This is a genomic window from Comamonas halotolerans, from assembly GCF_030162935.1.
Classification (GTDB): domain Bacteria; phylum Pseudomonadota; class Gammaproteobacteria; order Burkholderiales; family Burkholderiaceae_C; genus Comamonas; species Comamonas halotolerans.
In genome coordinates this window covers 1-57,671 of record NZ_JASAUZ010000007.1, presented here as the reverse complement: position 1 = coordinate 57,671, position 57,671 = coordinate 1, and the positions used below count along the sequence as shown (strand labels likewise).

Sequence of the window (57,671 nt, the reverse complement as noted above, 5' to 3'; positions counted from 1 at the left end):
GAAGCACTGGAACTGAAACTAGGCCGCAGCGGCGAGCTGGAAGCCGTCAACCCCAAGCAGCTGCAGCTCCTGCGCACCAAGCTCGCCATGGTGTTTCAGCATTTCAACCTGTGGGCACACAAAACCGTGCTGCAAAACATCATTGAAGCACCGGTTCACGTGCTGGGCATCCCCAAAGATGAAGCCGTTGAACGTGCCCGTAAATACTTGCACCTGGTTGGCCTTGAAAACCGTGAAGACACATGGCCCAACCACATGAGTGGCGGCCAACAGCAGCGTGTGGCGATTGCACGCGCTCTGGCGGTCGAACCTGAGGTCATGCTGTTTGACGAGCCCACCAGCGCACTGGACCCCGAGCTGGTTGGTGAAGTGCTTCGCGTGATGCAGGTGCTGGCGCAGGAAGGCCGCACCATGGTGGTCGTGACCCACGAAATCGGCTTTGCGCGCGAAGTTTCCAACCATGTCGTCTTCTTGCATCAGGGTTTGATCGAAGAGCAAGGCAATCCTCGCCAAGTTCTGGTTAACCCGCAAAGTGAACGCTTGGCCAAGTTCCTCTCAGGCAGCCTGAAATAAGGTTTTCTAGGGAATTCCTTGATGAAAAACAAGCCCTCGAGGAACTTTGAAGGCACGTAAGGCTCTATCCTTGGTGCACACCGTGTTTTGCACGTGTGTAAGCGACATCAAGAAGGGAGAGACAAATGTCCGAATTTCAACAACAGCCCTCGCGCACCATTACCATCGACCGCTTCACATTTGAGCCCAAAGCTCTGGCCGAAGCCGATGGTCGCTTTCAAGCCCACCTCACTGTGGACAGCGGTAACGGAACCGAACGCACTCAGCGTTTTTTCACTTTCACGCCACTGTTCCAATCTGCTGACCGTGCCATCGCTTATGCGGTACAACAAGCTAGTGAGTGGATGAAGCAAAAATCCCTGGCCTGATGACTTCAGGCATTTTCGGCAGCAGGTGTGGCTGCCATTCAACAATGAAAAGCGCTATGCATTGCACAGCGCTTTTTTATTGCCCGGGCCGAATCAGACAACCACAGGCTCCGGCTCCAGGCGAATGCCAAAACGCTCATAGACACTGGTCTGGATCGCTCCTGCCAATGTCATGACCTCTCCCCCCGTCACGCTGTCCCCGCCTGTGCCACAGTTGACCAAAACCAGCGCTTGCTTGTCGTAGACCCCGGCATTGCCCACTGTCTTGCCCTTCCAGCCGCAAGCATCAATCATCCAGCCCGCAGCCAGTTTGACCGACCCATCTGGCATGGGGTAGTGCACAATTTTGGGCTCACGCGCAATGATGTCTCGGCACTGGTCTTCAGTCACCGTCGGGTTCTTGAAGAAGCTCCCGGCATTGCCTACAACCGCAGGGTCTGGCAGTTTGGCCCGGCGAATAGCCACGACCCAATCAAAAATCTGCTTGGATGTGGGTTGCTCCACGCCTTCCTCGGCTTGCTTGCGCTGCAAATCCAGATAGTCCATCTCGGGCTTCCAGTGTTTGGACAAGGCAAAGCGTACTGTTGTGATGACTGCACGCCCTGCAAGCCCCATGCCCTGCGCCTTGGCAACTGGTGTGCCTTGCGGTGCAGCGGGTGCATGTTTGAATACCGAATCCCGATAGCCAAAGGCGCATTGAGCCGCATTCAAAGTGAATGCCTCACCGGTCACCAGATCTACCGCATCCAGCTCATGAAAACGATCTTGCAACTCCACACCGTAAGCACCGATGTTCTGTACCGGCGCAGCCCCCACAGTTCCGGGCACCAGCGCCAGATTCTCCAGACCTGGATAGCCATGCTCTACCGTCCAGGCCACCAGATCATGCCAACGAACACCGGCACCAGACTCAATGATCCAGTGGCTATCGGTCTCGGACACGACTGCAATGCCTGGAATTTCCATCTTCAGTACCACAGCGTCCACCACATCGCCCGTCAGGACAATATTGCTGCCTCCACCCAGGACAAACACTTTACGTCCCTGGTAATGCGGGCTGGCAGCAAACGCCTTCACATCGGCAGCACTGCGAATGCGCACCAGGGTGTCAGCGCTGGCAACAATGCCGAAGGTGTTGCAGTCCTGCAGGGGGGTATTTTTCTCGACTAACATCCCTGAGATTGTCGCACTGTGCTGTGGCCTGTGCCTATCAGGCTCACCAAGTGCCCTGCCCACCACCCTATTAAAGAAAGAAAAGCCATGCCATCTTTTGACACTGTGCTCGAAGCCGATTTCGTTGAGGTCAAGAACGCCGTTGAAAATACCGCCAAAGAAATTGGCACCCGCTTTGACTTCAAAGGCACCTCTGCGGGCATTGAACTCAAGGACAAGGAAATCACCTTGTACGGAGATGCCGATTTTCAATTGCAGCAAGTCGAAGATATCTTGCGCAACAAGTTGACCAAACGCAACGTAGACGTACGTTTCATGGACGTGCAAGCCAGCCAGAAGATGGGTGGCGACAAGGTCAAGCAAACCGTGAAGATCAAAAACGGCATCGAGTCCGATCTGGCCAAGAAGCTGCAAAAAATGATCAAAGACAGCAAGCTCAAGGTGCAAGCCGCCATTCAAGGTGACGCCGTGCGCATCACCGGCGCCAAGCGCGATGATTTGCAAGCAGCTATGGCGCTGATTCGCAAGGATCTGGCCGACCATCCGCTGTCTTTTAACAACTTCCGCGACTAAAGCGGCTTCGGTAGACTGTGGCACACCCACTGTCTACCGGAACACCATGTCTCACCCTGTACTGCGCATCGTGCTGGCGCTGCTTGCAAGCAGCGCACTGGCGAACACTACCAGCTACGCACAATCGGTTGCGATGACTGGCGTGATGGGCAGCAAAGCACTGCTGGTCATCAATGGAGGGGCGCCCAAGGCCCTCAGCGCCAATGAAAGCCACCAGGGTGTACGTGTCATCCAGGTTCAGGGAAACAGCGCCACCATTGAGTGGCAGGGCCAGCACCAGACTCTGCGCGTTGGCGGCTCTCCGGTCAGCGTTGGCCAGGGCCTGGGCGGCGGTCGCAAAGTGGTGCTCCGTGCAGACAGCCGGGGACACTTTCGCGAGTCCGGATATATCAACAACAAACCCATGGAATACATGGTGGACACCGGTGCCAGCATTATCGGTATCGGACTGACTGATGCGCAGCGCATGGGACTGGACTACGAAAAAGGCGCACGCGTGAACTTCCGCACAGCCAATGGCAACGCTTTAGGCTGGCATGTCAGACTGGACACTGTGCGTGTGGGCGATCTTACGGTTTATGGCGTAGATGCCATCGTCGGCCCGCAACCCATGCCCTATGTGCTGCTAGGCAACAGTTTTTTGTCCCAGGTACACATGACACGCCGCGGCAATGAGATGGTGCTGGAGATGCGTTAGACATACCATCCGCACTCTTGGTTGAGTTAGCGCTTTGTACTGTCGGCACTCACATATGGCGTACAGCTTTTGGCATGTGTGCACCCGAGGTGCCCACTATGTGCCATGTGTGGTCGATGACTGCTCCGCTTCAGTGCTGCGCTCCCCCATATAACGCGCTTTCTTGTGGGGCTTGAGTTTCTCCACATCCACCAGCACCAGACCATCAACACAGTGGGAAAAATCGGGGTCCACACCAAAATCCAGAAAACGCACCCCGCCTGGTTCAGCCACCTCGGCGTATTGCTTGTACAGCGTCGGCACCGCGGAGCCCATGTGAGCCAGCAGATGCTTGAGGCGCACAAAGTCTGCTGCGGCATCCTCACCCGAAAACTGCGCACGCAAGTCCCGTCCCTCTCCAGGCACATAAGGGCGTCGGGCATGTGCCAGGCAGGCTGCGCCAAAGTGGTTGCGATAATGGTAAATCAACAGGTCACGCGCTGCTGGCGGCATATCGCGACTGATGGAGACAGGGCCAAACAGGTAACGGCACTCGGGATTGCGGCGCATATATGCACCGATACCAAACCACAGATAGTCCAAAGACCTTTTGCCCCAATAACGTGGCTGCACAAACGAGCGGCCCAGTTCCAGCCCCTGCTGCAAAAATGGCTCCATACCGGGAGTGAACTCGAACAGGCTGTGCGTATACAGCCCTTGCACGCCCTGCTGCGCCAGCACCTTTGCCGTACGCGCCATGCGATAGGCACCGGCAATCTCCAGATCTTGGGGATCCCACAAGATCAGGTGGTCATAGTGCGCATCAAAGCGATCCAGATCACGCCGGGTGCCGCTGCCCTCGCCCACGGCACGGAACGACAGCTCCCGCAGCCGCCCTACCTCACGCAGGATGGGAGAGTCCAGCCCACCGCTGAAGCAATGGATGCGTTTGCCATCGGGCGTCTCTCCCAGCAACTCGCAAGCTGACACAGCCTGTGCCAACGCACTGCGATCCACCGGGTGAGCAATGGCCGTTTCAACGCGCAGCAAATTGGCTTTGTCCTGCGCCACGCGGTAGAGATGCTTGCGCAACATCTTGGCCACCGCGCCCAGCTCCAGAGGCAAGGCACCGTAACTGCTGTGTGGAATCGGATGACCAATGCGCAAGTCAATACTTTTCTGATGCTGCCCGAACATCTCCTTGACCAGCAACAGCGTTGCCAGCGGCTTGTAGAGCATGGACGCGCCGTAAAACAGCGCAGAATTTCGGCCATCAATATGGATGGGCACGATGGGTGACTGCGTCTGGCCTGCCAGCCGCAAGAAGCCCGTGTTCCAGCGCCCATCACGCACACCTTCGGGATGCAGACGCGAAACTTCGCCTGCCGGAAAGATGATCACCGCGCCTTCTCCTTGCAGGTGCTCCAAAATGGCTTTGAGTTGACGCGCTCCGCTGCGCCCACCCAGCACGGTCACCGGCAACAGCAAACGCTTGAGAGGCTCCAGTTCAGCCAGCAGTCCGTTAGCCACGATCTTGACATCACGCCGAATACCGCCCACCAGATTCAGCAGGGCCAGCCCATCCAGCGACCCGATAGGATGGTTGGCAATAATCACCACACGTCCCTGCGTAGGAATGCGCTCACGTTCGTTATCACGCACGGCATAGCTGAAGGCAAAGTGCTCCAGCACCTGCTCGATAAATTGAAAGCCTTCAAGGTGGGGGTACTGCTGCGCAAAATGACGAAAACTTTGCTCACGCAGCAAACGCCGCAGCACACCACGCACCCCCACACTCAGCCGGGGATGGCGCTGCAATTGCGGCAAATGCATGTCAACGATGTGATCGACTGAAATCATGGCGCTTGGTGCTAGAGCTAAACACCCTGCCATCGTCACGGTGCGATGTGACAGTCTTGGGTCATATCTATGACAAATTGGTGATGTGGCGCCCATGCACCAGCAGCTTGCAGTCCTACGCCTTTTCCTGACACCCATGGTGGCAACGCGTGTGTACCACCACGAGATTTGAGTGCATAGCAGCATCTGCACGAGAAATGGGTGCTGGCTTGCATGCCTTTCATGGCCTAAGACGCAGTCCAAGTCATTCCTTGCCTCCATGGCTATTGATGCTCGCGTCCATGGAACGCAGGCCAGTCACACATGCAAGGTATCGAGACCAGGTTTCCCGACCCATCCTTAATTACTGCAGCTTTAACAGTAGGAAATTAATCATCATCAATCAGCAAAAATTGGCATGACCATAGACTTTCACAATGCAAACACGGCCCTCCCTCTCCACCAAACTGCAGGCCTTGGGCATCATCTTCCTGCTGGTTGCCTTGGCGTCCATCGGTTTCACACTGTGGATCACCTGGCGACTGGAGGGTGGCGCTGCAGCCGTAAACGAGGCGGGTCGCCTGCGCATGAACATGATGCGCATGGTGCTGGCGCAGCAGCAGGAACCGGCTACCGAGTTGCAGGGGCGCATGCAACGCTTCAATGAATCGCTGGAGCTGCTACGTTCAGGTGATCCTTCCCGTCCGTTGTTTGTCCCTTGGAATGACGAGGCACGCTCGCAATATGCAGCCGTACAAGCCGCATGGACCACCCTGTCTCAGGGATGGCAGAAACAACCGCAACTCGATGCAGCACAATCATTGGCACATGCGGACGCCTTCGTGCATCTCGTCGATGAATTTGTGGAGACTATCGAGCACCAGATTGCACGGCTGACAGCAGCGCTGCATCTTTTCCAGCTCTTTATGGTGGCGCTGGCCATCGGCTCAGCGGTGGCTTTCATTGCGCTGAGCTACCTGCTAGTGCTCAACCCGGTCTCGCGCTTGCAGGCGGCGCTGACGCGCATGCGCCAGGGAGACCTGAGCACGCGTGTGGAAGTGGACCGCACCGATGAATTCGGCCAGCTCCACGCGGGCTTCAACCTCATGGCCCATGCGCTTCAGTCCTCGCATGAGGACCTTGAACAGAAGGTGCGCGAGAAGACTGCCAGCATAGAAATTCAGAATCAGCGCCTGGCTGCACTGTACGCAGTGAGTGCGCTGGCTGCCGAAGCATCGGATCTGCCAACGCTCACACGAGGTTTTATTGAGCAGATCAAGAACATCGCCCAATGCGATGCTGCAGTGGTGCGCTGGTCGGATGAAGGCAATAAGCGTTACGTGATGCTGGCCTCGGAAGGCATGCCCGATGCAGTGCGCGACGAGGAACAATGCCTGCTCGCCGGCGTATGTGAATGCGGCCAAACGCAAAACGATCCCACCATGCGGGTCATCAAGCTGGTGCCCAAGGCTGAGCTCGAGACAGAGCTCTCGCACTGCCTGCAGGCGGGATTCAGAACCGTAGTGAGCATTCCCGTGCAGCTTCAGCACCGCGTGCTGGGCGAGGTGGATCTTTTCTACCGCACGCAGGAGGAGCTCAGCCCAGGCATGCGCGATCTGCTCACCACGATGGCGCACCATTTGGCCAGTTCGATGGAGGGCATGCGTGCGACGGCGCTAGAAATGGAGTCTGCCGTGGCTCAGGAGCGCAGCTTCATCGCCCGCGAGCTGCATGACTCGATTGCACAATCGCTCGCCTTCCTCAAGATCCAGACACAGCTGCTGCGTGATGCTGCTGCCCGCAACGACAATGACGCACGCAATCGCACACTGGGTGAACTGGAAATCGGCGTCCAGGAATGCTATGACGACGTGCGCGAATTGCTGGTGCACTTTCGCACACGCACGCAGGATGAGGACATCGAGGATGCACTGCGTTCTACGCTTTCCAAATTCGAGCACCAGACGGGCATTGCGACCTCGTTGTCGATGTCCGGCCACGGCTATCCACTGGCTTCGGATGTGCAGATCCAGATACTCCACATCCTGCAGGAAGCACTCTCCAATGTGCGCAAGCACGCGGGTGCATCGAGCGTGGATGTGCTGGTACAACGGCATCCGTTCTGGCACTTTGAGGTGCTCGACGATGGCTGCGGCTTCAATGTCGAGGACGTTCCACCCGATTCGCTGCACGTGGGACTGGGAATCATGCATGAACGCGCACAGCGCATCGGTGCTACGCTTGAAGTTGGCCCGCGCAGTCAAGGTGTCGGCACGCGTGTGGCCGTCTACCTGCCTCCCACAGTAATACCATCACCTACGCTGCAGCCGGCCAAGGACCACGCCTCAGCAACATCGACAAGCTCCAGCACACCAACAACGCAGACGCCTGCCCTTCCTTCCTCATCTTCACTTTCTGCGCCATGAAATCCCCGGTTTCCGTTTTCCTCATTGATGACCACACCCTGCTGCGCAGGGGGCTGGTGGCGCTGCTTGCGCAGCAGCCAGAACTCAAGGTGGTGGGCGAAGCCGCCGATGCCAGCCAGGCTCTGCGCCAGGTGCCCGAACTGCAACCCGATGTGATCCTGCTGGACAACCATCTGCCTGGCGTCACCGGCATTGACGCAATTGCGGGGCTTCGTGAAGCATCACCGGACAGCCGCATTCTCATGCTCACTGTCAGTGAAGACGGCGAAGACCTGTCGGCTGCGTTGCGCCAGGGCGCGCAGGGGTATCTGCTCAAGACCATCGAAGGCCACATGCTGGCCGATGCCATCCACAGGGCCATGCGTGGTGAGTCTGTGGTCAGCCCTGAGATGATGGGCAAGCTTGTGGCTGCGCTGCGCTCACAGGAAGCCGCAGAGCCCGCACCTGATACGGATCTGTCGCATACCGAGACCACATCGCCACTGTCGCCACGCGAGGAAGAAGTGCTCAGGGAAATCGCTCGCGGGGCCAGCAACAAGGAGATCGCTCGCACGCTGGATATCGCGGAGACCACGGTCAAAATCCACGTTCAACACATCCTGCGCAAGCTTGGCCTGACATCACGCGTGCAGGCTGCGGTCTATGCATCCGACCGTCAGCGCCCCTCCGAACACCAGGCCTGACGCCGCTGTGCGTCTTTCCCTTCCTGCCACGTCTTATGCCCTCCTTTGTGATGAGGGACATAGTTCTTAGGGAGTAGTCCTCACCTCGGCACCATCGTTCTTCTGCAGTGCAGCAAACCTACTGCAGAAGGATATTCAGCGCGCGTCCATTTGCAGATCATGGGGTCACATTCGAGGAGAGGACTTCCCCATGGTCAAAGCTTCAATCCCTGCCACCTCCAGCGGCAATAACACCACGGTTGACGAACAACAACTCCACAGCCGTCGCGCGTGGTCCGTGCTCATCGCCAGCACTTTCGCATTCACCGTCTGTTTCATGGTCTGGATGATGTTCGGCGTCATCGGCATCCCGATCAAGAAGATGCTGAACCTGAACGCCACACAGTTCGGCCTACTCACTGCCATGCCCGTACTCACCGGCTCGCTGGTGCGCGTGCCACTCGGTATCTGGACCGACAAGTACGGAGGTCGCATTGTGATGACCGTACTCATGGCGGTCACTGTACCCGCCATATGGATGATGGGCTACGCCACCGAATACTGGCACTTCCTTGTGGCAGGCCTGTTCGTAGGTCTGGCAGGAGGTTCGTTCTCGGTAGGTACACCTTATGTAGCCCGCTGGTTTCCCAAGAGTCGCCAGGGCATGGCAATGGGTGTCTACGGTGCTGGCAACTCGGGCGCTGCGGTCAACAAATTCGTCGCGCCGGTGATCCTGGTTGCATTCGGCTGGGCTGCAGTGCCGCATGTGTATGCCGCCATCATGCTGGGCGCGGTCATCCTGTTCTGGTTTTTCAGCTATAGCGATCCCTCTCACCTTGTTCCCAGCAGCGTCACTTTTGGTGACCAGGTCAAGGCTCTCAAAGATCCCAAGGTGCTCAAGTACTGCCAGTACTACAGCATCGTGTTCGGCGGCTACGTCGCATTGTCTCTGTGGATGGTGCAGTACTACGTGGGTGAGTATGGCCTGGACATCCGTGTGGCCGCGCTTCTTGCCGCCTGCTTCTCGCTGCCCGGTGGCGTGCTGCGCGCCATCGGAGGTGTGCTCAGCGACAAATACGGCGCACATACCGTCACCTGGTGGGTGATGTGGGTGAGCTGGATCTGCCTGTTCCTGCTGTCATACCCACAGACCGATTTCACCGTGATGACCGTGGATGGCCCCAGCACCTTCCACATTGGTCTGAACGTATATGTGTTCACCGCACTGATGTTCATCCTGGGCATTGCCTGGGCCTTCGGCAAGGCCAGCGTCTTCAAGTACATCAGCGACGACTACGCCGGAAACATCGGCGCCATCAGCGGCATCGTGGGCCTGGCCGGCGGTATGGGCGGCTTCATTCTGCCGATTCTTTTCGGCATGCTCATGGACTGGACCGGCATTCGCTCCAGCGCCTTCATGCTCATGTATGGCGTGGTCTGGGTATCGCTGATCTGGATGTATTTCACCGAAGTGCGCCGCACCGATGTTGTCGGCGGCAAGCACCCCACGGATGCCGTGGCGACATCTCGCTAACCCAAGCAACGGAGCGTTATCCATGTCCAACTCATCAACCCACATGGCAGCGAACCGCAAGGGCCGCCTGCTGACCCTCTGGACCCCGGAGGACAAGGCCTTCTGGGAACGCGAAGGCGAGGCCATCGCCAAGCGCAATCTCTGGATCTCGGTGCCTGCGCTATTTTTGGCATTCTGCATCTGGCAGGTCTGGAGTGTGGTGGCGGTCAATCTGCCATCCATGGGCTTCAAGTATTCAACCAACCAGCTTTTCTGGCTGGCTGCGGCGCCCGCGCTATCTGGCGCCACGCTGCGCATTTTTTACTCCTTCATGGTCCCCGTGTTCGGTGGACGTCGCTGGACGGCAATCTCCACCGCATCACTGCTGATCCCGGCCATCGGCATCGGCTATGCAGTGCAGGACAACACCACCAGCTACCCCACAATGCTGATCCTGGCGTTGCTGTGCGGACTGGGCGGCGGCAACTTCAGCTCCAGCATGTCCAACATCAGTTTCTTTTTCCCCAAGGAGCGCAAGGGATCGGCGCTGGGCGTGAATGCAGGCCTTGGCAATCTGGGCGTCTCGGCGGTGCAGTTCCTGAGCCCGCTGGTAATCACTGCAGGCATCTTCGGCATCTTCGGCGGTGAACCGCAGACCATCGTGAAAGCTGGTGAAACGCAGACCCTGTGGGCACAAAACGCGGCCTTCATCTGGGTGCCATGGATTGCACTGGTGTCAGTGTTTGCCTGGTTCGGCATGAATGATCTGGCCGACGCCAAAGCCAGCTTTGCCGATCAGGCCACCATTTTCAAGAACAAGCACAACTGGATCATGTGCGTGTTGTACCTGGGCACATTCGGCTCGTTCATTGGCTTCGCTGCAGGCTTTCCGCTGCTTATCAAAGCGCTGTTCCCCGCAGTCAATCCACTGGCGTATGCCTGGCTTGGCCCATTGGTAGGAGCTGCTGTGCGGCCCTTCGGTGGCTGGCTTTCCGACAAGATCGGAGGCGGCGTGGTCACCTTCTGGAACTTCATCGTCATGACCTTGGCTGTAATGGGCGTGCTGTTCTTCCTGCCCAAAGGCACGGGCGGGTTCGCCTTCCCATTCGGTCCTGCCGAAGGCAGCTTCACAGGCTTCTTTCTGATGTTCCTGGTGCTGTTCTTCACCACCGGCATCGGCAACGGCTCGACCTTTCGGATGATCCCGGTGATCTTTCTCATACAGAAGATGCGTGGCGTGCGGGCGGGCGACAAGACCGCCGAGGCCCACGCCATCAAGGAAGGCAACACCGAAGGAGCGGCTGCTGTGGGCTTTGCCGGTGCGCTGGGCGCCTATGGCGGCTTCTTCATTCCCAAAAGCTATGGCAGCTCGATTGCCGCTACCGGCGGGCCAGAGCTGGCGCTGTGGTGCTTTGCCGTCTTCTACGCAATCTGCGTGGTGATCACCTGGTGGTACTACTCGCGAAAGGACGCCGAAATGCCGTGCTGACCGGTTTGATTGCTTCTCCTTGGAGCAAGGAGAAGGACGGAGCGAGAAGGCCCAAGCACCTTCTTGCCCCAGCTTTCTTCACCAAGCTCGGTGAAGAAAACAAGAAACAGAAGATTGATTGAAAAAGAGTTAGGAGTTCCACGATGAGCCATTTCCTCGACCGACTCACGTATTTCTCACAGCCCACCGAGAGTTTCTCCGGCGGTCACGGCCAGACCAATGGCGAGGACCGAACCTGGGAAGATGCCTACCGTGATCGTTGGGCACACGACAAGATCGTTCGCTCCACGCACGGTGTGAACTGCACGGGCTCGTGCTCGTGGAAGATTTATGTCAAGGGTGGCATTGTTACCTGGGAAACCCAGCAGACCGATTACCCCCGCACCCGTCCCGACCTGCCCAACCATGAGCCGCGTGGCTGCGCGCGCGGAGCCAGCTACAGCTGGTATCTGTACAGTGCCAACCGCGTGAAGTACCCGATGGTTCGTGCGCGCCTGCTCAAGCATTGGCGCGCTGCGCTGGCCGTGGCCAACAGCCCGGTGGACGCCTGGGCCAACATTGTCGAGAACCAGAGCGCACGCACCGAGTGGCAAAAACAACGGGGCCTGGGCGGTTTTGTGCGCAGCACCTGGGACGAGGTCAACCAGATCATTGCTGCGGCCAACATCTACACCATCAAGAAGCACGGCCCGGATCGCGTCATTGGTTTTTCCCCAATTCCTGCCATGTCGATGATCTCGTATGCCGCAGGCAGCCGCTATCTCAGCCTGATCGGCGGCGTGTGCATGAGCTTTTACGACTGGTACTGCGACTTGCCTCCCGCCAGCCCCCAGACCTGGGGCGAGCAGACCGATGTGCCCGAAAGCGCCGACTGGTACAACTCCAATTACATCATCGCCTGGGGCTCCAATGTGCCGCAGACGCGCACGCCCGATGCCCACTTCTTCACCGAAGTGCGCTACAAGGGCGCAAAGGTTGTGGCAGTCACACCCGATTACTCCGAAGTTGCCAAGCTGGCAGACCTGTGGATGCACCCTCAGCAGGGCACGGACGCCGCAGTCGCAATGGCCATGGGGCACGTGATCCTCAAGGAGTTCTACTTCGATAAAAAGAGCGCTTACTTCGACGAGTACGCACGCCGGTATACCGACCTGCCGCTGCTGGTTGCACTCAAGGAGCAAAAGCTTTCCGACGGTCGCACGGCACTGGTGCCCGATCGCTACGTGCGCGCCAGTGACTTTGCGGCCAGTCTCGGCCAGGAAAACCATCCGGACTGGAAGACCGTGGCCTTCGAGGAAGATGGCCGCGTTGTGGTACCCAACGGCTCCATCGGATTTCGCTGGGGCACAGATGGCCGCACCGATCAAGGTCTGTGGAACCTGGAAGCCAAGGAAGCAGGCGAAGGCAAGGACGTGCGCCTGAAGCTCTCGGTGATGGAAGACGGTGCACAGCCCGCTGCTGTGGCCGATGTGGCGTTCCCCTATTTCGGCGGTGTGGAGTCACCCAACTTCAAGGCCAACGATCAGAACAGCGACGTGCTGGTGCGCCGTGTCCCCATCTCGCACATGCAACTTTCGGGCGACGGTCTTGAAGGCACCGTGGCGGTGGCCACCGTGTTCGATCTGCTGGCCGCCAACTACGGCATCCATCGCGGGCTCGAAGGAGAAGGTGCCGCCATCGGCTATGACGACAACGTGCCATATACACCAGCCTGGCAAGAGCAGATCACTGGTGTGCCACGCGACCAGGTCATTCGCACCGCACGCGAGTTCGCCGACAACGCGGACAAGACGCAGGGCAAATCCATGGTCATCATCGGCGCGGCAATGAACCACTGGTACCACTGCGATATGAACTATCGCGGCATCATCAACATGTTGATGCTGTGTGGCTGCATCGGCCAAAGCGGCGGTGGCTGGGCCCACTACGTGGGCCAGGAAAAACTGCGCCCGCAAACCGGCTGGACAGCGCTGGCCTTTGCCCTGGACTGGATGCGCCCTCCGCGCCAGCAGAACTCCACCAGCTTCTTTTACGCGCACACTGACCAGTGGCGTTATGAAAAACTGGGTGTGGAGGAAGTGCTATCGCCGCTGGCCGATCAAAGCAACTACAGCGGCTCGATGATCGACTACAACGTGCGTGCCGAGCGCATGGGGTGGCTGCCAAGCGCCCCTCAGCTCAAAACCAACCCGCTGCAGGTCGTGCGCGATGCGCAGTCCGCCAATATCGACCCCAAAGCCTATGTCGTCGAGGGACTGACATCCGGCTCGCTGGAGATGAGCTGCGAAGACCCCGACCACCCAGCCAACTGGCCGCGCAACATGTTTGTGTGGCGTTCCAACATCCTTGGCTCATCGGGCAAGGGGCATGAGTACTTTCTCAAGCACCTGCTGGGCACCACCCACGGCGTTCAAGGCAGGGATCTGGGACCGCAGGAAGCCAAACCCGAAGAGGTGCAATGGCATGCGAATGCACCCGAGGGCAAGCTGGACCTGCTGGTCACGCTTGACTTCCGCATGAGCACCACCTGTCTGTACTCCGACATCGTGCTGCCCACGGCCACCTGGTACGAGAAGAACGATCTCAACACCAGCGACATGCACCCATTCATCCACCCACTGTCTGCAGCGGTGGATCCGGCATGGCAGGCACGCAGTGACTGGGAGATCTACAAGGGCTTCGCCAAAGCCTTCAGCGAACTGTGCGTAGGCCACCTTGGCGTAGAAAAGGAGGTAGTGCTCACCCCCATCATGCACGACACCGCTGCCGAGCTGGCTCAGCCCTACGGCGTCAAAGACTGGAAGCGCGGCGAATGCGCACTCATTCCTGGCAAAACTGCGCCACAAATTGCCGTGGTCGAGCGTGACTACCCGAACGTGTACAAACGCTTCACGGCGCTTGGCCCACTGATGGAGAAGGTGGGCAACGGCGGCAAGGGCATTGCATGGAATACCGAGACCGAAGTGGGTCAGCTTGGTGACCTCAATGGCCGCGTCCGCGAAGAAGGCGTCACCAAGGGCATGCCCCGCATTGTTAGCGATATCGATGCCACCGAAGTGGTGATGATGCTTGCGCCCGAAACCAACGGCCACGTGGCCTGCAAGGCGTGGGATGCGCTGTCCAGACAGACCGGCCGCGACCATGTGCATCTGGCACTGCATCGCGAGGACGAGAAGATTCGCTTCCGTGACATCCAGGCGCAACCGCGCAAGATCATCAGCTCGCCCACATGGTCCGGGCTGGAGAGCGAGAAGGTCAGCTACAACGCAGGCTACACCAATGTGCACGAGCTGATCCCATGGCGCACGCTCACCGGTCGCCAGCAGTTCTATCAGGACCACCCGTGGATGCGTGACTTCGGCGAGGGCTTTGTCAGCTACCGCCCACCAGTGCACCTGAAAACGCTGCACGAAGTCGAAGGCAGGAAGCCCAACGGTAACCCCGAGATTGCGCTGAACTTCATCACGCCGCACCAGAAATGGGGCATCCACAGCACGTACAGCGACAACCTGCACATGCTCACGCTCAACCGTGGTGGTCCAGTCGTATGGCTCAGCGAGGATGACGCCAAGCGGGCAGGTATTGAGGACAACGACTGGGTCGAGCTCTTCAACACCAACGGTGCGATTGCGGCACGTGCGGTGGTGAGCCAGCGCGTGAACCAGGGCATGGTGATGATGTACCACGCACAGGAAAAGATCATCAACACGCCCGGCTCCGAGATCACGGGCACGCGCGGCGGCATCCACAACTCGGTTACACGCATCGTGCTCAAGCCCACGCACATGATCGGCGGCTACGCGCAGTACAGCTACGGTTTCAACTACTACGGAACCATCGGCACCAACCGCGACGAGTTCGTGCTGGTGCGCAAGATGCGCCGCGTCGACTGGCTCGACGAAGAACAGCGCAACCACACAACCCACGCCTGAGCGACAGCACAAGGAGAAATACGATGAAAGTACGCGCGCAAATCGGCATGGTGCTCAATCTCGACAAATGCATCGGTTGCCATACTTGCTCGGTCACCTGCAAGAACGTTTGGACCAGCCGCCCTGGCATGGAATACGCATGGTTCAACAACGTCGAGACCAAGCCAGGCATCGGCTATCCCAAGGAGTGGGAGAACCAGGCGAAGTGGAATGGTGGCTGGACGCGCCATGCCGACGGCTCCATCACACCCAGACAGGGTGGCAAGTGGAAGCTGCTGATGCGCATCTTCGCCAACCCCAACCTGCCACAGATTGACGACTACTACGAGCCCTTCACCTACGACTACGATCACCTGCAATCTGCCAAGGAAAGCAAGGCGGCTCCCACGGCACGCCCGCGCAGCCTGATCACCGGGCAGCGCATGCAGAAAATCGAATGGGGTCCGAACTGGGAGGAAATTCTCGGCGGCGAGTTCTCCAAGCGCAGTGCCGATGTGAATTTCGAAGATGTGCAAAAGGACATCTACGGCCAGTTTGAGAACACCTTCATGATGTACCTGCCGCGCTTGTGCGAGCACTGTCTGAATCCGGCATGCGTGGCATCGTGCCCTTCCGGCTCGATCTACAAGCGCGAGGAAGACGGCATTGTGCTGATTGACCAGGACAAGTGCCGCGGCTGGCGCATGTGCATCTCGGGCTGCCCCTACAAGAAAATTTACTACAACTGGCAAAGCGGCAAGGCCGAGAAGTGCATCTTCTGCTATCCCCGCATCGAGGCAGGCCAGCCGACCGTGTGCTCGGAAACCTGTGTGGGCCGCATCCGCTATCTGGGCGTGATGCTCTATGACGCCGACCGTATTGCGGAGGCGGCAAGTGTCGAGAAGGATCGCGATCTGTACGAAGCGCAGATGAGCATCTTCCTTGACCCCAACGACCCGGAAGTCATCAAGCAAGCACGCATTGACGGCATTCCCGACGACTGGATGGAAGCCGCACGCAAAAGCCCGGTCTACCAAATGGCCGTGGACTGGAAGGTGGCACTGCCGCTGCACCCCGAGTACCGTACGCTGCCCATGGTCTGGTATGTGCCACCGCTCTCGCCCATCACCTCGGCGGCCAACGCGGGTCACATCAGCACCAATGGCGAGATTCCCGACGTCTCGCAACTGCGCATTCCTGTGCAGTACCTCGCCAATCTGCTGACGGCAGGCGACCGCAAGCCGGTCGTGCGGGCCCTGGAGCGCATGTTGGCAATGCGCACGTATCAGCGCAGCAAGCACGTCGACCAGATCGAAAACATCAATGTGCTCAAGCAGGTGGGCCTCACTGCAGACGAAGTGCAGGACATGTACCACGTGATGGCAATCGCCAACTACGAAGACCGTTTCGTGATTCCTTCAGCGCACCGCGAGTATGCGGAAAACGCCTTCGATCTGCGTGGTGGCTGCGGATTCTCGTTCGGTAACGGCTGCTCGGACGGAACGTCTGAAGTCAGCATGTTCGGAGGCAAGAAGCAGCGCACCATTCCCATCAGGGCCAATGTCTGAAGCGACAGCATCACAACGAAAAGGAAGTAAAGAACATGTTCCAGACAACACCTCAGACCATGCGCTATACGCTGCGGGTGCTCTCGCGACTGCTGGGCTACCCTGATGCGCTGATGCTGGCCGACCTGCCCGCAATGGTTGACGCACTGCGCATGGAGCAGGCATTGCCCCGTGAGCGCATCGATGAAATAGCGCAACTGAGCGCACACTTGACAACGCTTGGCGAATGGGAGGCACAGGCGCGTTTCGTGGATCTTTTCGATCGCGGACACAAGACCTCGCTGCACCTGTTCGAACATATCCACGGTGATTCCCGCGAACGTGGTCCCGCGCTTGTCGATCTGCAGCAAACCTATGAGAAAGCAGGCCTACAGTTCAACGCCGGCGAACTACCCGATCACCTGCCGGTGGTGCTCGAATTTGCATCCACGCAACCACCAGAGATTGCACGGGAATTTCTCGGCGAGATGGTCCAGATCCTCAACGCCATCTTTTCCGCACTGGTGCAGCGCGAAAGCCCGTACGCCAGCGTCATCGCGGCCGTACTGGAGCTTGCGGGCACCAAGGCGCACGCCGTCGCCATCGATCCTGAGCCCGACCTGGACGATACCTGGAGCGAACCCGAAGCCTTTATTGGCTGCAGCTCGCACGGCCAGTCCAAGCCGGGAACACCGCAGCCTGTGCACTTCGTACGCAAGACCGATCTTTCGAAACAAACCTCAGGAGAAGCAGCATGACCGACTGGCTCAACACTCTTGTGTTCGGCATCTACCCCTATGTGTGTCTGGCCGTTTTTTTCATCGGCAGCTGGATGCGCTTTGACCGTGACCAGTACACCTGGAAGACCGATTCATCCCAGCTTCTGCGCAAGGGCAGCCTGCGCTGGGGCAGCAATCTGTTCCATATCGGCGTGCTGTTCCTTTTCTTCGGCCACTCGGTCGGCATGCTCACGCCACACTTCATGTATGAGGGTTTCATCAGCGCAGGCCAGAAGCAGATGATGGCGATGGTGACGGGCGGCATCGCCGGTGTGCTGGCATTCATCGGAGTGACGCTGCTGCTGGTGCGCCGCCTGGGCGATACGCGTATCCGGGTCACGTCCAAGACCAGCGACATCATGCTGCTGTGGCTGCTGTGGATTCAACTAGTGCTTGGTCTGGCGACCATTCCGCTTTCAGCGCAGCATCTGGACGGCGGCATGATGATGAATCTGGCTGAATGGGCGCAGCGCCTGATCACCTTCCGTTCTGGTGGCGTGGCGTTGCTGGCCGATGCCAGCTGGGTGTTCAAGGCGCATATGTTCCTGGGCATGAGCCTGTTCCTGATCTTCCCGTTCACCCGCCTGGTGCACGTGTGGAGCGGGTTCGCCACGCTGGCTTATCTGCGCCGCCCCTATCAGGTAGTGCGCGCGCGCCGCATGAACGTGCCAGCCGATCACAACACTCCGCCACGCCACAACAATGCGGCTTGAGCAGATGGAGGTCATCATGTCTCTTGAAAATCATGCATGTGATTGTGGCTCCCACAGCGCAGGTGGCTGTGGCTCCGAGCATGTTTCTGCGCCGCATAACGTTGTGCCGATAGCGCGCATCAACGAAGTGGCGCTGCACGCAGCAGATACTTTGCCGCATCCAGATGAGTTGCGCCAACGCGCCTGCACGGAGCTGTTGCGACAGCATGCCCAACGCACCGGATTGCTCGATGCTGCGGACCATCCGCATGTGCAGGGTGCCATCAGCGAGGCAGCAGCCGAAGCGATAGAGCAGATGCTGGAGCGCGACCTGGCTTTGCCCGAGCCCACGGAAGCGGATTGCCAGCGTTACTATGCCGCGCATCCTTTGTATCGCGACGAACAGGTCAGGCTGCGGCATGTGCTGTTCGCTGTGACACCGGGGGTGAACGTCGGTGCGCTGCGCCAGCGTGCCGAAGCAGCGCTACTGGAGCTGCGCACAGCAGACGCGAACGAGCCAACGCGCTTTGCCGATGTGGCACGCGAGCTGTCCAACTGCCCCAGCGGTGCCCAAGGTGGCGAGCTGGGCTGGCTTTCCCGCACAGATTGCGCACCGGAATTTGCAGCAGAAATCTTCGCATCGAACGAGGTGGGCGTGCTGGCGCGGCTGGTACACAGCCGGTTTGGTTTGCATGTCGTCGAAGTTCAGGAGCGCAAAACCGGCCAGCCGGTTGGATACGAGGATGCACGTGCCAGTGTGCTGCGCACCTTGCAGCAACAGGCCTGGACCAACGCCGTGCGCCAATATCTGCAGATGCTTGCGGGTGATGCGCACATGGAAGGCGTGGATATCGACGCGGTGAATTCGCCGCTTGTGCAGTGATGCCCTTTTGAGTTTCAGGGAGAGTGCATGCCCGACGATGATCTGCTGCAACGCCTGCGCTGCTTTCACCATGACGCGTTTCCTCGTTACCGCGAGCAGTTTCAATCTCTGGTTGATGAGGGCCAGCATCCGAATATCTTGTTCATTGGCTGCTCCGACTCGCGCCTGGTTCCATACCTGCTTACGGGAACCGGGCCGGGCGAGCTGTTCCTGGTGCGCAACGTGGGGGCCTTTGTTCCTCCTTACGACGGCTCGCAGGGTCACCATGGCACTGCCGCTGCGATCGAGTTTGCAGTGCTCAACCTGAATGTGAGCCACATCGTGGTATGTGGGCACAGTCACTGTGGGGGCATCAAGGCGATGTATGAAGAGGTGCCTGAAGAAGCACGACATCTTGATCGCTGGCTCGATCTGGGACGTGACGCTGTACTGCCGGTGCAGCCCACGCCTGAAGCGCTGCGCCGCACCGAGCAACGCGCAGTGGTGTTGCAGCTTGAACGCCTCATGGGCTATCCCATGGTGAGACAGCGCGTCGAGGAAGAACGGATCTCATTGCACGGATGGCACTACGTGATAGAGGAAGGGCAGGTGTATGTGTTCAACGTGAGCGACGGCAGCTTTACGCCCGCCTCTGTCGCCGCCTGCAGCAGTACGGGACCTGATACCAGGCAACTTGCACACGAGGACATAGCAAGTCAAGCCTGCGCCAAGTGAATCGAATCGCGCATACTCTCGGCCTTTGACGTTTTCCGTGAATTCCATGCAAGCCCTGCTCGACGCCATTGCCCAGTTTGAAATGCCGACCGATGCCACGCGCATTTTCCATGGCCGGGGCGGGCGTTATCCGGGTTGTGAACATCTGCTGCTGGATGCGTTTCCGCCCGTGTTGGTGCTTACCAGTTTTCAGCCTCTGGAAGAAGACGCTTTGGCGCAGCTGGGCCAAGCCCTGCAGACGCGCTGGGCGCAGTTGGGCCAAGACCAGCCGCTCAATTGGGTCTACCAGATGCGCCAGCCCGGCGCCAAGGCCGAAACGCGGTTGATGTCGGGCAGCGTGCCAGAGCCTCACATCGTGAGCGAGGCAGGTTTGAAATATCGTGTTCATGTGCTGCGCGGACAAAACCACGGCCTGTTTCTGGATATGGCCGAGGGACGTCGCTGGGTCTATGACCATGTGGCCAACCACCCAGAACACCGCCATGGCATCAAGGTACTGAACCTGTTCGCCTACACCTGCGCATTTTCTGTCTCAGCCCTGCAGGCTGGTGCACGGCAGGTTCTGAATATGGACATGGCCCAGGGCGCCTTGGCTGTCGGGCAGCAAAACCACCAGCTCAACCATTTGAGCGGCGCCAGCTTTTTGGCGCACGATATTTTCAGCAGCTGGGGCAAGATCAACCGTGGTGGCCCCTACCATCTGATCATCATTGACCCGCCCAGCTACCAAAAGGGCAGCTTTGTGGCGACCAAAGACTACGCCAAACTCATGCGCCGCCTGCCAGACTTGCTGCGCCCTGGCGGTCATGTTTTGCTCTGTCTAAACGCCCCGGAACTGGGCACCGACTTTCTGCGCAATCAGATGGCTGAAATCGCCCCGGACCTGCAGTTTGTGGAGCGCGTGAGCAACCCTGAGGTGTTTGCCGATGTGGACGAAGAACGCAGCCTGAAAGTACTGGTGTACCGCGCGCCTGAAACCACGGACGCAGCAACGCAAAACTAAGCATTCGATAACCATCTGCTGGTGCTGATACTCGCAGCGCTAGAAAGTCTCGCCTTCCATGAGCAACGCAACCATAGACCCCGCCTTGGCCATCTGCCTGCAACGCTTTGCACGATTGGATGCAGAAACTGCCACACCGCAGCTGAACTACATTCAGCGCCGCCGACTCCTCAGTGAGTTGCAGGCGCGCTTGCTGCGCACACAAGCACTGCCAGACATTGCCGTGCACAACCACTATGTCGCAGCGCAAGGCCGCGAGATTGCCGTGCGCAGCTATATGCCTAGCCACAGGGCGGCGGGCCAGACCCTGGTCTGGCTGCATGGCGGAGGCTGGATGGTGGGTAGCCTTGATACACACGACGACTTGTGTGAGCACTTGACACATTACACCGGCCACACCGTTGTGAGCGTGCATTACCGCCGCACCCCTGAGAACCCCTTCCCGGCTGCTGTTGAGGATGTGCAAGCCGTGTTGCAGTGGCTGCACCAGATGAGTGGGGTCTTGCCGTTTGCACATTCCCAGATACTGCTGGGCGGTGACAGCGCAGGCGGCCATCTCGCTTTGGCCACCGCCACACAGGCTGTGCTACAGCCTCAAAACCCTAGCGCACACATTCGTGCCCTGCTGCTGTTCTACCCTTGCCTGCTTCCTCGCCAGAACACCCCAAGCATGCGCAGCTTTGCCCAAGGTTTTGGGCTGACCGATCACGCCATGTCGCAGTATTGGGATGCCTTGGGCAGTGATGACAACCCTTTGCGCACGCCCAGCTTGTGCGGATCTGCGCTGCCACTGCTGCCTCCCATCGCACTGGTAACTGCCAGCCACGACATCTTGCGTGACGAGGCTGAAGACTTTGCCCGCCAGCTCCAAGGCCTGTCCTCTGGGCCACGCGTACTATGGCAGCGTGCCAATGGCATGGTGCATGGCTTTGCGCGCATGCTGGTCGCAAGTCCTGCTGCACGCCAATATGTGGAAGCGGGCTGCGCCATGTTGCAGCAACTCACAGCATCTGCGCGTCAGCTCTCCTGAGTTTTAGCGATTTTTAGAAGTTTTTTGCGACACGTTACGAGCATCACTTTTTCAACATGGCGAATTGGCAGTGATCCGCTGCCAACTGACATCAAAACAGCGGCATTCCGGCAGACATTTAAGCGCAGATAGAGGCAGTAAAGTTCGCGCATTTAAATGCAAATGAATTCAAGTTAGAGCTTGTTTCACTGCAATTTGCGTGTCTAGAATGATTGAGGCGGGCCTCACCTAGGGGTTTTCGCTTCATTTTTTTGTTTGCTGAAAGTGCACTATGACGAATGCTTTAACCCGCCGTCACTCCGAATCCATTGCCTTGGTGGCCTTGTTTGCCGCCCTGTTGGGCGTGATGGGTCTGATCCCCAAGATTGATCTCCCACTGGGCGTGCACATCTCCATTCAGACTCTTGGAGTGATGTTGGCTGGTTGCCTGCTGGGACCTTGGCGCGGCCTGCAAGCGATGCTGGTGTTCCTGGTCGCCGTGGCCGTTGGGCTGCCTTTGCTGTCTGGCGGGCGTGGAGGCCTTGGCGTATTCATGTCCCCCACTGCCGGCTACCTCGTAGGCTGGACTGCAGCCGCCTTTGTCACAGGCTGGTTGATGGCACTGCTGCCCAAATCCACACCATTGCGTGCAGCATGCAGCGCTTTTTTGGCATCAGCGATCGGCTGCATTGCCGTGCTCTATGTCTGCGGTATTGCAGGCTTGGTATGGCTGGCCAAAGTGCCTCTCACCCAAGCCATATGGGCCAACGCGGCTTTTGTTCCTGGTGATCTGATCAAGTGCACCCTCACTGCCTTGGTGGTGCACAGCATTGCACGCGCCATGCCGGACTGGCGGCTGGGTGGCGTGGCCTCCCGCTAGTGCCTCAATCAGAAAATAGCGATACAGCCCTCGCAGTGCAATTACTTGTAACAAGCATTGTGACAGCCACATCCCAAGCGTAAGCTTGGCGAAAGCATATGTCTTCGCTCTGGGGCAACTCATCGGCACAACATTTGACTGGATATGCGACACACACTATCCGTTCTGAGCGCCGCTTGCCTTTTGGCACTCGGCCAGCCAGTATGGTCTGAGACCACTTCCGACCGTGAATTGGCACTGCGAGCACGCACTGCGGCCTTGGCCCTGCCAGCCTCCGACCGTGCTTGTGCAAGCTTGCTCCTGCAGCAGTGGCAGGGAGAGGCGGTAGAGGCCATGCCTTCTCCCACCCATCAACGCAGTCTGCCTTTTCACACGCTATTCCAGGCGGTAAGCCAAGTGCTAGAACATCATTACCGCACTTCAGCGATTGCACACTGCTGCCCGCACCCTCTGCTGCCGAGCCGCCAGGAAATGTTGATCGTGTCGGAATCCACCTTGTCTCTGGACAGTGCCATGATTCAGCGCTGGCTGACGCCCTGGCTCCATATTGAAGCCTGATATTTTTCACCTACAGCCCAATCAGCCGTCAGCGTAGAGATTTCAAGCATCTCTCGCTATCAAATTTTATTAATCCTAATAGCTTGCGTGACAACAATCGCAGGCAAGCGCCTTTAGGATGCGCTCCAGGCCTGGGCAGGCATGGAGACAAGCTGCCCTACTCTCAGTGGAAGCTTGATAACAATGACACGCACAACATCGTCCAGCTGGTACTTTGGCTGGAACATCGTGGCTGCCGCCACCATCCTGACACTTTTGACCGTTGGTCTGCGCTTGGGCATTGGCCCACTGTTTCTGCCCATGGCGCAGGACCTGGGATTCAGCCGCAGCCTGTTGGCCAGCATTGTGGCCATTGGCATGCTGTGCTATGGCCTTGGCATGCCGCTGGCGGGGTGGCTAGTGGCGCGCACCAGTACCCGCAAAGTGCTGCTGCTAGGCACTGCTATCCTGGTGCTGTCCACCCTGTGGGCCGTTAACACGCGCACGGCATCGGGCATCTTCTGGAGCTTTGGTGTATGGATGTCGGTGGGCGCTGCGCTGACCAGCCCCGTCGCCCTCACCCCCGTCATCAGCCGCTGGTTCAATCGTCGCCGCGGTATGGCATTGTTCTTCCTGTCCACCGGCTCCATGGCGGGCATTGCGGTGATGACGCCTGCGCTGGGCTGGGCCTTGCAATTCTTTAGCTGGCAGCACACGCTGCTGGGCTTTGCCGCCATCTTTGCACTCATCACGGTGCCCACTGCACTGCTGGTGGTCCGTGATAACGCACCCGAGAATGCAGATGCGCCACTGCCCTCAGCCCATGGTGCACCTGCAGCAGCTCGCACAGCACCGCTGGCCGCGCTAAGCGTCTGGGAGTCCATGCGCAGCCGCACTTTCTGGAAGGTGACTTTTGGCCTTTTTGCCTGCGGCTTCAGCATGAATCTGATGGGCACCCACTGCATGCCCATGCTTCAAGACCATGGTTTCGATGCCTCAACCAGCGCCTTGGGCATCGGGCTGATTGGGCTGGTCGCCATTCCTAGCACCATGGTGTTGGGGCGCATTGCCGACAAGGTGGAGCGGCGCAAGCTGTTGAGCGTGATTTACGGTGTCCGGGGCCTTGGGTTTATCGGTTTGCTGCTGGTTGGCAGTGCCTGGCAACTTTATGGTGTGGCCGCTGTGGGCGGCGTGGTATGGGCTGGAAGCATTGCGCTGTCTTCCGCCATACTGGCTGACGTTTATGGCGTGAAAAAAGTAGGCGTTCTTTATGGCTGGGCTTACCTGGGCCACCAGGTGGGGGCCATGATCAGTGCCTGGCTTGGTGGTTGGGGCTATGAGACCCACCACACGCACTGGGTGGCTTTTGGCGCAGCCGCAGCGCTGCTCTTGCTGGCCAGTGCGGTAGCGTGGACATTGCGGCGAGAACCACAAGCTACCGCAGCTTAAGCGTTTCCGGGCGTGGGCCGCGAAGCAGCAAAGCGGTAACTGAGCAGTGCCAACCCCGTTATTGCAATCTGGCTCAGCGCACATGCAACTGCAGGCACCTCGCCCAGGCCCACTATTTTGGTGCCAATGGCACCCATTGCCATTTGGCCAAAGCCATAGAAACCTGCTGCCGCCCCAGCCAGTGCAGGCGCTGCAGACAACGCGCGGGACAGTGCAGCTGGGCTGGCCAAGCCAGCACCAAACGTCATTGCAATCGTCAGCCCCAAAAGCAGCGGCGCAGTCATCCATCCCAACAACTGCACCAGCAGGAACAAGATGGCAAAGCACAGGCCAATGCTGGCGCCCACATACAAAAAACGCTCGGTAGCCACTTTGCCCGCCAAACGACGGGTGGTCATGGTGCCCAAGCTGGCTCCAACAATGGTGCTGGCGGCAAACCAGCCTACGCTGCTGATAGGCAAGCCCAGTTGCTCATGCACTATATATGGCGCCGTGGCCAGATACGGATACAAAGCCGTGGTGGAGCAAGCGCCGCCAACCATAAACGCTACATAGCGCGGATTGGTCAGCAAGCTACGGTAATCGGCTGCAATACTGCTGAGAAACAAAGGCCGTCGCTGCACATTCGTCTCCGGCAGCAAGCGCCATGCACAAGCCACCATGGCACATGCCATGAATACCAGAAACAGATAGATGGCACGCCATCCGAAATGCTCTGCCAGATAGCCACCTACCACAGGCCCCAGACCCGGCCCTACGAGCGTCAGCAAATTCAGCAGTGCCAAATCTTTGGTCACACGGTCTGCCGCCGAAGTATCACGCACAATAGCCCTGCCCAGCGTGATACCTGAAGCCCCGCCCAAAGCCTGAAGCAAGCGAGCACCCACCAGCCAATCCAGTGTGGGTGCGCATAAAGCCAGCACACTGCCAAGCAGGTACAGGCCCAGCCCGACAAGCAAGGTTGGACGGCGACCCAAGGTGTCCGACAGCGGTCCATAGATCAGCTGACCTACTGCCAAACCCAAAACGTATAAAGTAATTGTCTGCTGCATGCCTGACGGTGCCGCACCCAACGCAGCACCCGCTACAGGCAGGGCAGGAACAAAAATATGCATGGCCATGGTGCCGCTCAGGGTCACCAGCACCAGCAACCAGAGCGGCACCTTCAGTGCTGCGGACTCAGATCGAACGCTAGACATGATCAATGAATGGCTGTACGCATGCGGGGGTGTTTGAAGAACAGCGCCGCCACAGTCACTGCCAGCACCACCACAAAGCTGCAAAAACTGGAAACTGCAACGTTCATCCCCCAGTGGTCGGCAATCCAGCCGATGGCCATCATCGGCACCATGCTGCCGATATACCCAATCACCAGATAGGTGGACAGCAGCCCCGATCGATTGTCAGGACGCGCAATGCGATTGATCATGCCCATGCCTGACAACATGCTCATACCGTGGCCGATGGCTGTCAGCGCCACGCCCAGAGCAAACAAGGTGGCCGAGCCAGCCCACAGGTTCAGCATCAGCAAGGCATTGCTCAGTGCCAGACTCAGCAAACCGCCCAGACCGCACCAGTGCGTCGGCACATTGCCAGCAAGGATTTGCACGCAAGCCGAGGCCAGCAAGATCACTGCAATCGCGGTGCCACTGACAACCGGGCCATGCCAGGGTACCAACTTGTCCAGGAACAACGGCGACATGGAGGCATACAGGCCAAAAACGCCAAAGGCCAGAAATGGAAGTGCACTCGTGAGTAAAAAGGCTTTCGAGTCACTGGAGTGAGGCCAGGTCAACTTGGGCAGCGCATCGCGCCAATGCAGCGGTTGCGGCTTCTCGGCCTGCACCGATGCAGGCAAGGCAAGGTGTGTGAGCGCATAGAAACCAATGCAGCCCAGAAGCAATGTAGGGATGTAGGTTGTAACCAGCGGGTATGGTGCCCATTGACCCATGATGCCGCCAACCAATGGGCCAAGCCCGAAACCAAAGGCCAGCAAAAAACCGGTGATCATGGCAACCCGCTGCATTTGGCCTGGCCGCGACAGCTGCGACAGACCCAGCGTAGCGCTGGTCGTCAACATGCTGGATGCCACACCCACCAAAATGCGCCCCAGAATCAGGCTGGTCATATTCCATGCCAGCATGCTCACCACGGTGCCCAACAACACCAGCAGCAAACCTGCCTGCATCACACGTTTGAAACCTGCACGATCCGGCAGGCGCCCGAGGAACAACAGGCTGCACAACGCACCGCCCATGTAGATCACATAGATCAGCGAGATATCACTGGCCTGCAACTGCCATGTTTCCTTGTACAAAGCGTACAAGGGGCTGATGAGGGCCGTACCCATCACCCCCACGATCATGGCAAAACTCACCCAGACAAAGGGTGAAACTTTGAATTTCATTTTCAACAACCGTTGTTATGTGTTTTTAGGGTGTCCACGACAATTACGCGCTACGCGCAGCGGCTTCATCCAGGCGCTCAAAGCTGCACGCGATCTTTTGCAAGGTAGCTCGCGTGACGGACAGTTCCGTATCGGTCAAATCCGCCAGGATGGCCTGCTCAATTTCCAGGCTTTTTTGCAAAATCAGCGCCGCAGTTTTCTCTCCCGAGGGCGTCAATGCAATGCACTTGGTACGTCGATCGGCTGGATTGCTGGCCCACTGCACCAGATTGGCATCGCGCAACTGCGCCAGCACACGCACCAGCGATGAGGTGTCCAGCGACAGCGCATGCGCCAGGTCTTTTTGCAACATGGCTTCACCTTGCGCATACAAGATCAACAAGGGCATACGTGTTGCATCGCTCAAGCCCTGGGCTTTAAAGCTTTCGTCCACTTTCTTACGCCATTGGCGATAAACGCTGCCAATCAAAAGTCCAAAACGACAACGCGCCTGGACGACGTCAGGCGCGTTGGTATGCGGAGCTTCCGCAGAAATAGTTTGCATGCCAAGTATTTTGCAGCAAGCGCCTAAAGCATGCACGGCGGCCTTGACAATCCCCTCTCACCCTAGATGACTAAGCAAAAAATACCAGATCAAACCAAAGGGTTTCCAGGCAGGGCTCTCGATATTGCTCAAAAAAACATCAAGTCTTATAAAAGAGTTGGATTTTTTCCACTGCTTACATTTACAAAAATACGCAAAACAATGTCTTATATAAGACTATCAGCTGCATAGCTTTTTACTAAAAACCCAGCAGTTGCAATAAAAGTGCGCCTTGCCTAATTACTGCATTGACTGAAAAATTTGCATTTCGTAATGTAAAAAACCAACCCAGCCATGGCGCCCCCAACGGTACAAAGAATCCTAGAATTTGCCCGTCTAGAACTGTGGTGAATCTCAGCGCTGACGCTTGTATCTTCAGCCGCCTCCCTTGAAAGAGGCGGCTTTTTTTGCTTTAAGCAGCTTGCATCATTGCGTGCATTCTGGCCAGCGTTTGTGCAGGTACGACTTGCTCACCACTGCCCATGCGCATCAGCAGGCAATGCAGCATCTCTGTCGACAAACCGTGCAACACCAGGCGGTGACCAGCACGCAATGTAGACAGCGGCACCAGCGGATGCTTGTTGTTAAGCATGACCAGGTGCTCAGGCGAAGCCAGAATCTTGGCGCAGTAAATGGCAATGGTTTCGTCGAGCTGCAAAGAATTGCTGGCACGCCAGAAGTCGTTGTCGGTCAGCAGCAACTGGTAGACCGGGGTGTAAACCTCAATCGCGCTTTGCAGGTCCAGCTTGTTGAAGCGGCCTCGGGGCATATCTTCCAGGCGCAAATCAGGCTCTTTCACCATCGAAAAATCGGGTGCAGCCACAGGCTGTAACTCTTGCCCTGCCGCACGCAGCGCGTGATTGAGGCGGATGACAAAATTGAACAGATTCAAGTCGTGCTTGAGGAACAGCTCGTCCTTGATGTCATCAATACAGGTGGGCTCTATAGGCGTGGTACTCACACGCGTTGGGGCATTGCCAGCCACAAAAGCCAGGATGTGCGAGCCCAGATGAAAGTGGCGCATGATCAACCAGTTCGCCTCAGGAGAGACAAAGGTGTTCATGCTGAATGCTAGTATTTTGTGCAGCAGTTTCGAATGCGCCCAGCGCTTGGGCAGCAGCACTTTGAGAATCTGGATCAGGATGATGCTCAGCCGTGCCAAGGGGCGCAAAAAAGGCAGCATGTATTGGCGAGAGCTGCTGCTGCAGTCACGCAACCACGCAGCTTTCACCGCGTCTGGCAGCGGCGTGCTCTGGTCCAGGTACAGTGCCAGCCATGGGCTGGGGTCACGCTCATCCCAAGGCTGATCCAAGAAGTCCTTGTGCTTGTCCATCCACACCTCCTCGTGTCTCAGTGCTGCACAGGCAGCACATGCTGGAACTGCATCAGATACAGCGCAGCAGTGTGCCTTGCTGTCTGCACGATGGTTTGCTGCGCTGTGCCACTGCCATCAAGCTCCATGGCAATTTGCACCGCCATGAGCCAGCGCTCCAGGTGGTGTACATCATTCTCTCCGTGATACTCCAGAAAGCGGAAGGCATCAGGAGGCAGAGGCAAGGCCGCCCGCAGCAAAGGCAGCAGACTCGGCACAATACGCTGACCCGTGCCTTCGATGATATAGATGGCTCCCAGCAAGCCGATGGGGTTGGGTGTTGCCGCAAGCCCATGCAGATAGGAGTTCAAAGCCTCACCACCTGGGTTGCGGCGCAGCTGGGCAATATCTGTCACGGTGCCTCCCGCCTTGAGGTAGTCACTGTGCAGCACCTTGAAATCGTGCTGCTCATCATCGGCATGCAGATCGATCAAGGCTGCCAGCGCTGCGTAATCGCCGGTCAATGATGCCGCGCCCTCCCGCATCCAGAGACTGCCTTCACGCACTTGCGGAATCCAGTGCCCCATCCAGCGCACATAGTCTTCGGTACGCAACTCACGTGTGCGAATACGCTGAAGCAAAGGTGTGCGCCACACCTGGGAACGGTACTCCTGCCAGATGCTGGCCAGCTCGGTCAGCAGCGGCGCCAGCACGACAGGTGCCGTGGCTGGATCGTGGGGCGCCGCAATGGTGCGCACATCAGGCAAGGCATCGTCCACCACCTGCGCGGCAGATGCAACGGCAGGCTGTGCAGTCACATTGAAGCCACCCGCGACAGATTGCCCAGCAGAAGCCTCAGGTGTGTTCTGCTCCACCTCCCACAACATATAGCCTGCGGTGAAGCGGCCTGACTCCGGAATGAAGCACAACACAGTGTCGCCAGCCTTCAGTCGTGCGGCCTCCTTCTGCAAAAACTCGCAGAGCATGACAAAAATAGAAGCCGCGCCTGTGTTGCCACGCCAGGCCAGATTGCTCCACCAACGCTCGCGCGGTATCGACAACTGGGCCTTGTCCAGCAACTCTTCAACCACTGGCATGAAGCGCTCTGACGAGTAGTGGCACAAAAAGTGGTCAATGCCGCGCTCAGGCACCCAGCCTTTATGGGCCAGGTCGGCGTACTCATGAATGCATACATCAAACAGATGGGGCAACAGGCGGATATCCTGGCGCAAGGCCAGCGCCCCTGCAGCCTCTGCGTCTGACCAGGCGGGAAAGTCCAGATGGCTCTTGCTGCGGTCAGGAGTCAAACCCAGTTGCATGCATACCGGGTAGTCGCCAGCAAAGCTGCGCTGGTGCGTCCATTTGAGCTTCAATCGCAGACCCTTCGCATGCGGCAGGGCCTGAGGACCACCCAGCAACACCGCGCCTGCACCGTCGGAAAGCATCCAGCGCAAGAAATGCGCATCAAAATCGGTATCGTAGCCCTGCGCTGCATAGCGCGAGCGCTTGAACAGGCGCGAAGGCATTTCACTCGCCACAGACAGTGCCAGCGCATGCGCCCCACTCTCCACGGCTAAAGCCGCTGCCTGCAATGCGCCCACGCTGGCAGCACACACACCGTGTACCGACAAGGTTTCCATTGGTGGCGCTGACATCTCTCCCTGGATCATGCTGGCAAAGCCGGGCATCAAGGAATCACCACCCGAAGATCCACTGGACAAAAAACTCACATCGCTCAACGCCCTGCCCGACTGCGCCAAAGTCTGCTCAATCGCTCCTGCTGCCATTTGCGCATTGCTGAAAACCGTGCGTCCCTCACCATCGATGGCGTAATGGCGCGTCTGGATCCCGTTTTCTGCCAAGATGCGGCGCTTGATGCGCTCTGAAATGCGGTTCAGCGGCGCCACAAAAGCATCCATACCGTCGTTATCTACGGGCTCGCCCGGCAAGAACATGCCCGCTGCATGCAAATAGACGTTGGAATAGGCAACTGGCATAGGCAATAAATCCTGATTAGCAAAGAGTTTCAGGTGGCATTTGTGGCTGGGTGCGCGCCTTGCGCCAAAACAGCCCCAAGACAAAGACGCGCCCCATATAGGACAGCAAACCAGCTTCGTTGAGTGCAGGTGTCACCCGGTGCCTGTAATGCTGCGCATGCAGCTGCGTCAGCTGCGACCAATGGGCTTGTGGGTGTTCATGGTGCGCGGTATGCAAGCCAATGTTGAACAGCAAAGGATTCACCCAGCCTTCAAAATTGCGTGCGTAATTCAGGGAAACCGCTGGATCAATTCGCTGCGAGCGGCTCAACGGACGACCATCGGCATGCGCATGCTGCAGGTAATTGGTCGCCAGCAGCCAATGCAGCCCATGCAACTGCGGCACGATCACCAACAGCAATGCCTTCTGCCAGTCCAGCACCAGCAACGCTGCCCAACTGCTCAGCCACAGCGCGTATTGCCTCATGCAGTAGCGAAATGCGCCTGGGCTGGTGTGGCGCAGTCCGCCCAGCCATCGCAGGAACAAGGGATAGAGCACACACACGGCTTGCGCAGGGTGAATAAGATAACCCCACAGATGGTTGGTATCGCCACCGAACTCCGGCCGATAAGTGCGTGCGACATCCTGCGGGCCATGCCGGAAACGATGATGGTTGCCCACATGCGCTGGCCAGAACACAAAGGTTGGGTGCCCCTGCAACAGCGTGAGCGCGTAATCGGTCACACGGTTGGCCCAGCGCCCGTGCCACATGCGCAAATGCGTGTGGTTATGGTGAATCACACCAATGCCCAAGGTCAAAAACAGCTGCAAGCCGTAAAGCCACCAGACCCAGCCATGCTGCCATTGCCACCAGGCCAGCAGCGGCAGCGCCACCATATACGCCAAAGACTGCAGATCACGCCAGTGGCGCAAGCGCGGCAAGACCGTGCGGTTCGGCGCTGGCGGCATTCAGTGTGACCCTTTCGCTGGTGGCGGGGTCCACGGCTCAGCCTGGGTGCGCATCCACTGATCCATGAATGCCAGCGCAAAACCATAGTTGCCCTTGGGCCGGGCATGGTGCAAATGATGGCGGCGGCTGGCTGCCAGCGGATGCGTGTCGGAAACTCGTGGAAAAAAATCGTAGTTGGAGTGACCAATCACATTCAGCACCAGACTCAACACCGGTACTGCGGCCAACGACCAGAAATAAAAGTCGTGCACTACCATGGGCAGCAGGATGATGTTGCCCAGCATCAGCGCCTCAATCGGGTGAAAACTATACGTGGACCACGGTGTGGTCACATAAGAGCGATGGTGATCCGTGTGAAAGCGTGACAGCCAGCGGGTATGCAGCAAACGATGGTTGACCCAGAAGTGCACATCGTTCCAGAGCATCAGCGCCACAATTTCCAGCAGCACACGCCCTGTGCTGGCGGTTGGCGCCAAATGCGCCCAACCCAGTTGCAGCAGCCCCCAGGGCACCACCATGCCGGTGCCAAAAATCAGTACGGAATGCAATGACTGTCGCCATTCTCTGTGCAACTGTTCAGGCTTGACCGGACGCGTATCCAGCACCCTGCCTATGCCACGTTGATGCAGCGCCCGTGTCAGCGCCTGCATGCTCCAGCCGCCGAGCACATACAAGGCTGCAAAAAACGCCAAACCCACCAGCATGACCTGCCAGACATTGAGCTGCGTAAACCACAGACCCGCATCCATCGCTAAAACCACTCCACGGCAAGCGCCAGTTCAGGCGCGGCGATGGATACATCAAAACACAGCATGCGGCGCATGATAGCGAAGCGCTGCAGGAACACCACCTCGCGTACAGACTGTTACGAAGCCTGTGCAGCTAACCAGAAGCTTTTGCGCACTGCTGCTGCGTACAACAGGAACGTTCCGCCGCATGTGGGTGATGCAAAAGTGTTGATGCTGCAGGCTAGAAAGCCTCGACCGACATGTGCGCACATGTCATGTCCCGCGCATTCACCACCTTCAACCACGCTGCAATCTTGGGCAATTCATAGTGGTAGAAATAGCGCACGGCTCCCATTCGCCCTGCGTTGGCAGCAGTAGCAAGCGCTGCATCGCGCTCTTGCACCTTCAGCGCCACCTCCAGCCATATCCAGGCCAGCACTGTATGCCCAAAGGCTTGCATATAAGGCACGGCATTGGCCAGCGCTTCTTGCGGGTTGCCTGTCGCCCACGCGGTCTTGGTGGCAGCACACACCGCTTGCAGTGCCTGCGCCAGATCATTGGCATATTGCGCCAAGGCAGCTTGTGGCAACGCCTTTTCAATCGTGCCCTGAATTGTTTGGGCCAACAGTTGCAGCCCTGCGCCGTTTTGCATCAACACCTTGCGGCCCAGCAAGTCTGCCGCCTGAATGCCATGTGTGCCTTCATGGATCATGTTCAGACGGTTGTCACGCCAATACTGCTCCACGGGGAAGTCCCGCGTGTAGCCATAACCGCCATGAATCTGTATGGCCAGGGAATTGGCTTCCAGACAGTTTTCGCTGGGCCAGCTCTTGGCAATCGGCGTCAGCACTTCCAGCAGCAGCCTGGCGCGTGCGGCTTCATCTGCCGTGCCCGTGCGACCTTCATCCACCAGTCTGGCGCAGTACATATTCAGCGCCAGCGCGCCTTCGCAGTACGCCTTTTGGGCCAGCAACATACGCTTGACATCCGAGTGCTCAATGATGGGCACTTGCGCGCTGCTGGCATCTTTGCCACCTTCGGTCATGGGGCGGCCCTGGGGACGATTCTTGGCGTAGTCCAGACTGGCGTAATAACCTGCCAAGCCCAGCATCGTGGCGGCCATGCCAATGCCGATGCGCGCTTCATTCATCATGTGGAACATGCACTTGAGACCTTCGTGCGGCTTGCCCACCAGATAACCAATCGCACCCGCAGCACCGCGCACCGGATATCTGCCTTCGCCAAAGTTCAGCAGCGTGTTGGTCGTGCCGCGCCATCCCAGCTTGTGGTTCAGACCGGCCAGCGCCACATCGTTGCGCTCACCCGTGAGCTGGCCTTCAGTATCCACCAGCTTCTTGGGCACGATAAACAGCGAAATACCTTTCACACCCGCAATGAGTTTGCCATCTGGGCCCGGAATCTTGGCCAGCACCAGATGCACGATGTTTTCAGTCAGCTCGTGATCGCCCGAACTGATCCACATCTTGTTGCCCTTGAGGCGGTATCGTGCCCCCAGCGGGTCGCTTTCAAAATCTGCGCCATCAGGTTCTGCACGGGTGGCAATGTCACTCAGACTGGAGCCTGCCTGCGGCTCCGACAAGGCCATGGTGCCCGCCCAGCGACCATTGAACTCATTGTCCGCAAACACCTGCTGTTGCATTGCCGTGCCATGCACACGCAGCAAGTTGGCATTGCCCACCGTGAGCAAGTTGGAGCCAATGCTGATGCTGGCACAGGCAAAAAAACTGTTGGCAGCCGCCTCCACCACATAAGGCAGCTGCATGCCGCCTTTTTCGTAGGGTTGGGCTGCGCTGAGCATGCCACTTTCTGCATAGGCTTTGCGTGCTTCGCTGGTGCAGGCGGGCTGGATGACTTTTTCGCCATCAAACGTTGGCTCCTGGGTATCCACCGTGCGATTGAAGGGCGCGTATTTTTCACGTGCAATGCGCTCGCAAGTGTCCATCACTGCATCAAAAGTCTCGCGGCTGTGATCGGCATAGCGTTCTCGGGAGGTCAGGTTCTCGGCCTGCAGCCAGTCATACACCAAAAATTCCAGGGTTGATCGTAGTTGAGACATCTTTTGCACCAGATATAACTGCCAACACCCATTCACCAAGCTACAAGCAACGGCGATGGCAGCTATGTTTAAAGAAAAATCAAAGCGGTAAAAAAGCCGCCTTCCCTCGGCTCGAAGGGGCGGCTTGGCTTATTGAAATGCGGGGGACACTGGTGTGCACATGCCCATCACGGATGGGCCCCCGACTGCGCCAAAGTGGCTCAAAGCACCTCAAAAATCCCGGCAGCGCCCATGCCTCCACCAATGCACATGGTCACGCACACGCGCTTGGCGCCACGGCGCTTGCCTTCAATGAGGGCGTGGCCGGTCAGGCGCTGGCCAGAAAGTCCATAGGGATGGCCCAGCGCAATTGCGCCGCCGTTAACGTTCAGCCTGTTCCCTGGGATGCCAAGCTTGTCGCGGCAGTAGATCACCTGCACGGCAAACGCTTCATTGAGCTCCCACAGATCAATGTCATCCACCTTCAGGCCCAGCTTCTTGAGCACCTTGGGGATGGCAAACACCGGTCCAATACCCATTTCATCAGGTTCGCAGCCTGCCACGGCAAAGCCCAGAAAGCGCCCCAAGGGCTGCAAGCCTTTTTTGCTCGCATAGTCTTCATGCACCAGCACACAGGCACCTGCACCGTCTGAGAACTGGCTGGCATTTCCGGCTGTGATCACGCCCCCAGGCAATGCGCTGCGTAGCCCGGAGATACCTTCCTTGGTGGTGCCTTCACGCGTGCCTTCGTCCTTGGAGACGGTGACTTGCTTGGTGCTCAGCCCCATGACCTTGTCGGCCACTCCCATGGTCACGGTGATCGGAGCAATTTCCTGATCGAACAGGCCTGCAGCCTGGGCTGCACATGCTTTTTGCTGGCTGGCCGCGCCATATTCGTCCATGGCATCACGGCTGATCTGATAGCGCTGCGCCACTTGCTCGGCGGTTTGCAGCATGCTCCAGTAAACCTCTGGCTTCATCTTCATGAGATCAGGGTCATGGAACATGTGATGGTTCAGCTCCTGCTGCACACAGGAGATAGACTCCAGGCCACCAGCCACCAATACATCGTTTTCACCCGCAATGATGCGCTGCGCTGCCAAGGCAATGGATTGCAGCCCGGATGAGCAAAAACGGTTGATGGTCAGGCCCGAAGTGGTGACCGGCAAGCCTGCGCGAATGGCAATCAGGCGGGCCACATTGCCCCCTTGCGTGCCTTCGGGCAAAGACATGCCCATGATCACGTCTTCAACGTCTGCCCCATCGATGCCTGCGCGCTGCACGGCATGCTGCACGGCGTGGGCACCCAGTGTGGGCGCGTAAGTCATATTGAACGAACCCTTCCAGCTCTTGGCCAGCGGGGTGCGCGCGGTAGAAACAATCACTGCGGATGTCATAGCTTCAATCCTTCAAATTCTGGGTGTTCAACGGCGCACTGCGCATCATGCGAAGGGCTTGCCTTCAGCGGCCAGACGGGCCAACAGCGGCGCAGGCTTCCAGAACTCCCCATCGTCATTGGGGTTCTGGGCAAAGCGCTGCATGGCTTGCACCACATTGGTCAGGCCCAGCTCGCTGGCGTAATGCATGGGGCCACCACGGTAGATGGGGAAGCCATAACCCGTCAGATACACCATGTCGATATCACCCGGCTTGCTCGCAATGCCGTCCTCCAGGATGTGCGCACCCTCGTTGACCAAGGAGAACACCAGGCGTTGCACGATTTCTTCGTCCGAAATCTTGCGTGGAGTGATGCCAATCGCCTTGCGGTGCGCATCAATCATGTCCAGCACTTCCTGGCTGGGAATGGCATCGCGCTTGCCCGGCGCGTAGTCGTACCAGCCTTTGCCTGTTTTTTGGCCAAAGCGACCCATCTCGCACAACCGGTCAGCACTGGCGCTGTATTTCATACCGGGGCGCTCCACCGCCCGGCGCTTGCGAATCGCCCAGCCAATGTCGTTACCCGCCAGATCGCCCATGCGGAAGGGCCCCATGGCAAAACCGAACTTCTCGACAGCCTTGTCCACCTGCTCGGGCGTGGCACCTTCGTCCAGCAAGAAGCCTGCTTGGCGGCTGTACTGCTCAATCATGCGGTTGCCGATAAAGCCGTCGCACACGCCAGAGACCACGGCGGTCTTGCGGATCTTCTTGGCAATCTGCATCACCGTCGCCATCACATCCTTGCCTGTGGCTTTGCCGCGCACCACTTCCAGCAGCTTCATGACGTTGGCAGGACTGAAGAAGTGCATGCCGACCACATCCTGCGGACGGGCTGTGAATGCTGCAATCTTGTCCACATCCAGAGTGGAAGTGTTGGAAGCCAGGATGGCACCGGGCTTGGCAACAGCATCCAGCTGCCTGAACACGGCTTCTTTCACACCCAGCTCTTCAAACACGGCTTCGATGATCAGGTCGCAGTCCTTGAGATCGTCGTAGTTCAGTGTGGTGGAGAGCAATGCCATGCGCTGGGCGTACTTGTCTTCCTTGAGCTTGCCCTTCTTGACCTGTGCTTCGTAGTTCTTTTTGATGATGCCGACACCACGCTCCAGCGCTTCTTGCTTCATCTCCAGAATAGTCACCGGAATACCCGCATTCAGGAAGTTCATGCTGATACCGCCACCCATGGTGCCAGCACCAATCACGCCCACTTTCTTGATCTCGCGGGTGGGCGTCTCAGCCGGAATGTCGGCAATCTTGGTGGTCGCGCGCTCCGCCATGAACAAGTGGCGCAGCGCACGGGACTCGGGTGTCCACATCAGGTTGACGAACAGCTCGCGCTCATAGAGCAAGCCATCCTGAAACTTGCGCTTGGTGGCAGCTTCCACCGCATCCACGCACTTCAATGGTGCGGGATAGTTTTTGGACATGCCCTTGACCATGTTGCGCACAAAACCAAAGTAGGCATCGCCCTTGGGATGCTTGCACTTGAGGTCACGCACCAGTGGTAAAGGCTCATTGCAAGCAACATGGCGCTCGCCCACTTCCTGCGCCAAAGCGAGCGCTTCTGCGGCCAAAGCCTCAGGGCTGGCAGCCAGCTTGTTGAACAACTGCTGGCCTGGAATTTGGGCGAGCATCTCGCTCTTGATCGATTCGCCACTGACAATCATGTTCAGCGCTGGCTCCACCCCAATGGCGCGTGGCAAGCGCTGCGTGCCACCAGCTCCGGGCAGCAAACCCAGCTTCACTTCAGGCAAGGCCACAACCGTACCTGGTGCAGCAATGCGGTAGTGACAACCCAGAGCCAGCTCCAGCCCACCGCCCATGCATACACTGTGAATCGCGGCCACCACTGGCTTGGCGGACTGCTCTACCTGGGCAATCACGGTGTGCAGATTCGGCTCTTGCAGTGCGGCTTCCTTGCCAAACTCCTTGATGTCGGCTCCGCCGGAGAACGCCTTGCCAGCTCCCGTGATCACAATCGCCTGCACCGCAGCATCGGCATTGGCTTGGTTGAGGCCATCAATCACGGCACGGCGGGTGGACAAACCCAGCCCATTGACCGGTGGGTTGTTGAGTGTGATCACAGCAACCGAGCCGTGCACTTTGTAATCAGCCGACATGGCTTGTCTCCTTCAGTTCTAGAAAAAAGAACGGGCGTTCTGTAATCCATTCTAGAAAGGGATGCCGTCCAACGCTATCGCGTTTTGCCCCTGTATTGTCTCAATCGGGACAAAGCTTTCCGGGCAAGTTCCGACATGCGGAACCTGATGAGCAAACAGACTGTAGCGAAGTACACCCTACTTTGGAGCCTGGAGAACATTCGCTCAGAATCCGACAAACGGTTAGCAGCCCATCCGCACATGGCGCAGTTCTTGCACATATGGCAGCGCATTCGCTGAACACCTTGCACCGACCAAGTGTGGCTGCAAAAAAACGCTGGGGAAAGCCATAACTGCTTGTCACTGCGACGCCTCAACAATGTGCACTGTGTGTTCAGCACGCACACGCAATCCACCCATTTATCGGAAGGCTCACACCTATATGCAACGCAAAACATTCATCCGCCTGAGTACCTCCTGGGCTGCTGCCGCACTGCTGGGTGCTGCCTCCCTCAGCGCCCATGCCGCTGACCCCATTCTCATTGGTGTTCCTATCCCCATGACAGGGCCAAACACCCAGTACGGCGATGAAGTGAAAGCCGGTCTGATGACAGCCATTGAAACCATGAACGCCGCTGGCGGCATGAATGGCCGTGAATACAAACCTGTGTTCGTGGACGATGCCTGCGAGCCCAAACAAGCCGTTCCCGCAGCCAACCGGGTCCTCAACTCGGGTGCCAAGTTCGCCATCACCCACGTGTGCTCCGGCGTGACCGTGCCCGCCTCCAAAATTTATGAGGAAGAAGGCATCGTCGCCATCACGCCAGGCGCCACTGCCCCACAGGTAACCGACGGACTCAAGGGCCACTACTTCTTCCGCACCATTGGCCGTGACGATCAGCAAGGCCCTTTCGCGGCCAAGTTCATCGCTGAAAAACTCAAACCCAAGGCTGTGGCCGTGCTGCACGACAAACAGACCTACGGCGCAGGCGTGGCCCAGCACGTCAAGAACACGCTGGATAGCCTGAAAGCTCCGGTGGTGATGTATGACGGCATCAATGCCGGTGACAGCGATTACTCCGCCGTGATCACCAAGCTCAAAACAGCCAAGGTGGATGTGGTGTTCTTCGGTGGCTACCACCCCGAAATGGGTTTGCTGCTGCGGCAGGCCAAGGAGCAAGGTCTGAAAACCCGCTTTGTCGGTGCCGAAGGTGCTTTCAATCAGGGGTTGATCGAAATCGCCGGCCCTGCCGTTGAAGGCATGATGTTCACCTTCCCTGCGGACTTCAGCCAACGCCCCGAAAACAAGGGCGTGGTGGACGCATTCAAAAAGGCCAACCGCTCGGCCAACGGCGCTTACCAGATGCCCTCCTACGCTGCATTGCAAGTGCTGGACAAATCGCTGAAGGCCGTGGGCCCAGACGCCAAGAAAGTAGCCGACTACATGCATGCCAACACATTTGACACCGTGATTGGCAAGGTGGCTTTTGACGCCAAAGGCGACCTGAAGGACTTCGAATTTGTGGTCTTTGAGCTGGCCAAGGACGGCACCCGCTCACAAGTGAAGTAATTCACGACATATGTAAAAAAGGGCACCTAAGGTGCCCTTTTTGTTGCTTATTGCACACCAAGGTGTCAAAGATGCAAGGAGGAAGTGCTAATTGATCCGCCAAATGACGACAGTAGGAGCTTGGCGGCGATTGAACTACGTCCATTTATGACTGCTGCAGAGTCATTAATGTCGGTCAAGAATAAAACTTGAAATGAAGATGATTGCTGCATACCAGTCATCTACAAATGTCACGGCGAAATGCATTGCGAGAGAGTGAAAGCTTTACTGGAGAAGTAGGTCTATTCACACAGGGCAGTCGCCCCTTGTATCACGCAATTGTCCCAAGGTTTCCTGTTTCAGGTGCCCAGTTGGAAGTTCTGCGGCTAGTCCAAGAGATAAACCATTCAGCTTTACCGATGAAAGAAAGCGCTTTCGGAACAGTTTTAAAGATGTTTAGTTAATAAACAAACAAAAAAACAATATTTTTTGAAATATAGAAGTTTCTCTACATTCGCAGCAATCCACTTCTTTCAAGGACTGAAATGACTGCACGCGACAACAATGTATTGACCTCTGACACTTTAGCGCTGCTCGTAGCCGGCACTGGCGTGACCACTTCCGACGCACAAGCAGCAGTGCAGGCTGGACTGCAAGTTTTGCAAGACTTCATGCGCACTTTCAATGCCCGTGATGCCAAATCTTGGGCCGCGGTCATGAACTATCCACACGTCCGTTTTGCTGGAAACCAAGTCACCGTGTGGGACGACGCTGCAACATATGCGGCTAGCAACGATTTAACGCCTTTGGCCAACACCGGCTGGAACTACAGCAAGTGGGACTGGATTCGCGTCATCCAAGCCGACGCCAGCAAGGTGCACTTTGCTTTGCAATTCACGCGCTACGACGCTCAAGACCGTGCACAGCAATCGTTTCAAGCGCTCTATATCGTGACGAATAAAGACGGTCACTGGGGTGTGCAATCTCGCTCCAGCTACGCAGGCATTTTGTCGCCTGGCGCAGCGTTCTAAACGGAGGCTGACATGCAAACATTGAGCCGCCGATCTATATTGAATGCAGTATTGACTGGAGCCACAGCTTTAGCCACATACGCAACTGCTTGGGCCCAAGACATCACACCGTTTCCCAATCGACCTATCAAGGTAAGTGGTCCCATACCCTGCTGGAGGCGTTGTTGATGTCACAGCCCGCGCAGTCACGGAAGCTTTGGCTACTAAATGGGGTCAGCCTGTGATTGTTGAGAACAAGCCGGGTGCAAATGGCAATCTTGGGGCGGACACTGTCCGTCAAGCCAAGCCTGATGGCTACACCTTGCTCGTGGGCTCAATGTTTACAGTGATCAATCCACTGACTGACAGCAGCACCCGGTTTAAAACTTCTGACTTCCAGCCCATTGCAAGAATCGGCTCTACGCCTAATTTGTGGGTTGTTCCTGCAACTTCCAAGTTCAATTCGCTGAAAAACTTCATTGCTGAAGCGAAGCAAAAGCCTGGTGTCTTCAACGTCGCCAATCCAGGTCATGGCAGCTCTAACCACCTTGGTATTGAGCGTTTGACTGCGGACGCAAAAATTGAACTCACACAAATCAACTATCAAGGTCAGCCGCCATTCATTGCAGACTTGATAAATGGTCGTCTAGATATTGCGCCTGTCACAGCAGCCTTGGCACTGCCACATGTGCAAAGTGGCAAGCTAAAAGTATTGGCTGTCATTGGTGATACACGTCTTGCCGCTATCCCTGATGTGCCAACGCTGGCAGAAGTGGGTTACCCCAATGCCGTGGTGGTTCCATGGAACGGGTTCATGGCGCCTGCTGGTACCCCCCAACACATCCTCAATGACATTGCGCAGGCGGTTGCACAAGTTCAAAAGAGCCCGCAAGTTCTTTCACGATACGCAGTATTGCAAGCACAAGCACCTACACAAACACAAGCGTTCAGCGATTTAGTAGCCCAGGAGGCGATCCGCTGGAGAGGAGTCTTTAATAATGAATTGCATGCTGCTGCAAAGACAGAAAATCTGATAGGAAAGAACTAAATTTCCACTACGGAAAGGACATGATTATGAAGAGTCATCCCATTTGGATGGCTTTTTTGCAGCGATTGCTGCCCATCGAATGCGTGATATGAATGGCTGCTTTTTTCCGAGATGCAGGCTTTAGGAACAAGCGATGAGAGAGTTGGACGCAGTCAGAAGGTATCTGAGGTTAGCTGCTCGATTCAGAGCGACCACAGCCGACTTGCATTCTTAGATCTTCTTTTCAGCAGTTACGGGTGGCATGCTAACTACCTATTTTAAAAATCTCCTGTATCCATTTAAGCAAATGAATGGATATTATAGATAATATTACACAAAATAATTAATGCAATATCAAGTCTAGATAAATTTCTTTGTGAATATTATTATATGCCTTAAATAAAGAGCTCCGCAGAGCCCTTTATTTATTATCAATTAGTCGATCGCTGGTTTATAAGTCCCATCAGCAATAGGTTTTTTGATGCGATCGGCCTCACTGAGTACCTGTGCCAGCAATTGCTGAACGTTTTCCAGCGTGGCAATCGGGCTCAAGGTGGTCATCTTCAACGATTGCACTTGCCCCACTTTGGTCACACCGATATTGGCCTCACCGCGTGCAAACAATTCGTCGGCGACGTTTTGGTTCAGTGCATCTAGCAGTTCTGCGGGATAGCCCTGTGGTATCACGCGAAATAAAACTGATGCGAACTGCGGCTCCACCAGCAGCTCCAAACCTTCAGTCGCCGTGATGTAGTTCGCCACCTCACGGGTCAGCTTTACGCCATGGTCAATCATGGAGCCGTACAGATCTTCGCCCAGGGCTTCAATCGTCATCCACAGCTTCAGCGCATCAAAACGGCGCGTGGTTTGCAGCGATTTGGACACCAGATTCGGCACGCCATGCTCTTCGTCGTAAGCAGAGTTCAGATACTCAGCCTCGTAGTGCATGAAGCGGTAGTTCGCTTCCTCTTTGAGCAAGAACGCGCCACAAGAGATGCTTTGGAAGAAATGCTTGTGAAAGTCCAGCGTGATCGAGTCAGCCAGCTCCATGCCTACCAAAAGGTCGCGGTGGTGCTGCGAGAGAATCAACGCACCACCCCAGGCTGCATCCACGTGCATCCACGCTCCATATTGGGCACTGATGGCGCGCACTTGCGGTAGTGGATCGATCGCCCCTGCATCGGTGGTGCCCGCCGTAGCCACTACGCATGCCACGATATTGCCTTCAGCCTGCAGGCGGGCCATGGTCTGCGCCAGCGCATCTATGTCCATGCGAGCATCTACATCTACTGGAACGGTCACCACGGACTGAAAGCCCATGCCCATCATGGCCATGTTTTTTTGCACGGAGAAGTGTGCGTTCTCCGAACAGATGACTTTGACCTTGCGCATCGCATCCGCAGGAATGCCGTCGCGCTGCACCGACCAAGACTGGCCCTGCTCGTTCTTCCAGTGCTTGGCAATGCAGGCATCTCGCGCCAGCAGCACGCCCATCAAGTTGGACTGTGTGCCGCCCGATGTAAAGACGCCCGCGTTGCCTGCGCAATAGCCCACTTTTTGGCGCAACCAGTCAATCAACTGCACTTCCATCAACGAACCCGCCGGGCTTTGGTCCCACGAATCCATAGACTGGTTGGTGGCGTTGATCAGCACCTCTGCGATTTGGCTGGCCACCATCGTCGGACAGTGCAAATGCGCGAGCGAATGGGGGTGGTGCACTTTCAGGCTTTTGTGCAAGAAAAGCTCGACCATGCGCTGCAACGCTGGTTGCACGCCCATGCCCTCTTTCGAGGGGAGGAATGCAATCGCGCTGCGCAGATCCCTGATGCTGCCGCCCGTATACATCTTGTCGTTTTGCAGCCAGGAAGCCACGGCCTGAGTAGCTTGCGCCATGGCCTGCGTGTAGTCGGCAATCGATGCAGCATCGTTGCAAAGCAATGCTTTGCGGTGTTCAGAAAAATGCACCATGTTTATGCTCCGCGTACCGCGACCAGCGCCTGCGCTACTGCGCGCTTAAAGCGCACCAGCACTTCTTTACACTCGGCTTGTGTGATGATCAGCGGGCATAGCAAACGAATCACTGTGCCATTGCGCCCACCCTTTTCCAGCAGCAACTGGTTGTTGAAACATGTCGTTTGAATGGCCGCCGCCAGCTCGGCATCGGCAGGCAACGAACCCATGTGGTCTGGGGGCTGACTCTCGTCCACAATTTCAATACCCAGCATGAGGCCACGACCACGCACATTGCCAATGCAGGGAAATTCCGCTGCCATTTTCTTCAGTTCGGTTTGAAGAAAATCGCCACGCGCTTGGGCATTTTGGGCAAGGTTTTGCGCTTGGATGGCTTTCAGTGTGGCAATGCCTGTGCCCATAGCCATCTGGTTGCCGCGGAACGTGCCGGTATGGCCTGCGGGCTGCCATGCATCGAACTTGCGCTTGATACCCAGCACCGCAAGTGGCAAGCTGCCCCCAACGGCTTTGGACATTACGATGATGTCCGGTTCAATCCCCGCATGCTCGAAGGCAAACATCTTGCCGGAGCGGGCAAAGCCAGCTTGCACCTCATCCAAGATCAACACAATGCCGTGTTTTTCGGTCACTTCGCGGACTTTTTTGAGCCATTTGGTAGGTGCTACCACCACACCACCTTCGCCTTGAATGGCTTCCAAAATCACAGCAGCAGGTTTGGTCACGCCACTTTCCACATCTTCGATAAAGTTCTCGAAGTAATAGGTCAAGGCATCAACGCCTGCTTCACCACCAATTCCCAGTGGGCAGCGGTATTCATGGGGGTAAGGCATGAATTGCACGCCGGGCATCAAGCCATGCACCGCATTTTTGGCAGACAGATTGCCTGTCATGGCCAAAGAGCCGTGCGTCATGCCGTGGTAACCGCCTGAAAAGCTAATCACCGAGCTGCGGCCGGTAAAAGTTTTGGCCAGCTTGATGGCCGCCTCGGTCGCATCTGCTCCCGATGGGCCGCAAAACTGCAGGCAATACGCGTCTTTGCCACCGGGTAATTGTTCCAGCAAAGCTTCGGTAAACGCATCTTTGAGTGGCGTCGTCAAATCAAGCGTATGCAAGGGCAACCCGCTGGCCAGCGTGGTTTGAATGCTTTCAATCACTGCTGGATGGTTGTGTCCCAAAGCTAAAGTACCCGCGCCTGCCAGGCAGTCCAGATACTCAGTGCCCTCCACGTCGGTCACCCAGCAGCCGTGGGCTTTGGCAATGGCCAACGGTAATTTGCGTGGATAACTACGCACGTTCGATTCCATTTGGTTTTGACGTGTCAAATAATATTCGTTGGTTGATCGAGAAGTGGTTTTTACTAATGCAAGGCTCATATCTAATTTCAGTCTCTGATATGGGTTAAAAAAAAGTCTTTGATATTGCTATCGTAGACTCGGTGTGTTTGATCTATCAGATGGTTTCTTTCTTGAAAACCGTTAAAAAATGAAGCTGTTTTATTCATGAACCGAATTTTTTTCACATCATTTCAAAGCCATGAATAAAAATTAAGGTATGAAACAAATCCTGCCATCGTTAACTTTTAAATAAAGATAATGGCTAAGATGGAGACGCATCACCATATTGATGCGGCTCCGACGCATTGTTCACAGGTAGTCGCAGCCGCAATCACCGCGTGCATTCAAGAGCAGCAAAGCACACAACACGGGCACCGTGTCGCGCGGATGCTGGCGATCTTGGAATCGTGGGTAATGTGGGGCTAGAGCGTGCACGACAGGCTTGCAGACCATCCATACGCGTTTGCATGCGAACGCAGCCAAGGCGTTGTGCAGACATGCCGACATGCATCCTGCTATAGCAGCAATGGGATGCCAACAGGTGCTTTGGAGGGAAGTAGGCTGCAGAGGGAAAGCAGTGGGCGAATTACTTCACCTACCTCAACGGCAGGATCGCCGCAGACCCATCGTGCGTAGTCAGATGTTCGCAGTTAGCGGGAGTGCGCCAGCTTGCCTTGCAGTGGCAATAGGCGTGCAACATGGGTGCGAATGCACCACAGCATTGCTGAGTTGGAAGTCACAAAGTCAATACCCAGCGTCGTGGGTGCACGAGTCTGCATAAGCAACAAGATAAATACAGCTTCCAAAAGGAGAGCTAACTACCAAAGTCAGAACTAACTTTCGCGGCATTTTACACAAATTGCCCGATTTCACCAGGGCGCGTGGCATCCCCCCGGATAACCAGTGTCTTAAGAAGTAGAGAGTTCACAATGAGAATCTCTAGTATGAAGAAGTGCGAAATCTAAGGCTTGGAGTCATATCGAACTGAAGAGGCAGGATATGACAGGGTTGAATCGACCAGCTTTTCCTAAACAGCTTTCGGGCAATGAGCAGAGCACTGAAGAAGCATTAGTTCAATGACTGCCCTGAGCATCAGCAGTCATTGGCATATGTGAGCTGAAAGACCGCAATCAGCCTGAAACAACCCTCTGCCCCCTTGATCTGCTTTGCAACGGTAGCAATTGCACATGGTCGCATCGCAATCTATCGGCTACAGGCCACCTAGCGGTCACCTGAGCGGCGATGCTGGCAGTGCAGCAGCGACGAATTTTGGGGTGCGGAAGTCAGCATTAATCGTCATGCAGCTCAATGGCTTGCGGAAATTCAGTTGTTGCCCCCCATGAACTTCCCTATAACGCAACTCTCCTATTGCTGGACAGTGCCTTCTGCTGGATCAGCAGACACACCATTGGGCAGTGCGATCACTCGATGACTGATATTGAGCAGCTTGCTGCGCGCTTCAGTGAGCGTGACATGCAAGGCTTCACGGGGCCGCAGTTTTAGCAAACCGGCCCAGTCCCATCTCCATCAACCCTTCGGCACAGCGCACCAGGAACAGCACATCCATCCCCATACGCTGTGCCATGACCAGGCCTTCGTCAGCGCCTGCTACAAGTAAGGCCGTGGCCCAGGCATCCGCTTGCATGCAGGTGGGCGCCAGTACGGTGACTGAGGCCACGGCGTTGTTCACGGGTGCGCAGCGGCGTGCGTCCATGGTGTGAGCAAGGCGCGCATAGCCTACTTTCACATAGTGTCTGTAGTCACCGGAAGTGGCTACAGCCAGCTCCTCCAGCTCAATGACTGCGTGCACCGCCCGGTGCGAATCTTCCGGGCTTTCAAGCGCCACGGCCCAGGGGTGGCCGCTGGCCTGACTGCCCACGGCGCGCAGTTCGCCGTCCAGTGCAGCCAGCGCATGGCGCACACCGTGTTGTTGCAGCACATGGGCTATGCGATCCACTGCGTACCCTTTGGCAATACCGCACAGGTCGAGTTGCAAGGGCGCATGTTTGCGCGCGCGACCCATGGACTTTTCCAGCTCCAGGCATCCGTGCGCAGCAAGAAGCATGGACTGGCGTGCTGCGCGGATCGCCTGCGCATCAGGAGCATTACGCACCGCGCCAAAGCCCCAGGCATCAACCAACGCCCCAACGCATGGATTGAAGGCACCTGCGCTCAGACGCTGGACATCGAGCGCACAGTCCAGCACCTCCATTATTTCCTTGGTGAGGTTCACCCAGTCGCCCACGGTCGCCTGGTTCAGGCGCATGAGGTCGCTGTCCGGCTTCCAGGGCGACATCTGCTGGTCTATCTGCGCCACCACAGCACAGAGGTCCTGGTGCAAGACCGTCAGGTTCACGGTGTTTTCGGCATCAATGGTGGCAGACCAGCGTGTTCCCATGGTCGGCCCGTGCAAGGTGGTTCGCTGCAAGGCAGTAGCGGAATCAGAAGACATCTTCGGCATAGCGCTCCTTGGCTTTCAGCGCCGAGACGCTCAGCTGCAGTGGCGCAAGCACCGAGTCCAGTGCTTCGGACACACCCTGCGCCATGGCGCGGCTGCCGCAAACTCGCACAATGGCTCCCTGTGCCACTAGCTTGCATACATGGTCGGCATTTCGGCGCAGAGCATCTTGCACATAGCCACCGCCGTCGGGCACGCGGGAGAACGCCGTGTGCAAGGTCGTCAGACGCCCTTGTTCCAGCCAGAGCTGAATTTCGGGAGCAAAGTAAAAGTCCTTTTCCGGGTTGCGTCCGCCAAAGTACAGGTGCATCGGGCTGCGCTTGTCGTTACTGCGGATGAAGCCGGCCAGTGGCGCCACGCCTGTGCCTGCGCCGATCAGCAGCACGGGGCGTCGTGATCGCGGCAGTGCAAAGCTGGGGTTGGGCCGGATGAAGCAGCGGATGCTGTCTCCCATCTGCAAGCCCAGCAAATGTGTGGAGCACAGGCCGGAGGGTATCTGGCGCACGCAGATTTCCACGAACCTGTCTTTCCAGCCCGAGGCCAGAGAGTAATAGCGTGGCACAGGCGAGCCCGGAGGCACGATGCCCACAAGATCACCTGCTGCAAACCGCGCCAGACCGCGTCCGAGCAGGCGTGCGCACAGACTCTGTGCTGGCCACGCAAAGCGCAGGATCGCCGTCGCCTGCCCGGTAGCACCGGAGTAGTCTTGCCGCGCGATGAGCGTGAGCGCCACAGTAGGAGGTACGCGTGGTACATGCTCCAGCACAAGGGGTTCGCCGAGCGCTTCCGCCAGGGCCAAGCCCCAGCGTGCGAACTGCTGGCCCGATTGCTGATGGATGCACTCCAGCGGCAGCAACGCAGGCCAGCCATGTGTGCGCAGCGTCTCATCCAGCGCCTTGGCAAAAGCGCAGAAGGCCGGGAACTGCCGGTCGCCAAAGCCCAGCACTGTGACCGGAACTGCGCTGGCACTGAGCTTGGTGATCCGCTCCAGCGCGTGGCTGGCATGCGCCGGAGGTTGGCCTTCTCCATAGGTGGCAGCAAGCACCAACACCTGCCGCGTAGCAGGCGTGGTTTGAAAATTCTCCAATGCACTCGTGTGCACACAGTGGCCGCCTTGGCGCAAAGCGTCTTGCAGCGTCTGGGCAAATCCCCAGGTGCTGCCACCTTCGCTAGCCACGAAGATGAGCACGTCTGCCTGTGCCAGCGGAGTGTTGCCAGTGATGTGCGGCATCTGAAGGCGTGCCTGCCACCAGATGACAAGGCCCGACAGCCAGAACAGCAGCACGCTGGCGCCTGTGAATCCGAGCACCACGGCCCAGAGCCACGCAGCCTCGCCCGTGTGGAGCACCACGGCCAGATCGTGAATGCGCTGTGCAAGGGTTGCATCCTGCCAGGCTAGCATCTTGCCGGAGTACTGGTCTATCCAGCCCTGTCCCTGGAATGTGGTGATATTCCAGGTGTCTTCCGGGTCCGTGGCGGCGGGAAAGTTCAGCTTGCGCAAATCCTGCACCGCCATGCTTTGCAGAGGCGCAAGCTGCTCGCCAGACAAGGCAGGATTGCTGTTTATCTCGGAATAGACCTCAGGCTCGACCCTGGAATCAAGCTCTATCAACCCCAGCGTCGAGGCACTCATGGTCAGCGCCGTGAGCGATATCACGCATAGAAATGCGAGCAACACACGGCCTGCGACCACGTGGATGCGCTGCGCCAGCGTGCCACGCACTCGTGCCCCCAGCCGTCGCCAGCCACCCATACGCCTTAGCAAAAGCACCACGGCAGAGATGCACAACAGGCCCATGGTCAACGCTGTGCCCGCGGCTCCCCAGCGTCCTGCATCACCCAAAAGCAGTGACCGGTGCAAATTTTTCACCCAGCGCGGCAACACTGATGGTTGCCACGTGTCCAGCACCCTGCCATCGCCTGGATCCACATAAAACGCCTGAGGCTGCTCATCAGCAAAGCTGAACACCACGATGGAACCCGAGGGCAAGCGACGAACCTCCTCTACCCCCGTGATGTTGCGGGTCACGCGCTCTACCAGTAAAGCTACGGACAAATCGTCCGACGCAGCAGGTGCATGCCACGCCTGTTGCACCGGGTCTATTGCCAGGATGGCACCTGTGACACCCAGTATCATGGCCAATGTGCCAATAGTCAGGCCCAGCCAGCGGTGGATTGCTTTCCAACCCATGAGAAGCCTCTTACTGGAATTGAAAGTTCACCGACTGGATGTATTGCTTGCCAGCCTGCGGCTTGCCGACGTTGCTTGAGGTCAGCGGAACGCGAACCTCCGAAGGGCTGTCTCGCATGTCTTCCACGGCAGCATCAATGCGAATTTCATAACCTGCGTCAATCAGTGCATCTGCCAGATCCATTGTGACTTTCAGCGTACGTCCTGCGCCCACGCTTGCGCCAGTGACTCCGTCCAGGCGTTTGGTATCACCAGCAGAAAGCCGGTTCCAGTCAGATAAATGCTTGTAGTACTTGGCCTTGCCTCCTGCCACCCAGAGCGTACGCACATAGGAACCATTGGCATCGGTCAGATACGCAGCCAAGTAAGCGCCATCGCCTCCATAGTTCTTGAGCTGGGCGGTCAGGGTCAGCGGGCGGCTTTGCGCCAGTGCAGGAAAGGCCAGCGCACAAGCGGTAGCCAAAATAGTCGAAAGAGGTTTGGACATGGTATTGCTCCTGTTGGAATGGCGGTTACTCGATTTGCCCCCTGGGCAAAGTGCCAGGGTTGGACAAAGGCGTTGGCTCAGCGGTGTTATCTGGAGATTGCGGCTGGGTGTAGCGACTTGAAGCCTCGTGATCGCGGTCTCGGTCACGTTTGTGGTCGCGCTGATGCTTGCTTTGCTTGATCTTCAACACCTTCAATGTTTCCGGATCAATCTTGGCTTTGAAGCTGCGCCCTTGTGCATCTGTGCCACGTATTTCGTAGCAGCCATCGTCAATCTTCAGCCGCTGGATTTCCCACCCTTGAGCAGCGGCCATATCTCGCACAGCTTCCCGCGTTTGCCAGCGATGCAAAGGTGCATCGCAATCGTCACCGGCCCATGAGGGCATAGCACCCAAGCCTAGAGACAAGGCCAGCAGGACATGGCGCAAAGTCTGAGGGTGTTCCATGGAAGGCTCCTATCAAAAAGGGCTTGCACATGACAGCTCGCCGTGCAGGCGATCTCTTGTATGAAGACGCAGGAGCCCTACCCAGCACATCAAGGACTACAGCGTGTGAGAAGGTCACGCCAAGCCCGAAAGCGTGACGGTCTCCATGGCTGCAGTGATCAACCATTGATGCAATTCCTGCACAAATTTGTCATGCAAACGGTAATTGCTCCCCCGTTGAGTGGCATTTTGGCAATACCGTTATGAATGTAAGCTGAACGGCGTGTTAACTCTTTGACTTATTCAGCATACAACGCGCCAACTAATTAGCCGCCGTTGAATCGCCCAGCTTTTGGTCGATCATTCCAAACAGATATCAATTTGGTTTTCGGTATTGATACTGATACCTATTTCAGTCAAGTCCATAAACAGCCACTGTCAACTTCGAGTTGTTGTAGTGCCTCTGGTTGATCGTGTGCAGTAGAGATTGTGCGAATACGCACATGCCCGCAACTCACTACAACGGTAGCCGTTTACGCAATGACATTCAATCTATCCACGTCGAATACAAACAAGGGGCTGATGTCTAAGCAATTTCTTGCTCTATTTGCTGTATTCCTCAAGCAATGATCGAATATCTTCTTTTGATAGAGATTTTGAATTTAATACTGCAACAAGATCCTCTTTAGACAAAGGATATTCAAACAGAAGTTGTTTGAGTTGCTCTGCGCCAATTGGAAATGCAGTAAGAGGATCTAACCAGAATTTTTCTGTCACTTGTTTGGGCTCAAGCATTACTCCTTCTACATTGATGTAAACCTTATATCTTGCAAACCCTTCCGGAAAGCTCTGATCGTAGTAAAGACTTGTCCCTTTCGGGAGAAGATATGTTTGTTTCACCTCTCCAGCACCAGTGAGCATTAACGGAAACTCTAGTTTATATACCAGTGGTTTACTTTTCTCTTGATAGATTTTTAAAGAATGATTGACAATGAAAATTGACAAGCTCATAAGAAAAGCAAAGGTGATAGCTCGATATATTTTTCTATGTTTCATTGTTTGCCTGTGTGTTGTTCATAGCGTTTACTTTCCATTAACGAATAAATTCGCCAATTGCCATTTACAGGAGTATGGACCAATATTAAAAAAATTTTAAGATCTTAATCACGTCATACACAACATATTTATTTATAGAAAAATTAATTTATACTTTATGGAAAATAATTTACAATCTCTTTTTTGAAGTTGAAATTGCTTATCGTAATTCTATATTTTTTCAATTTAAAATCAGGTGGTGAGCTTGCTTCATATTAAATTGATATAGGTGATGACTTTGCTTTTATTGATTTCTCCGGATCATCACCAGCATCAGAAATTAATGATATTGAATTTAAACAGCTTTGTATAATTATTTTATCCAGAAGATTGAGAGTCTTTTTGTTAAATTCTAGAAATACCAAGTAATCTTCATAACCTGCACCGCAAAACTTCTCCGGTGAATCTGGGTTGGATTTTGTCCTGATTATTCCTACACTATAGTAAATCCCATTTACATATTTTATTGTGTCGGGTATAAGGCGAAAGTATTCTGCTTTTTCAAGCAAATCTTCAATTCTATTATCTATTGATGTTTTTTTGACTTCTGACTCTTTCGTTTCAACACATGTATGCGTATCAAAACAAACTCTAAACTCAGAACTCATCGAGTAAGAAGCATGAGAGAATAGAAAAATGAACAATATCAAATTTTTTAGTAAAAATATCCGCATAGCATAACTGATGTGGTTCAATAATTTAAATATTTCACCTGATTAAGAAAAGTGATTCACCCAATCTTTACAAACACTTACAAAAACCAGAATTTTCCTACCAAAAATTTTAGAAGCATCATTTCTTCATTATAAATAATTGGCAAGTCATTGATTTTTAGCACCCTAAGCAAACGGCGACAATTTAAAATAAAATATACTTTACCACAAGAAGATTGATTCAACATCTCCCTAATATCATTATTTAGCAATGCCTTTTGTATAGCCTTCATGAAAATTGGGTACAAACTCTCCTTGTGCATTGGGAGGTGAGTATTGCCATAGCGTAGCCATACACACAACATCTAGAGTGGAAAGCATTAAGGCTTGAGCTATAGAATACTGTTGATTTTTTTGCTGGCAGATTCACCACTGCAGAACCTTTCATAGTAAATATTATTTATCATTTTTAAACATGACTCATTGCAAAAACAATCAAGTTAACTTAAAAATCTATATATAAATCAAAACCCTTAAATTAATTTAAATATATTTTCATTCTATATCACACATGATTCAAAATGATAAACCCAATGGATCCGTGTTAATTTTTATACTTACTTCCGAATCTCCAGGAAAGTCATCAGAATATGCTTTCATCTTCATGGGGAAATATATTAAATTTTCTTTTAATTTATTCGAGAAAAATGGTTTTTTACTCCACACACAGAAAGGCTCTTCAAATATTATTTGAATTTCAGATTCTTTGTAAAAAATTATGCTACAGTAGTTTTCCAAATTCAAACTAGCTATATGAATAAAAGATTCATTACTTCTTACCGTCATCAGCGCATATAATTGATAATCTTCTCCGACATTTTTATTTATTATCTCTAGAAAATTTTTTTCCGAATTTAATGTTGCTTTCTTGCTTATTTTTATTTCAATAGGTAAATCATTTGTTTTAGCCAATACAGGATTAGAAAATAAAAAATAAGAAATTATAGCCACTTTCAAAAGCATCACAGTCCTTAAAAAATAGGCCAAAAGATTATATCTAACAACATTTAACATTAACTTGAATTATAAAGTTGATTTCACATCAAAGAAATCCCATGAATATGTAAAATCATCTTCCCTTCAGACTCCCCTATTCGTGTAATTTACTCATCGTTATGAAGCATTTGCCTATAATTTAAAGACAATGCAAAACCACTAATTTGGTACTACATCTTCCAAAAATTCAATGCTCTCTAAAATTCTGAAAGAATAAGATGGGATATCAATATTTTTTTTATTTTTTATAAAGTCAATATATCCTATCTCACTGCTACCACAAATAGCGCTTTCTTTATATTTTATGCAATACCACAGATGTCTTAGGCGAAAACGCTCCTCTCCTGTTGTATCATCAAATAAAAGTGTCCAGCCTTCCGCATTCACTGAATGAAACGGAATACGTATAACGCCATCTTCATCTGTGTAAATTCTTCTACCGTCTTTAATGATGAAATTATAATCCCCCATTGTGGATCTATTTTTCCAAGCCTCATGAAATTGTTTTTCTTCGGTGCTATAACATTCGAAATCAAATCCCTATTTTCCATTGTGGGAAAAATTAGGTCCTATTTCAATTGAAAAACCAGCAATTCCTTTGTAATTTTTTCTTTGATCTCCTTGGCCAATTTTCACCCCTGTAGGGAGATCTAATTTTATTCTGCAACCTGGACCAAGATTTGCAATTTGTGATTCAAATTTCCCTGTCCGTATAAATTCTGCGCGGTCTTTTTCTACTTGAGCTTCGGCAGTTAATTGAAAAAGAGAAATGATGATGAAGAGGTATTTCATCATAGAGGCTTCCTTTTTGTGTAACCTTCAGGAAAATCAAGCATTAACTCTCCTCGTGTATCGGGGAGCTTTGCTTCAGTGAGTATTACCATGGCGTAACCATACACACAACATCTAGAGTCAAACCCATTAAGAATTGAACTATAGAGGCTGTTGATTTTTGCTGGCAGATTGACAGCTGAAGAAGCCTTCCAGAATGATGGGCTTCAGTAATAGGTCTTAGAACCTTCCATTCTTACTAGGCTGGTCAATATAATTTATTTCCAATTTTATTTGTAAATTATGGACATTGCAATGTGTATGGGGTGAAATAACCAGTTCCATTAAAAACATACCATGGAACTGATGCGCTACTAAGGCAAAATCCTTTTGAATCTAGGCGGTATATCAATGAAAATTCATGAGTGTATATTGGACCATCAATACTTGTTTTTATATCTATTGTGTAAATTATGTCTTTAAACCCATCTCCATCGATATCTAAAAACACAGGTTTTTTCACAAAATCGCAATAAGGCCATCCGATGTAGCTCCCTAATCTATTGTCGGATACCCAATTAAGTGAACAACTTCCATCGCTCGTATCTTTAATTGGAACGATAATTCCTTGACTATTTAAAGACTTCCATTCTTGGACCCCAATCTTTGGAATACGCAGATATTTAAGTTGAATATTATTCTTTTTTGAAATTTGGTTAAGTATCTTCTTTGTATTTAGCTTTGAACTTGCAAAATATATTATTTCATCTACTTCTTGCTGATCCGCATAAGCAGGCATATAAAAAGCAATTATTAAAAAAATGAGCCTAATCATTCTATTGGATCCTAGAAAAATCTACCAGTATTATTCCACGCGGCGTTACATATTCTTTAGCGACCTCCTCCTCAACGGAGTCAGATAAACTGCGAAAAATGAATTGAGAGTAGGCTTGTCGATCAAAATAGCCATTCCCTCCTCCATTTACCAAGACATTTACTCTACCGATAGACTGCCCATCAAAAGCACGATCACACACACGATTAATGTTTATATTTTTATTACCAGTAGAACGACTTACCCAATAAAATCCACCGCTGTCGCATGCTGCATATGGGTCATTTTTTACCGTAGACGGATCATAGCGAGGAAACCATACTCTTGCAGTCCCTGAAACACCTATAATCACTCCTTTTTTATCACGTAAGGTTGGGTCAGCGAAATAGTGTGTGGATGTAGTGTTTATTCTCTGAAGCCTGTCATTGTAACGTCCATTAGGTACATCGGGGAGAGCGTGCTTTGATCGGTATTTCCCATAATCATCATAATTTCCAGCCCAAGTCAACTGCATGACTCCTCTACCGTAAAATGCTGAATAGTATTTAGCCATAGGTATATTTTTATTTTCAGCGCCATAACCATATTCCTCCATTGTCCGCCAGCGATCAGTTTCCAAGAAAATCTGGGCTAAAAACATTGTTATTCTTTGGGGGTTGGAGATTAAATACTTTCTCATTACTCTACAAAGAGGTAATCTATAATTACCAATTCTTTCTTTTGCTTGAGTACTATTTATTTGATAAATATTAGGGTTGCCTGTTTTGTGAGCGATATACTTATTTCCGGATTTTTCATAAAAAAAATATCTTGGAAATGTTTGTGCGAGCTCATCTTCACTCAACCACCCACACTTTCTAAAATGCGCAATAAATTCGCGTGGATGAAAATGCCAGTGTGTAAAAGTCAGCCTGTCCCTGTCTTCCTGGGGTAGGTCTTCCCAAAAGCATAGTTTTTCTGCAAATGTCACTACTTTCTCGAACTCTTCGTCGTCCAGCGGAAACGGCATGTAAGGGTTGCCTTTGGCTTTGATCCATGCCCATCTGCTTCTGAGTTCGTTTTTGGCCCATTCGGTGGGGAACTTGCAAATTGTTTTGGCCAGTTTTTCTTGCACGTCAGGCTTGCACAGGTTTTGCAATCGGTTGGCCGCTCTTTGCTCGGGCGTGGTTTGTGCGGTTTCCGGGGCTTGTGGCGGGGGAGTTGATGGGCCGATGAGGCTGGGTGGCCCAGCAGGCGCTGTCTTGGGCTGGGCGGCTGGTGAGAGCATGGCATCAATCAGGGCCGAGTTGCACTGGCTGTTGTTGTCCTCGGTATCGTCGTCTATGAGCTTCCAGCCCATCCAGTGCGGGAAATCCGCATCACTGAATTTGTAGGTGCCTGCTGCGTTGAGGTTGACCCACGCGCCTTGGGGATGGCTGGGTAAAACGACCTTGCGCCAATGCTCAGCATGGGCAGGCAATGGATCGGGACCCAGGTTGCGGCCAAAGCGCAGCAGTTCATACCAGCCGCTAGGGCTGCTGTTGGCTCGCTCATTAGGGCTGAGCGCAGCGTGGCGTTGGTTGGCCTCAGCGTAGAGCCGGTATTCGGCATCGGTTTCGACCGGAGCACTGCCAACAATCTCTCCCGTGAGCTGGTAGGTGGTGAGTGTGGCGTGGCCTTGCTCATATTGAATGCCGATGATCAAGTCTGCATCACCGCTGTCTCCACTCGCAATTGGCAACGGAGAGTTTCCTGGCTGCGTGGCGTGACATACGCTTTGGGCGGGCAGCAAAACATAGAGCTGCCCATAGACCGTGTTGGAGCGTCCGTCTTGGTTGAGGGGTAGCTCCGCTGTATTGCGGCCCACCAGCTTTTGCGTGTCTGCATCGCCAGCAATGATTTCCAGGTGGATGCGGTTGGGTTGCCCGTGAATATCACCTGCCAGACCCAGTTTGTCTTTGCGGTAGATGGGCTGGTTGAGTGCTGGCAAGGCAGCGTCCAGCTTTCTCAGGTGCTGGTAAATGGAGTAGTAGGTGACTTCAACCGCTGTAGCGCCGTTGGTTCCTGGGTCAGCACCGATTTCTGTGGTGTGGCGAATGACGACGCAGCCGGTGGAGTGCGGCTGACCGTCGTATTCGGCGGTACCGCCTTCACGCCGGAAGATCACGATGCCATCTGCAATAGCCCGCACAGGCTCATTGGCGTTGGGGGCTGTGATGTGAGCGCCGCCATGCCAGACCATGGCTTGGCCGAGGGGGAATCCACCGCTACCCAAAATGCCCCCGGACATCACACTACGTACACATTGCTCGTCGTAGACAGCAGTATCTGTTCTCGACAGAAAAGGTGGGCTGATGATCATTGCTTGCTAGGGCTAACCGAGAAAATGAATTTATGGACTGGAGGTGTCAGCCGTGGTGGCTCAAGTGATACGTTGCCCACCGGCAAGTCGGGCAACTGCGCCGCAGAGCTGCCCGGCCCCACAAAGCTCTTGGTGGAGCCCTTGATGTCCAGCGTGGCAGGCATGTTCAGCGTGATGTTGCTGCCATCAAGCTCAATGCTGACC

The 57,671-nt window shown here is 55.3% G+C and carries 50 protein-coding genes (1 of these 50 running past the window's edge); 23 read left to right on the top strand and 27 right to left on the bottom strand.

What is annotated here, in order from left to right; translation table 11 throughout:
• Positions 1-573, top strand: partial view of an ABC transporter ATP-binding protein gene (locus QEP11_RS06155; protein WP_284335767.1) — the 3' portion only. It extends 204 nt beyond the left edge of the window; 573 of the gene's 777 nt are visible here — the last part of the coding sequence; the start codon falls outside the window, past its left edge; it ends in the stop codon at positions 571-573.
• A gap of 125 nt (positions 574-698) precedes the next feature.
• On the top strand, positions 699-941 hold the full coding sequence (locus QEP11_RS06150; protein ID WP_284335766.1) for a hypothetical protein: 243 nt from the start codon (positions 699-701) through the stop codon (positions 939-941).
• Positions 942-1,034: 93 nt separating this feature from the next.
• On the opposite strand, the gene murB is transcribed toward QEP11_RS06150, so the two are convergent.
• Positions 1,035-2,114 (bottom strand): UDP-N-acetylmuramate dehydrogenase, encoded by a 1,080-nt coding sequence (gene murB, locus QEP11_RS06145; protein ID WP_284335765.1) that lies wholly within the window; start codon positions 2,112-2,114, stop codon positions 1,035-1,037.
• An 87-nt stretch (positions 2,115-2,201) separates the two neighbouring features.
• Here murB and QEP11_RS06140 point away from each other — a divergent pair, with 87 nt between their 5' ends.
• Both QEP11_RS06140 and QEP11_RS06135 read left to right on the top strand, forming a co-directional pair.
• Positions 2,202-2,687: a YajQ family cyclic di-GMP-binding protein gene (locus tag QEP11_RS06140; RefSeq protein WP_284335764.1), complete on the top strand. Its 486-nt coding sequence runs from the start codon at positions 2,202-2,204 to the stop codon at positions 2,685-2,687.
• A 46-nt stretch (positions 2,688-2,733) separates the two neighbouring features.
• Entirely contained in the window at positions 2,734-3,384 is a 651-nt protein-coding gene (locus tag QEP11_RS06135) for a retropepsin-like aspartic protease family protein (protein WP_284335763.1), read from the top strand.
• 96 nt (positions 3,385-3,480) lie between these two features.
• Here the strand turns inward: QEP11_RS06135 and olsF are convergent, their stop codons facing one another.
• Entirely contained in the window at positions 3,481-5,223 is a 1,743-nt protein-coding gene (gene olsF / locus QEP11_RS06130) for a bifunctional ornithine lipid synthase OlsF (RefSeq protein ID WP_284335762.1), read from the bottom strand.
• Between the two features lie 416 nt (positions 5,224-5,639).
• On the opposite strand from olsF, the gene QEP11_RS06125 reads away from it, so the two are divergent.
• From QEP11_RS06125 to QEP11_RS06050, 16 genes are all read left to right on the top strand, one after another.
• Positions 5,640-7,628 carry a type IV pili methyl-accepting chemotaxis transducer N-terminal domain-containing protein gene (locus QEP11_RS06125; RefSeq protein ID WP_284335761.1) on the top strand — a complete coding sequence of 663 codons (1,989 nt, stop codon included), beginning with the start codon at positions 5,640-5,642 and terminating at the stop codon, positions 7,626-7,628.
• Positions 7,625-8,311, top strand: coding sequence for a response regulator (locus tag QEP11_RS06120; protein WP_284335760.1), 687 nt, complete (start codon positions 7,625-7,627; stop codon positions 8,309-8,311). Before QEP11_RS06125 ends, QEP11_RS06120 begins: the two co-directional genes overlap by 4 nt.
• 190 nt (positions 8,312-8,501) lie before the next feature.
• The gene (locus QEP11_RS06115) at positions 8,502-9,824 is read left to right on the top strand and encodes an MFS transporter (protein ID WP_284335759.1); all 1,323 of its coding nucleotides are present in this window, start codon (positions 8,502-8,504) and stop codon (positions 9,822-9,824) included.
• A gap of 22 nt (positions 9,825-9,846) precedes the next feature.
• Entirely contained in the window at positions 9,847-11,292 is a 1,446-nt protein-coding gene (locus tag QEP11_RS06110) for an MFS transporter (protein ID WP_284335758.1), read from the top strand.
• Positions 11,286-11,414, top strand: coding sequence for a hypothetical protein (locus tag QEP11_RS06105; protein WP_284335757.1), 129 nt, complete (start codon positions 11,286-11,288; stop codon positions 11,412-11,414). The genes QEP11_RS06110 and QEP11_RS06105 overlap by 7 nt, the downstream gene beginning before the upstream one ends.
• A 21-nt stretch (positions 11,415-11,435) precedes the next feature.
• Positions 11,436-15,224, top strand: a complete 3,789-nt coding sequence (locus QEP11_RS06100; RefSeq protein WP_284335756.1) for a nitrate reductase subunit alpha — start codon at positions 11,436-11,438, stop codon at positions 15,222-15,224.
• A 23-nt stretch (positions 15,225-15,247) separates the two neighbouring features.
• Positions 15,248-16,771 (top strand): nitrate reductase subunit beta, encoded by a 1,524-nt coding sequence (gene narH / locus QEP11_RS06095; RefSeq protein WP_284335755.1) that lies wholly within the window; start codon positions 15,248-15,250, stop codon positions 16,769-16,771.
• A gap of 35 nt (positions 16,772-16,806) precedes the next feature.
• Complete coding sequence (narJ, locus tag QEP11_RS06090; RefSeq protein WP_284335754.1) at positions 16,807-17,508, top strand: nitrate reductase molybdenum cofactor assembly chaperone; 702 nt, start codon at positions 16,807-16,809, stop codon at positions 17,506-17,508.
• Positions 17,505-18,242: a respiratory nitrate reductase subunit gamma gene (gene narI, locus QEP11_RS06085; RefSeq protein WP_284335753.1), complete on the top strand. Its 738-nt coding sequence runs from the start codon at positions 17,505-17,507 to the stop codon at positions 18,240-18,242. The genes narJ and narI overlap by 4 nt, the downstream gene beginning before the upstream one ends.
• Positions 18,243-18,258: 16 nt before the next feature.
• Positions 18,259-19,104: a peptidylprolyl isomerase gene (locus QEP11_RS06080; RefSeq protein WP_284335752.1), complete on the top strand. Its 846-nt coding sequence runs from the start codon at positions 18,259-18,261 to the stop codon at positions 19,102-19,104.
• A gap of 27 nt (positions 19,105-19,131) precedes the next feature.
• Complete coding sequence (locus tag QEP11_RS06075) at positions 19,132-19,818, top strand: carbonic anhydrase (protein WP_284335751.1); 687 nt, start codon at positions 19,132-19,134, stop codon at positions 19,816-19,818.
• Between the two features lie 46 nt (positions 19,819-19,864).
• Positions 19,865-20,821, top strand: a complete 957-nt coding sequence (locus QEP11_RS06070) for a class I SAM-dependent methyltransferase (RefSeq protein ID WP_284335783.1) — start codon at positions 19,865-19,867, stop codon at positions 20,819-20,821.
• Positions 20,822-20,879: 58 nt separating this feature from the next.
• The gene (locus QEP11_RS06065) at positions 20,880-21,851 is read left to right on the top strand and encodes an alpha/beta hydrolase (RefSeq protein ID WP_284335750.1); all 972 of its coding nucleotides are present in this window, start codon (positions 20,880-20,882) and stop codon (positions 21,849-21,851) included.
• A 271-nt stretch (positions 21,852-22,122) separates the two neighbouring features.
• A complete protein-coding gene (locus QEP11_RS06060; protein WP_284335749.1) occupies positions 22,123-22,710 on the top strand; it encodes a biotin transporter BioY in 588 nt (195 codons plus the stop codon).
• 144 nt (positions 22,711-22,854) lie between these two features.
• Positions 22,855-23,268, top strand: coding sequence for a hypothetical protein (locus QEP11_RS06055; RefSeq protein WP_284335748.1), 414 nt, complete (start codon positions 22,855-22,857; stop codon positions 23,266-23,268).
• A 183-nt stretch (positions 23,269-23,451) separates the two neighbouring features.
• Positions 23,452-24,696, top strand: a complete 1,245-nt coding sequence (locus QEP11_RS06050) for an MFS transporter (RefSeq protein WP_284335747.1) — start codon at positions 23,452-23,454, stop codon at positions 24,694-24,696.
• On the opposite strand, the gene QEP11_RS06045 is transcribed toward QEP11_RS06050, so the two are convergent.
• The 10 genes from QEP11_RS06045 to QEP11_RS06000 all read right to left on the bottom strand — a co-directional run bounded on the left by QEP11_RS06045 (position 24,693) and on the right by QEP11_RS06000 (position 38,286).
• On the bottom strand, positions 24,693-25,895 hold the full coding sequence (locus QEP11_RS06045; RefSeq protein ID WP_284335746.1) for a Bcr/CflA family efflux MFS transporter: 1,203 nt from the start codon (positions 25,893-25,895) through the stop codon (positions 24,693-24,695). The two genes, QEP11_RS06050 and QEP11_RS06045, sit on opposite strands and share 4 nt — an antisense overlap.
• Before the next feature lie 2 nt (positions 25,896-25,897).
• Complete coding sequence (locus QEP11_RS06040) at positions 25,898-27,103, bottom strand: MFS transporter (RefSeq protein ID WP_284335745.1); 1,206 nt, start codon at positions 27,101-27,103, stop codon at positions 25,898-25,900.
• A 43-nt stretch (positions 27,104-27,146) separates the two neighbouring features.
• Positions 27,147-27,647, bottom strand: coding sequence for a MarR family winged helix-turn-helix transcriptional regulator (locus QEP11_RS06035; protein WP_284335744.1), 501 nt, complete (start codon positions 27,645-27,647; stop codon positions 27,147-27,149).
• Between the two features lie 451 nt (positions 27,648-28,098).
• The gene (locus QEP11_RS06030; protein WP_284335743.1) at positions 28,099-29,019 is read right to left on the bottom strand and encodes a DUF6999 family protein; all 921 of its coding nucleotides are present in this window, start codon (positions 29,017-29,019) and stop codon (positions 28,099-28,101) included.
• 17 nt (positions 29,020-29,036) lie between these two features.
• The gene (locus QEP11_RS06025; RefSeq protein WP_284335742.1) at positions 29,037-30,995 is read right to left on the bottom strand and encodes a beta-ketoacyl-ACP synthase III; all 1,959 of its coding nucleotides are present in this window, start codon (positions 30,993-30,995) and stop codon (positions 29,037-29,039) included.
• 16 nt (positions 30,996-31,011) lie between these two features.
• Complete coding sequence (locus QEP11_RS06020; protein WP_284335741.1) at positions 31,012-31,944, bottom strand: fatty acid desaturase; 933 nt, start codon at positions 31,942-31,944, stop codon at positions 31,012-31,014.
• Positions 31,945-32,694: a sterol desaturase family protein gene (locus QEP11_RS06015; RefSeq protein ID WP_284335740.1), complete on the bottom strand. Its 750-nt coding sequence runs from the start codon at positions 32,692-32,694 to the stop codon at positions 31,945-31,947.
• A 220-nt stretch (positions 32,695-32,914) separates the two neighbouring features.
• Positions 32,915-34,750: an acyl-CoA dehydrogenase gene (locus QEP11_RS06010; RefSeq protein ID WP_284335739.1), complete on the bottom strand. Its 1,836-nt coding sequence runs from the start codon at positions 34,748-34,750 to the stop codon at positions 32,915-32,917.
• Between the two features lie 200 nt (positions 34,751-34,950).
• The gene (locus QEP11_RS06005; RefSeq protein ID WP_284335738.1) at positions 34,951-36,126 is read right to left on the bottom strand and encodes an acetyl-CoA C-acyltransferase; all 1,176 of its coding nucleotides are present in this window, start codon (positions 36,124-36,126) and stop codon (positions 34,951-34,953) included.
• Between the two features lie 45 nt (positions 36,127-36,171).
• Positions 36,172-38,286: a 3-hydroxyacyl-CoA dehydrogenase NAD-binding domain-containing protein gene (locus tag QEP11_RS06000; protein WP_284335737.1), complete on the bottom strand. Its 2,115-nt coding sequence runs from the start codon at positions 38,284-38,286 to the stop codon at positions 36,172-36,174.
• A 421-nt stretch (positions 38,287-38,707) separates the two neighbouring features.
• Here QEP11_RS06000 and QEP11_RS05995 point away from each other — a divergent pair, with 421 nt between their 5' ends.
• From QEP11_RS05995 to QEP11_RS05985, 3 genes are all read left to right on the top strand, one after another.
• Positions 38,708-39,835: a high-affinity branched-chain amino acid ABC transporter substrate-binding protein gene (locus QEP11_RS05995; RefSeq protein ID WP_284335736.1), complete on the top strand. Its 1,128-nt coding sequence runs from the start codon at positions 38,708-38,710 to the stop codon at positions 39,833-39,835.
• Between the two features lie 524 nt (positions 39,836-40,359).
• Entirely contained in the window at positions 40,360-40,845 is a 486-nt protein-coding gene (locus tag QEP11_RS05990) for a hypothetical protein (RefSeq protein WP_284335735.1), read from the top strand.
• Between the two features lie 136 nt (positions 40,846-40,981).
• Positions 40,982-41,872 carry a tripartite tricarboxylate transporter substrate binding protein gene (locus tag QEP11_RS05985; protein WP_284335734.1) on the top strand — a complete coding sequence of 297 codons (891 nt, stop codon included), beginning with the start codon at positions 40,982-40,984 and terminating at the stop codon, positions 41,870-41,872.
• 414 nt (positions 41,873-42,286) lie between these two features.
• Here the strand turns inward: QEP11_RS05985 and QEP11_RS05980 are convergent, their stop codons facing one another.
• From QEP11_RS05980 to QEP11_RS05910, 15 genes are all read right to left on the bottom strand, one after another.
• Complete coding sequence (locus tag QEP11_RS05980; protein WP_284335733.1) at positions 42,287-43,819, bottom strand: pyridoxal phosphate-dependent decarboxylase family protein; 1,533 nt, start codon at positions 43,817-43,819, stop codon at positions 42,287-42,289.
• 2 nt (positions 43,820-43,821) lie between these two features.
• Positions 43,822-45,195 carry a diaminobutyrate--2-oxoglutarate transaminase gene (locus QEP11_RS05975; RefSeq protein WP_284335732.1) on the bottom strand — a complete coding sequence of 458 codons (1,374 nt, stop codon included), beginning with the start codon at positions 45,193-45,195 and terminating at the stop codon, positions 43,822-43,824.
• Between the two features lie 611 nt (positions 45,196-45,806).
• Complete coding sequence (locus tag QEP11_RS05970) at positions 45,807-45,935, bottom strand: hypothetical protein (RefSeq protein ID WP_284335731.1); 129 nt, start codon at positions 45,933-45,935, stop codon at positions 45,807-45,809.
• Between the two features lie 704 nt (positions 45,936-46,639).
• Entirely contained in the window at positions 46,640-47,617 is a 978-nt protein-coding gene (locus QEP11_RS05965) for an FAD:protein FMN transferase (protein WP_284335730.1), read from the bottom strand.
• Positions 47,598-49,805 carry a PepSY domain-containing protein gene (locus QEP11_RS05960; protein ID WP_284335729.1) on the bottom strand — a complete coding sequence of 736 codons (2,208 nt, stop codon included), beginning with the start codon at positions 49,803-49,805 and terminating at the stop codon, positions 47,598-47,600. Before QEP11_RS05960 ends, QEP11_RS05965 begins: the two co-directional genes overlap by 20 nt.
• A gap of 10 nt (positions 49,806-49,815) precedes the next feature.
• Positions 49,816-50,292, bottom strand: coding sequence for a DUF2271 domain-containing protein (locus QEP11_RS05955; protein WP_284335728.1), 477 nt, complete (start codon positions 50,290-50,292; stop codon positions 49,816-49,818).
• A gap of 25 nt (positions 50,293-50,317) precedes the next feature.
• Positions 50,318-50,737: a PepSY domain-containing protein gene (locus QEP11_RS05950; RefSeq protein ID WP_284335727.1), complete on the bottom strand. Its 420-nt coding sequence runs from the start codon at positions 50,735-50,737 to the stop codon at positions 50,318-50,320.
• 582 nt (positions 50,738-51,319) lie between these two features.
• Positions 51,320-51,772, bottom strand: a complete 453-nt coding sequence (locus QEP11_RS05945) for a hypothetical protein (protein ID WP_284335726.1) — start codon at positions 51,770-51,772, stop codon at positions 51,320-51,322.
• A gap of 254 nt (positions 51,773-52,026) precedes the next feature.
• Positions 52,027-52,419: a hypothetical protein gene (locus QEP11_RS05940; protein ID WP_284335725.1), complete on the bottom strand. Its 393-nt coding sequence runs from the start codon at positions 52,417-52,419 to the stop codon at positions 52,027-52,029.
• A 621-nt stretch (positions 52,420-53,040) separates the two neighbouring features.
• Complete coding sequence (locus tag QEP11_RS05935) at positions 53,041-53,487, bottom strand: hypothetical protein (protein WP_284335724.1); 447 nt, start codon at positions 53,485-53,487, stop codon at positions 53,041-53,043.
• A gap of 192 nt (positions 53,488-53,679) precedes the next feature.
• Complete coding sequence (locus tag QEP11_RS05930) at positions 53,680-53,991, bottom strand: hypothetical protein (protein ID WP_284335723.1); 312 nt, start codon at positions 53,989-53,991, stop codon at positions 53,680-53,682.
• Positions 53,992-54,060: 69 nt separating this feature from the next.
• On the bottom strand, positions 54,061-54,315 hold the full coding sequence (locus QEP11_RS05925; RefSeq protein WP_284335722.1) for a hypothetical protein: 255 nt from the start codon (positions 54,313-54,315) through the stop codon (positions 54,061-54,063).
• 277 nt (positions 54,316-54,592) lie between these two features.
• Positions 54,593-55,126 carry a hypothetical protein gene (locus QEP11_RS05920; protein WP_284335721.1) on the bottom strand — a complete coding sequence of 178 codons (534 nt, stop codon included), beginning with the start codon at positions 55,124-55,126 and terminating at the stop codon, positions 54,593-54,595.
• Position 55,127: 1 nt separating this feature from the next.
• Entirely contained in the window at positions 55,128-57,467 is a 2,340-nt protein-coding gene (locus tag QEP11_RS05915) for a M23 family metallopeptidase (protein ID WP_284335720.1), read from the bottom strand.
• Positions 57,464-57,671: hypothetical protein (locus QEP11_RS05910; protein WP_284335719.1), on the bottom strand; the 208-nt coding region annotated here is incomplete at its 5' end. The genes QEP11_RS05915 and QEP11_RS05910, both read right to left, overlap by 4 nt.

Excerpts from the sequence above, each read along its gene's own strand:
- QEP11_RS06015 (WP_284335740.1), bottom strand. The coding sequence starts at position 32,694 with ATGGATGCGGGTCTGTGGTTTACGCAGCTCAATGTCTGGCAGGTCATG.
- QEP11_RS05975 (WP_284335732.1), bottom strand. The coding sequence starts at position 45,195 with ATGAGCCTTGCATTAGTAAAAACCACTTCTCGATCAACCAACGAATAT.
- QEP11_RS05925 (WP_284335722.1), bottom strand. The coding sequence starts at position 54,315 with ATGATGAAATACCTCTTCATCATCATTTCTCTTTTTCAATTAACTGCC.
- QEP11_RS05950 (WP_284335727.1), bottom strand. The coding sequence starts at position 50,737 with ATGGAACACCCTCAGACTTTGCGCCATGTCCTGCTGGCCTTGTCTCTA.
- murB (WP_284335765.1), bottom strand. The coding sequence starts at position 2,114 with ATGTTAGTCGAGAAAAATACCCCCCTGCAGGACTGCAACACCTTCGGC.
- QEP11_RS06050 (WP_284335747.1), top strand. The coding sequence starts at position 23,452 with ATGACACGCACAACATCGTCCAGCTGGTACTTTGGCTGGAACATCGTG.
- QEP11_RS06000 (WP_284335737.1), bottom strand. The coding sequence starts at position 38,286 with ATGTCGGCTGATTACAAAGTGCACGGCTCGGTTGCTGTGATCACACTC.
- narI (WP_284335753.1), top strand. The coding sequence starts at position 17,505 with ATGACCGACTGGCTCAACACTCTTGTGTTCGGCATCTACCCCTATGTG.
- QEP11_RS06075 (WP_284335751.1), top strand. The coding sequence starts at position 19,132 with ATGCCCGACGATGATCTGCTGCAACGCCTGCGCTGCTTTCACCATGAC.
- QEP11_RS06010 (WP_284335739.1), bottom strand. The coding sequence starts at position 34,750 with ATGTCTCAACTACGATCAACCCTGGAATTTTTGGTGTATGACTGGCTG.
- QEP11_RS06065 (WP_284335750.1), top strand. The coding sequence starts at position 20,880 with ATGAGCAACGCAACCATAGACCCCGCCTTGGCCATCTGCCTGCAACGC.
- QEP11_RS06035 (WP_284335744.1), bottom strand. The coding sequence starts at position 27,647 with ATGCAAACTATTTCTGCGGAAGCTCCGCATACCAACGCGCCTGACGTC.
- QEP11_RS05940 (WP_284335725.1), bottom strand. The coding sequence starts at position 52,419 with ATGAGTTCTGAGTTTAGAGTTTGTTTTGATACGCATACATGTGTTGAA.
- QEP11_RS06080 (WP_284335752.1), top strand. The coding sequence starts at position 18,259 with ATGTCTCTTGAAAATCATGCATGTGATTGTGGCTCCCACAGCGCAGGT.
- QEP11_RS06040 (WP_284335745.1), bottom strand. The coding sequence starts at position 27,103 with ATGAAATTCAAAGTTTCACCCTTTGTCTGGGTGAGTTTTGCCATGATC.
- QEP11_RS05960 (WP_284335729.1), bottom strand. The coding sequence starts at position 49,805 with ATGGGTTGGAAAGCAATCCACCGCTGGCTGGGCCTGACTATTGGCACA.
- QEP11_RS06125 (WP_284335761.1), top strand. The coding sequence starts at position 5,640 with ATGCAAACACGGCCCTCCCTCTCCACCAAACTGCAGGCCTTGGGCATC.
- QEP11_RS06025 (WP_284335742.1), bottom strand. The coding sequence starts at position 30,995 with ATGCCAGTTGCCTATTCCAACGTCTATTTGCATGCAGCGGGCATGTTC.
- QEP11_RS05965 (WP_284335730.1), bottom strand. The coding sequence starts at position 47,617 with ATGCCGAAGATGTCTTCTGATTCCGCTACTGCCTTGCAGCGAACCACC.
- QEP11_RS05990 (WP_284335735.1), top strand. The coding sequence starts at position 40,360 with ATGACTGCACGCGACAACAATGTATTGACCTCTGACACTTTAGCGCTG.
- QEP11_RS06030 (WP_284335743.1), bottom strand. The coding sequence starts at position 29,019 with ATGGACAAGCACAAGGACTTCTTGGATCAGCCTTGGGATGAGCGTGAC.
- QEP11_RS06150 (WP_284335766.1), top strand. The coding sequence starts at position 699 with ATGTCCGAATTTCAACAACAGCCCTCGCGCACCATTACCATCGACCGC.
- QEP11_RS05930 (WP_284335723.1), bottom strand. The coding sequence starts at position 53,991 with ATGGGGGATTATAATTTCATCATTAAAGACGGTAGAAGAATTTACACA.
- QEP11_RS06140 (WP_284335764.1), top strand. The coding sequence starts at position 2,202 with ATGCCATCTTTTGACACTGTGCTCGAAGCCGATTTCGTTGAGGTCAAG.
- QEP11_RS05995 (WP_284335736.1), top strand. The coding sequence starts at position 38,708 with ATGCAACGCAAAACATTCATCCGCCTGAGTACCTCCTGGGCTGCTGCC.
- QEP11_RS06115 (WP_284335759.1), top strand. The coding sequence starts at position 8,502 with ATGGTCAAAGCTTCAATCCCTGCCACCTCCAGCGGCAATAACACCACG.
- QEP11_RS05970 (WP_284335731.1), bottom strand. The coding sequence starts at position 45,935 with ATGCAGACTCGTGCACCCACGACGCTGGGTATTGACTTTGTGACTTCC.
- narH (WP_284335755.1), top strand. The coding sequence starts at position 15,248 with ATGAAAGTACGCGCGCAAATCGGCATGGTGCTCAATCTCGACAAATGC.
- QEP11_RS06060 (WP_284335749.1), top strand. The coding sequence starts at position 22,123 with ATGACGAATGCTTTAACCCGCCGTCACTCCGAATCCATTGCCTTGGTG.
- QEP11_RS05920 (WP_284335721.1), bottom strand. The coding sequence starts at position 55,126 with ATGATTAGGCTCATTTTTTTAATAATTGCTTTTTATATGCCTGCTTAT.
- olsF (WP_284335762.1), bottom strand. The coding sequence starts at position 5,223 with ATGATTTCAGTCGATCACATCGTTGACATGCATTTGCCGCAATTGCAG.
- QEP11_RS05945 (WP_284335726.1), bottom strand. The coding sequence starts at position 51,772 with ATGAAACATAGAAAAATATATCGAGCTATCACCTTTGCTTTTCTTATG.
- QEP11_RS05935 (WP_284335724.1), bottom strand. The coding sequence starts at position 53,487 with ATGCTTTTGAAAGTGGCTATAATTTCTTATTTTTTATTTTCTAATCCT.
- QEP11_RS05955 (WP_284335728.1), bottom strand. The coding sequence starts at position 50,292 with ATGTCCAAACCTCTTTCGACTATTTTGGCTACCGCTTGTGCGCTGGCC.
- QEP11_RS06100 (WP_284335756.1), top strand. The coding sequence starts at position 11,436 with ATGAGCCATTTCCTCGACCGACTCACGTATTTCTCACAGCCCACCGAG.
- QEP11_RS06020 (WP_284335741.1), bottom strand. The coding sequence starts at position 31,944 with ATGCCGCCAGCGCCGAACCGCACGGTCTTGCCGCGCTTGCGCCACTGG.
- narJ (WP_284335754.1), top strand. The coding sequence starts at position 16,807 with ATGTTCCAGACAACACCTCAGACCATGCGCTATACGCTGCGGGTGCTC.
- QEP11_RS05980 (WP_284335733.1), bottom strand. The coding sequence starts at position 43,819 with ATGGTGCATTTTTCTGAACACCGCAAAGCATTGCTTTGCAACGATGCT.
- QEP11_RS06070 (WP_284335783.1), top strand. The coding sequence starts at position 19,865 with ATGCAAGCCCTGCTCGACGCCATTGCCCAGTTTGAAATGCCGACCGAT.
- QEP11_RS05915 (WP_284335720.1), bottom strand. The coding sequence starts at position 57,467 with ATGATCATCAGCCCACCTTTTCTGTCGAGAACAGATACTGCTGTCTAC.
- QEP11_RS06120 (WP_284335760.1), top strand. The coding sequence starts at position 7,625 with ATGAAATCCCCGGTTTCCGTTTTCCTCATTGATGACCACACCCTGCTG.
- QEP11_RS06045 (WP_284335746.1), bottom strand. The coding sequence starts at position 25,895 with ATGTCTAGCGTTCGATCTGAGTCCGCAGCACTGAAGGTGCCGCTCTGG.
- QEP11_RS06055 (WP_284335748.1), top strand. The coding sequence starts at position 22,855 with ATGCGACACACACTATCCGTTCTGAGCGCCGCTTGCCTTTTGGCACTC.
- QEP11_RS06005 (WP_284335738.1), bottom strand. The coding sequence starts at position 36,126 with ATGACATCCGCAGTGATTGTTTCTACCGCGCGCACCCCGCTGGCCAAG.
- QEP11_RS06135 (WP_284335763.1), top strand. The coding sequence starts at position 2,734 with ATGTCTCACCCTGTACTGCGCATCGTGCTGGCGCTGCTTGCAAGCAGC.
- QEP11_RS06110 (WP_284335758.1), top strand. The coding sequence starts at position 9,847 with ATGTCCAACTCATCAACCCACATGGCAGCGAACCGCAAGGGCCGCCTG.